The organism is Actinoplanes sp. NPDC049265, from assembly GCF_043197135.1.
Taxonomy (GTDB): Bacteria; Actinomycetota; Actinomycetes; order Mycobacteriales; family Micromonosporaceae; genus Actinoplanes.
Genome location: NZ_JBICSP010000002.1, coordinates 520,235 through 577,288 on the forward strand (window position 1 = coordinate 520,235; position 57,054 = coordinate 577,288).

Here is a 57,054-nt window from a genome sequence, read left to right on the forward strand (position 1 = left end):
GGCCGGGGCGAGCACCGGCAGGGTCGGCTGGTGCAGCGCGGGCGGGCCGACGAAGCCGACCGGGGCGATGCCGTACGTGCGGTCCTCGCGCAGCGCGTCGGCCACCCGGACGGCGAAGTCACCGCCGCCGACGACGATCGCCGCGCGCCCGGGTCGCCGCCGGCGGTGCCGTCGGATCAGGCGATAGGCGAGGGTACGGGCGGCCACCACCGACGCGAACAGGCCCGCGGCCCAGACCGGCGGCACCACGACCAGGGCCCGGGGCGCCCAGCCGGACGGGTCGGCCAGCAGGGCACCGCCGGCCACCACCACGGCGGTGGCGACGGCGATGCGGGGCAGGTCATCGAGGACGGAACGGGTCAGCCGGGAGCGGTAGAGGCCGGCCAGGGCCAGCGTCAGGATCAGCGCGGCGGGTGCGATGACGCCGGTGAGGTACGCGATCGCGGCGATCGCGGAACCGTCGAGCAGGAGCAGGAGTATGGCCTCGCCGAGACCGGCCGAGGCGGCGCGGACCGGGACGACCGGGAGGGGTAAGGGGATCGAGGGGCATTCGGTCAACGCCGGGGCGGGGCCGGCGGTGGCTCGTCCCCACCGGACCACGGAAGCGAATTGGTACACGGTCTCCCCCGTTCGCGACGGCTTCGCGGAAAAGCGTCGCAGTCACGCCGGGGCGTCCATCAGTATCAGAAGTCATGTGAAACGCGATTCAATTTCATGTTCATTGGTCCACTGTTCCCGGGTCAGGGCGTACTCCACGTCGCCCAGTTCGTCGCCGGGAATCTTGTCCGGCCACTCGGCGTGGAAGGTGCGGAGGTAACGCAAACCGGCCTTCTCCATCACCCGGCGGGACGCGGTGTGCACGGCCATCGTCTCGGCGAAGACCCGCTCCACACCCAGGTCGGCGAAGGCCTTGTCGATCAGCGCCCGGGTGCCCTCGGTGGCGTACCCCCGGCCCCAGACGTCCCGCCGGAACCGGTAGCCGATCTCCGCGCCGGGCGGCGACGCGCGCCGGCGTCCCGGCCGCAGATGGAACCAGCCGACGAACCGGCCGGCCGCCTTCTCCTCGACCGCCCAGTAGCCGAAGCGGCCCGGCCGCGAATACCAGGACAGCATGTACGGCAGGACATCGTCGCGGATCTCCTGCGCGCTGGTCGCCCGCCCGCCGTTGAGGTGGAACATCACCTCGGGGTCGCTGTCCAGCTCGACCAGCGCGGTCACGTCGCGGTCCTCGAACTCACGCAGACGGAGCCGCTCGGTCTCCAGGAACACAGCCATGTGGCCCACCCTAGGAGATCGTGAAGACGGAGGCTTTGACCTCGCCCCGGCCGGAATTCGCGATGCAGTGGATCAGGGTGTCGGTGGTGCCCGAGAACTGCATCGGCCAGGCGCTGATCTCCCAGCCCTCGACCTGGGCCCGGTCCTTGGCCCGGGCCCGCATCGCCGCCCGCGAACAGGCCTTCCGGACCGTGGCGTCGGACTCGATCAGCTCGGTCTGATTGCCGTCCAGCGCGCCCGGCGGCGGGTCGATCGCGGCGAACGTCTCCCAGTAGTGCTCCTGGGTGCACTGCGCCTTCCGCGGCATCTCGGCCCGGCCGCTCAACCCGAGCAGGCCGCCCCAGCACATCTCCTCGGCCGGGCACCAGCCCTGATCACACTTCTTGAAGTGCTCGGGAACGCGCGGTCCGCCCGCGTCCACCACCGGCGGGGCGTCGTCGCCGTAGGTGACACCGTTCAGCCTCAGGACCGCGCCGCCGGCGACCAGAAGAGCGACCACGGCCACGCCGGCCGAGACGATCACCGGCCACCGGCGGCCGGTCCGTCGCACCGGGACCCGGTCTCCGGCCAGGACGGCACGGGCCGCCTCGGCCAGCGTCGAGGCCGACGGCCAGCGGTCGCCCGGATCGGTGGCGAGCAGGCGGCCGACCACGGCGGCCACGGCCGGCGGAACGTCGGCCGGGAGCGGCGGCGGTGGGCCCTGAACGCGAGCCAACGCCACCGCGTAGGCGTTCTCGCCGGCGAACGGCTTGCGGCCGGACAGCATCTCGTACGCCGCGACGCCCAGCGCGTACAGGTCGCTCAGGGGCGTGGCCGGTTGACCCAGCACCTGCTCGGGCGAGAGGTAGGTGGGCGTGCCGAGCACCGCCCCCGAGACCGTTAGCCCGGTGCTGTCGCCGGCCCGGGAGATGCCGAAGTCGGTCAGCACCACCTGACCGTTGGGCCGGACCAGCAGGTTGGCCGGCTTGACGTCGCGGTGCACGATGCCGGCGTCGTGCACCGCCTGCAACGCGTCGGCCGCCTCGGCGATCATCCGTAGCACGTCCGGTGGCGCGAGCCGGCCGTGCCGGGCCACCGCCTGCGCCAGCGACTCGCCGTCGACGAACTCCATGACCATGAAGGTCACGCCGGCGTCCTGGCCGTAGTCGTGGATGTTGGCGACGTTGGGGTGGCTGACCCCGGCCATCGCCCGCGCCTCGACCACGAACCGGGCGGCCAGGCCGGCCTGACCGGCCACCTCGGGCAACATCGCCTTCACCGCGACGGTCCGGCCGAGCACCTCGTCGGTGGCCCGCCAGACCTCACCCATCCCACCGGCACCGACCCGGCGGTCGAGCCGGTAACGCCCATCGAGGCGCATTCCGGGCTGCAGCACGATCATCCCTCTCATCGCCGACGCGACATCATGCACCAGACGTACGCGCCGCCGCGAGTCGCTTCCCTCAGGCGGGCCCGTACGCCGCCGATCTGACGGCCATGACCCTGGGGCGGCGCGATCGCGCGACCATCGCGCTGTACGCCGTCACCGTGCTCGGGGTGGCCTGGTGCGCGGCGCTGGCCCTGCTCGGCCGCGAGATCTGGCCGGTTGCCGGCACCCTGCTGATGGTGGCCAACCACCTGATCAGCGCCGCGATCATCCGGCGGGTGTCCGGCTCGGCCGCGCTGAGCCCGGCCGCCCGGCGCTACTGGCGTACGGTCGCCGGCGCCGTCGCCGCGATCGGCCTCGCGTTGCTGGTCCGGCCGGCCGGCCGGGCCGGTGTGCCCGGTGCGGCGGCCGGGGCCGAGGCGATCCACGCGCTCGGCGCGATCATGCTGGCCTGGGCGCTGATCCGGCTCCCCTTCGGCGCCGGCCGCGGCTTCCGCCTGGCCCTGGCCCTCGACTTCGCCATCACCGCGACCGCCGCCGCGACGGTCTTCCTGCACATCGCCGGCTGGGACAGCATGCACGCCGTCCGGCACTCGGCGGCCGGCCTGGCCACCATCGTCGCGTTCGTCGGCGTCACCACGATGAGCGTGTTCGTCGCGGTCAAGGTCGTGCTCACCGGCGACCGTACGCTTTCCCGGTGCGCCCTCCGCCGGATCGGCGCCGCCTCCCTGATCGGCGGGGGCGGTTCGGCCGTGGGCACCGCGCTGGGCGGCCCGGCCGGGCAGTTCGTGCTGCTCGCGGTCATCCCGGTGGCCGGCTGCCTGATCGCGCTGGCGGCCCGGCGGCACCTCGCCGACGCGCGGACCATGCCGCAGGAGGCCCCACGCCGGCGCACGTACAGTCTGCTGCCCTATCTCTCGATCGCCGTGGTCGACGGCCTGCTGATCCACACGATCGTCGCCGACGACGCCGACAAGCTGGCCGTGGCCCTGTTCGCGGTGGCCCTGACCGGCCTGGTCGTGCTGCGGCAGCTGCACACCTTCCGGGTCAACGACCGGCTGATCCGGCAGCTCGACGCCGGCCTGGTCGACCTGCGCGACGCCCAGGAGCGGCTCAGTCACGAGGCCTCGCACGACGCGCTGACCGGGCTGGCCAACCGGGTGCTGTTCGGTGACCGGGTGACCGCCTGCCTGCGCGGGCTGGACGGCGACCGGGCCTGCAGCGTGGTGCTGATCGACCTGGACGACTTCAAGACGGTCAACGACACCCTCGGCCACGCCGCCGGTGACGCGTTGCTGGCCGCGGTGGCCGAGCGGCTGCGGGCCGGGGTGCGCCCCTCGGACACGGTGGCCCGGCTGGGCGGCGACGAGTTCGCGATCCTCTTCGAGGGCGTCGGCGCGGAGCACGTCGACCGGGTGCTCCAGCGCATCGCCGAGTCGCTGCTGGCCCCGGTCGCGGTCGAGGAACGCCTTCTCTCGGTACGCGCCAGCTTCGGCGTCGCCGCGGGCCGGGCCGGCGACGACGCGGGCGAGCTGCTGCGCCGGGCCGACGTGGCCATGTACGAGGCCAAGCATCGCGGCGAGGGCGGCCACCAGCACTACACGGACGGCATGGAGTCCCGGGCGGCCGAACGGGCCCGCCGGGCCGCCGCCCTGCGCGCCGCGCTCGACAACGACGAGTTCGAGCTCTTCTACCAGCCGCAGGTCGCGTTGCCGGGCGGCGAGATCGTCGGCGCCGAGGCGCTGATCCGCTGGAACCACCCGTCGCGCGGGCTGCTCGGGCCGGCCGAGTTCATCGACGACGCCGAGCAGTCGAAACTGATCGTGCCGCTGGGCGCCTGGGTGATCGCCGAGGCGTGCCGGCAGGCGGCCGCGTGGCGGTCCAGGCCCGGCGCACCGTCGACGGTGTCCGTGAACGTCTCGGCCCACCAGCTGCAGGAGCCCGGACTGGCGCTCACCGTGGCCGAGGCGCTGACCGCGGCGTACCTGCCGGCCGAGGCCCTGACCGTGGAGATCACCGAGTCGGCGGCGGTCGGCGGCGGCGCCACCCGGCAGAACCTGCAGGACCTGCGCGAGCTCGGCGTCCGCATCGCGCTGGACGACTTCGGCACCGGCGCCTCGTCGCTGAGCCTGCTGCACGCCTGCCCGGTCGACGAGGTGAAGCTGGACCGCTCGTTCGTGCCCGGCGCCTCGTTCATCCCGGGCACCGTGGACGACGCCATCGCCCGCGCGGTGCTGCAGCTCGCGCACGCCTTCGGCCTGAGCACGGTGGCCGAGGGCGTGGAGACCGCCGAGCAGGCCGCCTACCTGGCCGAGCTGGGCTATCACAGCGCCCAGGGTTTCTATTATGCCCGCCCGGTGCCCGCACGCGAACTGGGCGGCGACCGCGTGGTCGCCGCCCAGTCCTCACTCGAGGGTTAGGCCGTGTCCGGCAGTCCAGCCGGGGCTGCGAAACACGGCCTGGTTCGCCGGTCTAGTCCATCGGCGGGTCGGCCAGCGGCCAGCCACCGGCGGCAAGCCGGCCCGAGACGCGCGCGACGTCCTCGGGACTGGCCGGCTTGAGCACCGAGTCGCGGATCATCTGCTCGATGTCGTCGGCGGTCACCGGCTCGTCGTTGAGGATCGCGTTGTCGGCCAGATCCTGGGCGATCTTGCGTACCTCGTCCTCGGTCAGCTTGCGCTGCAGGAGGCCGAGCAGCACCACGTAGTCCTGCTTCGGTACGCCCGTCGGGTAGCCCTGGCGGAGCCAGTCCACGGCCCGGACGACGAAGTTGGAGCGGATTTCGGTCACCTGGTTCTCCGCGTCACTTGTCGATGATGGTCGGGTAGATGTGCTCGAAGCTGAGCGCCTTGCCGAAGCCCGACACCACGATGAACAGGATGCCGAGGACGACCAGGGCCAGCACGATCAGGAAGAGGACCCAGCCGATCACGGTGCCGGCCGGGTTGGGCCGGGCCGACGAGTCCACCTCCGCCGCGCCACCCGCGCCCCAGGCCAGGGAACGGATGCCGAGCGCGAACAGCAGCGGCAGACCGGCGCCGAGCACGATGCCGGCGGCCAGTACCTTCCAGGCGCCCTCGAGGGCGAAGCCGAGGTTGTGCATGCTCAGACTCCCTCGGGGACGCGCTCGCGGGTGTCCGCGGACTGTTCGTCCCACTCGTCGTTGACGTTGTTGTGGTCGATCGGCTTCTGGCGCGACCGCAGGAACATGAAGGTGGCCAGGGCGAGCAGCACGATGAAGACGACCAGGGCGCCGGCCAGGCCGCCGATCAGGTGACCGATCCACCACATGACGCCACCGACGATCGCGGCCGCGGGCAGGGTGATCAGCCAGGCCGCGACCATGCGGCCGGCGACCTTCCAGCGGACCTGGGCACCGGGCTTGCCGACGCCGCTGCCGAGGATCGAGCCGGTGGCCACGTGCGTGGTCGACAGCGCGAAGCCGAGGTGGCTGGAGGCCAGGATGACCGCGGCCGAGGAGGCCTCGGCCGCCATGCCCTGCGGCGGCGCGATCTCGACCAGGCCCTTGCCCAGCGTACGGATGATCCGCCAGCCGCCGAGGTAGGTGCCGGCCGCGATGGCCAGCGCACAGGCGGCCTTGACCCAGAACGGCACCGCGTGGGTGTCGGTCCAGTCGCCCGAGGCGATCAGCGCGAGGGTGATGACGCCCATCGTCTTCTGCGCGTCGTTGGTGCCGTGGGCCAGCGAAACCAGCGAGGCGCTGCCGATCTGACCCCAGCGGAAGCCGTTGTCGGTGAACCGCGCGGCCACCCCGCTGACCGCCTTGTAGACCAGCCAGGTGCCGACGGCGGCCACGATGCACGCGATCACCGGCGACATCACGGCCGGCAGCAGCACCTTGCCGACGACGCCGTCGAGCTTCGAGCCGTCGCCGTTCCAGTTGACGCCGGCCCAGCCGAGACCGGCGATGGTGGCGCCGATCAGTCCGCCGAACAACGCGTGCGACGAACTCGAGGGCAGGCCCAGCAGCCAGGTCAACAGGTTCCAGACGATGCCGCCGACCAGGCCGGCCAGCACGATCAGGAGCAGGTCGAATCCACCGTTGCCGAGCAGCTCCGCCTTCGGCGCGCCCGACTTGTCCTGGATCTTGACGACCGCGTTCGTCACGGTCAACGCCACCTCGACGGAGAGGAAGGCGCCTACGAGGTTGAGGATGCCGGACAGTGCCACTGCCGTCTTTGGCCGCAGCGCCTTCGTGGCGATGGACGTGGCCATCGCATTCGCGGTGTCGTGGAAGCCGTTGGTGAAGTCGAAACCGAGAGCGGTGACGACGACCAGGGCCAGGATGATGGACTCGGTCACCCCCGCATCGTCACGCCCGCCTCAGGGGCACCGAAAGTGGGGATCATGGTCCGCACTGAACATTCGGCCGCGCGTCACTTACCTGTCACTTACCGGCCCCAGAGATCCCAGGATGTTCAGCCCGGCATCGGTTATGCCTCCGGCCCCGGGGGTGTAGCGGGGCCGGTCGAATCCCGGACGATCAACTCGGTGGGCAGGGCGACCAGCTCGGTCGCCCGGGCCAGCAACATGTCGACGGCGGCCCGGCCCGCGGCCGCGGTCGGTGTGGCCACCGTGGTCAGCCGGGGACGGGTCAGCCGGCTCAGCGCGATGTCGTCGATACCGGCCACGCTCACGTCCCCGGGCACCCGCAGGCCCAGGGCGTCCAGTCCGTCCATCAGGCCGACCGCCATCAGGTCGTTGTAGGCCAGCACGGCGGTCACCCCGGCCCGCTGGACCTGCTCGGCGACGGCCCGGCCGCCGTCGTCGGTCGGCTGGTTGGGCCCGATCACGACGAGCTCGAACCGGCCGGACCGCGCCGCCGACCGGGCCGCACGCCGGATCTCCTGGCTCGTCCACGACCCGCGCGGGCCGGTGACCAGCGCGATCCGGCGATGCCCGAGACCGGCGAGGTGATCGAGGGCGAGCCGGGCGCCCTGGGCCACATCCATCACCACGGCGGGCAGGCCGGCGATGCGCCGGTTGACCACGACCAGCGGCACCTCGCGGCTGAGCTGCTCGATCAGCCGGTCGCTGAGCCGCGGGCCGCACAGCAGCACGCCGTCGACCTGCTTGGCCAGCGCGCGGACCAGGTCTTCCTCGACCAGCGGGTCCTCATTGGTGTCGGCCACGAAGATGTGGTGGTCGTGCCGCCGGGCCTGGCTCTCGGCCGCCTTGATCAGCGGCGGGAAGAACGGGTTGGCGATGTCGGCCACGATCAGCCCGATGTTGAAGGTACGCCCGGTGATCAGCGCCCGAGCGGCCCGGTTGGGCCGGTAGCCGAGCTGTTCGGCGCAGGCCTGGACCCGGCTGCGGGTGGCCGCGTTGACCAGGTGCGGGGCGGAGAAGGTGCGTGACACCGTGGAGATGTGCACGCCGGAGGCCCGCGCGACATCCCGGATCGTGGCCGGCACCCGCCCACCCCCTTCGAAGGCCCCATTTTAGGCAAGCGGTTGCAGCGCCGGCCGGTCAGACCCTAGCGTCGCTGCAAAGGTTTGCTGTTTCCCCGTCCGCGTGGCCGATCTGCTCGACCTCAGCAACACGCCATCGACAAGGGCCGAACCCATCCGCCGAAGCATCCAGGGAGCCGACGCATGACCCGCATCAAGTCCGTCACCGTGCACGACGTCCGCTTCCCGACCGCGGCGGCCGGTGACGGCTCCGACGCGATCAACCGGGGCGACTACTCGGCCGCGTACGTCGAACTGCACACCGACGGCCCGCACGTCGGCGCCGGGTTCACCTTCACCAACGGGCGCGGCAACGAGGTGGTGTGCGCGGCGATCCGGGCTCTGGCGTACCACGTGACCGGTTTTGATCTGAGCGAGCTGACCGGGCCGGACTTCCTCCGGTCGCTGACCGCCGACCCGCAGCTGCGCTGGCTCGGCCCCGAGAAGGGCGTCATCCACCTGGCCACCGCGGCGCTGGTCAACGCGGTCTGGGACCTGCGCGCCAAGGAGGCCGGGCAGCCGTTGTGGCGGCTGCTGGCCGAACTGCCGACCGCCGAGTTGGTGGCGAGCATCGACTTCCGGCACATCGCCGACGCGCTGACCCCGGACGAGGCGGCCGCGCTCCTGGACCAGGGCCGGGACGGGATGGCCGAACGGCTGGCCGAACTGGAACGCGACGGGCTGCCCTCGTACACCACCAGCGTGGGTTGGCTCGGCTACCCCGATGAGAAGGTGCGTGCGCTGGCCCGGGCCGCGTACGACGACGGCTGGCGGGCGATGAAGATGAAGGTCGGCGGCGACATCGAGGACGACGTACGCCGGGCCGGGCTGATCCGCGCCGAGATCGGCCCCGGCGCGCTGCTGATGATGGACGCCAACCAGGTCTGGAACGTCGACGAGGCGATCGCCAACATGGCCCGGCTGGCCGATTTCGACCCGTACTGGATCGAGGAGCCGACGCACCCCGACGACGTGCTCGGACACGCGCGGATCCAGCGGGCGGTGGCGCCGATCCGGGTGGCCACCGGCGAGATGGCGGCCAACCGGGTGATCTTCAAGCAGCTGTTGCAGGCCGAGGCCATCGGCGTGATGCAGGTCGACGCGTGCCGGGTCGGCGGGGTGCCCGAGGTGTTGGCCGAGCTGTTGCTGGCGGCCAAGTTCGGGGTGCCGGTGTGCCCGCACGCGGGTGGCGTCGGCCTGTGCGAGCTGGTCCAGCACCTGTTCGCCTTCGACTATCTGCGCGTCGGCCGCTCGCTGGACGGGCGCATGGTCGAGTACGTCGATCACCTCCACGAGCACTTCACCGATCCGGTGCGTACGCGCGGAGGCCGGTACCTGCTGCCGGTGAAGCCCGGCTACAGCGCCACCATGAAGGCGGAGTCGATCGCCGAGTACACCTTCCCGGACGGCCCCGCGTGGCGGTGAACGTCGTCCCGGCTCAGTGAACCGGGCCCAGTTGCTTCACGTGCCTGAGCACCGGCGCGGACTCGATGCGCTGCACGCCGTCGAGGGAACCGAGCCGCTCGGTCGCATAGCGATAGAAGGTCGGCATGTCGGCGCACGCGGTGGTCACCTGCACGTTGGTCGGGCCGGTGGTGGCCGCCGCGAAGACGACCTCCTCGTGCCCGGCCAGCGCGGCGCCGACCGTGGCGACCCGGGACGGTGCGACCGACAGCCACAGCAGCACCATCGCGCGGTAGCCGTACAGCTCGGAGTCGATCTCCACGTCGGTGTAGAGCGATCCCGAGCCGAACAGGTCCTGCACGCGCCGGCGCACCGTCGACTCGGGCCAGCCGGTCGCCGCGGCCAGGTCGGTGTAGCTGAGCCGGCCGTCCCGGGACAGGGCGTCGAGCAGCGGCGCGTCGGAGTCGGTGAGGTGCGCGGCGGCGCCCGGGCCGGCCGCGCGACCCGGGGCGAGGGCGGCGATCTCGCCGGCGGTGAGCGCATTGTCGCGGCGGTCCGGGCCGACCACACCGCCGACGTAGTGGTGGATCACGCAGTGCGCATTGATCGAGACCAGGCGGGGAGTCCGCGGCAGCTTCTGCAGCAGCAGCGCCTCACGGTCGGCGGTGGCCGGCACGCGTACGTTGCAGGAGATCTCGGTGCCGCCGGAGGTGATCGACACCCAGCTGGTATCCGGGCGCCGGGCCAGGGCGCCGGCGATCTGCCGGGCCGTGTCCGGGGCCGCGCGCAGGCGGAGCACCCAGGTTTCGTACCCCAGCTCGACAGGGTTGGGCACACCGACCACCCGCAGCCCCGCCTCGTCGCGCAACCGTCGATAACGCCGGGCCACGGTCTGGTCGGAGACCCCGAGCACCGCCCCGATCTCGCGGAACCCGGCCCGGCCGTTGATCCGCAGCGCGTGCGTCACCCGCCGGTCCAGCTCATCGATTTCCACCGAAGCAGCCTAGCCCGAGTCGATATCCGCCAGATATCGCGATCTTGTTATGAGCGTCCGCACGACAGGCCGCATCCTGCTGTGCATGCGTAAATGGTCAACCCTGATCGCCGTGTGCCTCGGCACCTTCCTGCTGCTGGTCGACGTCACCATCGTGGTCGTGGCGCTGCCGGCCATCGCCGGCAAGTTCGGCGCCGGCTACGCCGACCTGCAATGGGTGCTCGACGGGTACGCGCTGGCCCTCGCCGCCCTGCTGCTCGGCGCCGGATCGCTGGCCGACCGGTACGGCCGCCGCCGCGCCTACCTGGCCGGCATCGGCGTCTTCGCGATCGCCTCGCTGCTGTGCGCGGTCGCCCCCAACGAGCAGGCCCTGATCGCCGCCCGGGTGCTGCAGGGCGTCGGCGGGGCGGCCATGTTCGCCACCACGGCCGCCCTGCTCAACCTCACTTACCACGGCCACGACCGCGGCGTCGCGTTCGGCGTCTGGGGTGCGGTCAACGGTGCCGCCGCCGCGGCCGGGCCACTCGCCGGCGGCCTGCTCACCGAACACCTCGGCTGGCGGTGGATCTTCCTCGTCAACCTGCCGGTGTGCCTGGCCGCGGCCTGGTTCACCATCCGCGGCGTGGCCGAATCCAAGGCGCGGCGGGCCGGCCGCCCCGACCTGCCCGGCACGGTCAGCTTCACGGTGGCGGCCGGCGCCCTCACCTACGGCCTGATCCACTCCGGCGACCGCGCCATCCCCCTGATCGCCGGCGCGCTCGCCCTGGTCGTGTTCCTGATCGTCGAGGCCCGGTCCAGCCACCCGATGCTCGACCTGAACCTGTTCCGCCGGGCACCGTTCGCCGCGCTGATCGCCGCCGCCTTCCTCACCCAGGCCGCCGCCTTCAGCTACCTGCCGTTCACCACGGTCTGGCTGCAGCAGGTGCTCGGCAACGGCCCCGTCGACGCCGGCCTCTACGGCGCCCTGCCGATGGCCGCCGCCGCGCTGGTGGTCGGCGCGGCGGCCGGGCGCCCCCTGCAACGGATCGCCCCGCGCTGGACGGTCGGCCTCGGCCTGCTGCTGATCGCCGCCGGTGACCTGATGCAGGCCGGCCTGGGCGCCGCCAGCACCGGAAAGGACCTGATCGCCGGGCTGATCGTCGCCGGGATCGGGGTCGGCGCGGTGCTGCCGTCGCTGTCGTCGGCGGTGCTGGCCGAGGTGCCGCGCGAGCGCAGCGGCATGGCCGGCGGGGCGCTGAACACGTTCCGCCAGCTCGGTTTCGCGCTCGGGGTGGCGGTGTTCGGCACGATCTTCGCCGACCGGGTCAGCGACGGGCACGGGCGGCCGGCGGCGTTCGCCGACGGGCTCGACGCGACCCTGACCGTGGCGGCGGCGGTCGCCCTGATCGCCGGCGTCCTGGTGCTGGCCGTCGTCCGTCACCGTGCGACCACGACCGAGCCCGCCCTCGAAACCGCCCCGGCCCACCACTAGCCCTCCCAGCGGCAGCCCCCGGGGCCTACCACCCGGTGTTGCAGTGGTAGGCCTGGGCGGCGCTACCACCCGGTGTTGCAGTGGTAGCCCCGGACGGCTTCGCCGCCACGGAAACGCCCGGGGCTACCACTCGGTGTTGGGTGGTGGGTCGGGACGGGGTCAGAGTTCGTCGGGGGCGGGGCCGCGGTTGGCGGCGATCCAGCTGTCCACATCGTCCGCGTCCCAGACCCGGCCACGTTCGAGCTCGGCCAGCGGCTCCGGGAACCCCTTCTGGCGGCTGATCTTGTCGGCGCGCTGCCGGCTCACCCGCAACCGGGTGCTGAGCTCCTGCATCCCGAACAGGCGCAACTGTCGGACACTACTCATACCCCGTACCCTAGTCGCGGGTAAGGTTACCCATGACTACCTCCGCTAGACCGCGACACCCCCGAAGTGCGTCAGTACGCGGCGCGAGGGTCGGGGCCGTACCGGTTGGTGCCCGGGTGACCGGGCAGCACGGCGAAGATGAACACCACGATGCTGGCCAGCGGAATGATCGAGAGCAACTGCCACCAGCCACTGTTACCGGTGTCGTGCAGGCGCCGGCAGGTGACCGCCAGCGTCGGCAGCAGCGTGCCGGCCAGGTAGAGGAAGATGACCACGCCCGGGGCGACGCCCCGCCCCTCGGTCAGATAGTCGAGCAGGAAGCCGAGCGTCAGCACGACGGCATAGAGGATCACGTTGAACAACGTGTACCACCAGTACTCGGCCCGTCGGGCGCGTCCGTCGAACGTCGCGTACCTCCGATAGCAGCCGAGCCAGTAACCGATCGGGCTCACACGCGTCACTGTGTCCTCCTTGGACCTTCCCGCCGAAGCTCCCACCCTAGGCAGGCATCGAAGCAGGTCAAAGGCGTTGACCGGATGCGGTCACCGCAGCGCGGAGAACGGACGCCCGACCGCCGGCGCCGGGAGCCGGATGCCGTCACCGCGGCGCGGACGCCCGGCCCCGGCGCCGCGGTGACCGGGCCAACCGGATGCCGTCACTACAACGACGGACGCCCGAGCGCCGGCGCCATAGTGGCCGGGCCAACCGGATGCCGTCACCGCAACGACGGACGCCCGAGCGCCGGCGCCGCGGTGACCGGGGCGGCCGGCGTCGGGGCCTCGGAGTCGGGCATGGCCGGCGTCGCGGCTGGGCGGCCGGGCAACCAGAAGGCCAGGGCCACGGCCAGCGCCGTGAAGCCGACCGCCCACCAGAAGGCCTGGTCGAACGAGTGGGTGACGGCCAGGATGACCGCGAGCACGGCCGTGCCGAAGGAGCCGCCGATCTGCTGGGCGATCCGGGTGATGATGCTCGCGTGCGGGACCTCGGTGCGTTCCAGACCGACGAACGCCACCGCCATCACCGGTACGACCACCACGCTCAGGCCGAAGCCGCGGACCAGCGTGGCGGCCAGCAGCCAGACCAGGTTGGTGTGCGCGTCGGCCAGCGCGAACGGGACTGTCGCCACCGCGACCAGGATGAACCCGGCGACCACGAGGACGCGTGGCCCGATCGAGTCCATCAGCCGGCCGGTCAGGCCGCGGCTGAGCAGCGAGCCGACGCCCTGAGGCACGAGCATCAGGCCGGCGGTGAACACGCTGGCCCCGCGTACCTCCTGGAAGTACAGCGGCAACAGCAGCATCGCGCCGTAGAGGGACGCGCCGGACAGGAACAGCGTCACCGAGGACGAGGCGACCGGGCGGAGGCGGAGCAGGCGGACGTCGACCAGGGCGGAGCCGCCGGCTCGGGCCGAACGCCACGCGAACAGTCCGGTGCAGGCGAGGCCGGCGATCAGGGGCACGAGGACGTCGGCGCGGCCGAAACCGCCGGGGTGACCGACGTTGCTCAGGCCGTACAGGAAACCGACCATGCCGGGCGCGATCAGCGCGAGCCCGGGAAGGTCGAGGCGGACACGTTCGGCGGGCGGATCGGCGGGCAGCATGCGGGCGGCGAGCACGATGCCGGCCACACAGAACGGGACGTTCACCCAGAACAGCCAGCGCCAGTCGAGCGAGTGCAGGATCGCGCCACCGACGACCGGGCCGAGGATCGGGCCGAGGACGGTGGGCAGGCTGATCACGGCCATCGTGCGGCCCAGGTCGCGGCCGCGCGCCGCCTGCATGATCAGCGTCGAGAGCAGCGGCAGCATGATGCCGCCGCCGATGCCCTGCACCACCCGGAAGGCGATCAGGCTGGGCGCGTCCCAGGCCAGACTGCACAGGACCGACCCGGCCAGGAAGATCGCCAGCGCGATCATCCACAGCCGCTTGCCGCCAACGCGGGCCTGGGCCCAGGCCACCAGCGGGATGACGACGCCCAGGGACAGCAGGTAGCCGGTGCTGACCCACTGGATCGTGGGCACCGACGAGTGCAGCTCATCGACCAGCGTCGGCAGCGCGATGCTGGTGATCGTGGTGTCGAAGACGACGGCCAGCGCACCCACGATCAGGACGATGGCCGTACGGAGAACACTGCGGTCGACCATTTCCACCCCTCCCATAAGATGCAAGGCTGCATCTTGCTTCACCGACAGTACGCCGCTGCGATAAGATGCACAAGTGAGTCTTACGCGACGTCGTGGCCGGGAACTGGAGGCCGCCCTGCTCGAGGCGGCATACGCCGAGCTGGTCGAGGGCGGCCTGACCGCGTTCACGCTCGACGGGGTGGCCGCCCGCGCCCAGACCAGCCGCCCGGTGCTGGCCCGGCGCTGGGCCAGCCGGGAAGATCTGGTGATCGCCGCCATCCGGCACCACGACGAGCAGCACCGGCCGCCGACCCCCGACACCGGCACGCTCCGCGGCGATCTGATCGCCACGCTCAAATCGGCCAACCAGCACCGCATGCAGCTCGTCGCACCGGTGCTGGCGCAGCTCAGCGGCTACTTCACCGAGAGCGGGATCACGCCGGCCGAGCTGCGCCGCCGGCTGATCGGCGACCGGGCCACCTCCGACGCGGTGATCATCCAGCGGGCCGTCGACCGCGGCGAGCTCGACCCGGCCCGGCTGACGCCCCGGATCGCCGCGCTGCCCTTCGACCTGTTCCGGCACGAGGTGCTGATGACCCAGGCGCCGGTACCGGACGAGGTGATCGAGGAGATTGTCGACCGCATCGCCCTGCCTCTGATGACCGCCTGACCTCGCAGTGGTAGCCGGGGGGGGGGGGGGGGGGGGGGGGGGCCCCCCCCCCCCCCCCCCCCCCCCCCGGCTACCACTGGAGCTGCTGATCAGTGGCGGCGGTCGTGACGGCGCAGGAAGGATCGCACCGCCGCGATATAGGCCTGGTCCTCCTCCAGCATGGCGACGTGGGCGCTGCGGGTGAACTCCACCCGTTCGGTGTGGCGGAGGCGCGCCTGCAGGTTGTCCGTGCAGGTCACCTCGAACTCGTCGTACCGGCCGCGGGTGAGCAGGATCGGCTGGCGGATCTCGCGCAGCCGGGAGCGGCGGTCCCACTGGGCCAGGGCTCCGGTCATGACGAACTCGTTCGGGCCGTTCAGCACCGCGTACACCTGATTGCCGTCCAGGTTGGTCAGGCTGCGCAGGAGTTCGTCGGGCGGGGTGGTCCCCCGGAACAGGTAGTTGTCATAGAAGACCTGCACCGCCGCCAGGTATTCGGGCGCGGTGTACTGCTCGAGCGCTTCGTAGTGGTCGAGCGTGTCCTGCACCGCCCGCGGCAGCCGGGACCGCAGCAGACGGCAGCCGGTGAGGAACTCCTCCGAGCTGCCCGAGGTGCTGGCCAGCACCGCGCTCGCCACCCCGGCCGGTTCGCGCAGCATGTGCTCGATGGCCAGGAAGCCGCCCCACGAGTGCCCGAGCAGGTGGTAGCGGGTCAGGCCGAGCGCCCGGCGGACCGCGGACAGCTCGGCCACGAACCGGCGCACCGTCCACAGCGACGGGTCGTCCGGCTTGTCGGAGAGCCCGCAGCCGAGCTGGTCGTAGAAGATGACCGGCCGCTCGTCGGCGAGGGCGCCCAGCCGTTCCAAATAGTCGTGCCCGGCCCCGGGTCCACCGTGCAGCAGCAACAGCGGCAGGCCGCGGCCCTCGCCGACGACGTTGATCCAGACCTTGCCGCCGGGTACGTCGACATGCCGCACGCCCGGCGTCAGTGGCCGGCAGCGCGCGGGTGCCGCCGTGGCCGGCACCGCGCCCATGGCGGTCGCCGCGGCCACCCCGAGCCCGCCCGCGGCGGCGCCCCGCAGCAGGGCCCGCCGGTCGACCTTCTTGCTGAATACAGTCATGCCCCGGGCGACGGCCGGTCGAGCCCGCCGTTCACCCCGGTGGCCGGATGAACCCAGGCTTTGCCCTGGTCGGCACCGGTCCGCAGCCGGTACGAGCTGAGGTCGAGCGTCCCGTTGAGATAGCGGCCGGCGTGCCCGGCCGGGTCGACCCGCCGGCGAAAATGCCTGACCATCCGGGTACGCGCCGCGAACCGCCCCACCCGCATCACGTCCTTGCCGGTGCCGTCGCCGCGCTCGACCGCCACCTCGCCCCGGGCGCTGATCAGCAGCGTCGAGTTCGGCGCCCGATGCGTGCTGGTGACCCGGATGTCCAGCGGCAGCCCGTGTGTGGCGGTGTCGTCGACCACGTCGACCAGGGTGGTGACCGCGTCGTCGCCGGCCAGCAGCCCGGGCGGCCGGTTCGCCGCCTTGCCCGCCGGGACCACCACGTGCAGCGTCCAGGTGCGCACCCCGGCCGCCACGAGCTCGTCGCGCAGCGCCAGGAGCTGCGGCAACGTTCCGTTGTAGCCGGTCACGACGGTCTGCACGCTGCACGAGAGGCCCTCGGCGCGGGCCAGCCCGATCGCGTCCCAGGCCGACCGGTGCGAGCTGGCGCCGAGCGGCAGGTAGCGGCGGTTGATCGGGCGGAGCCGGTCGTTGACGGCCCGGTCGGCGCTGTCCAGCGAGATGCGTACGTGTACGCCGCACTCCCGCAGCACCGGCACCAGCCGGCCGAGATCCCCCGCACCGGAGGTGTCCAGCACCACCGCCTTGTCCCGGGCCAGCGCCCGGATCAGACGTCCGGCCCGCCCGGGCCGGGACAGCGGCTCGCCCCCGGTGACCACCCCGACCATCGCCGGCGTGGCCCGGGCCACCCGGATCACCTCGCCCAGCCACGCCTCCTCGTCCCGGTCGCGGTAGCCGGCCATCAGGTCGTCGGCGTGGCAGTAGGTGCAGCGCAGCGGGCAGTGCGCGGTCGCGAAGCAGTTCACCACCAGGGGCAGCGACACGGCCGGGAGCCCCCCGGGGAACGAACCGAACTGTGACCGCCCGTAGAAGGCGCGCTGCGGAAGGTCGGACGCGCAGATGCCGGCGGCGGCCAGCTCCGGGGTTCCGCCGGCGCTCAGGGCTTCGACGTGGGCGTGGTCCAGGGCATAGAAATGGTCACGCTCCGAGACGTAAGCGATCGCCCCGAACGTCTCTCTCCGTAACCGGACGCCGCGCGCCAGGCGAGCCGAATCGCGCACAGACCATCCCTAGATCGGCGGGTGTGATCATCCTTTCGATGAAGACAACGCTCCGCAATCCAGGCTTGTAACGCTCAGGTATCCATCACCCGTTCCATTGCCGCGCGGGAGCGGCGCGACACCCGCAGGTACGAGTCGACGAACTCGCCCGGGTCGTCAGCCCCGAGCAGCTGCACCACGCCGGCCAACTCGACCCCGTGCCGCGGCAGCTGGTCGGTGGGGCGGCCGCGGACCAGGGTCAGCGCGTTGCGTACCCGTGCCGCGAGGGTCCAGCCCGCGGTCATCGCCGCCGCGTCCGCCCGCGCCATCAGGCCCGCCTCGGCCTCGGCGGCCAGCGCCTCCAGCGTGCGGGTGAGGCGGAGCTCCGGCAGCGCGTACGCATGCCGAAGTTGAAGAAGCTGGACCGCCCACTCCACATCGGCCAGCCCACCCCGGCCGAGCTTGGTGTGGGTGTTGGGGTCAGCGCCGCGCGGCAGCCGCTCGGTCTCCACCCGGGCCTTGATCCGCCGGATCTCCACCACCTGCTCGCGGCTCAGCCCGCCGCGCGGGTAGCGCATGCCGTCGGCCAGCTGCTCGAACCGCCGGCCCAGGTCCTCGTCGCCGCACACCCAACGGGCCCGCAGCAGCGCCTGCGACTCCCACACCTTGGACCAGCGCGCGTAGTACTGCTGGTAGGCGTTGAGGCTGCGCACCAGCGGACCCTGGCGGCCCTCCGGGCGCAGGTCGGCGTCGATGCCCAGCGCCGGGTCGGGGGCGGGCGCGTTGAGCAGGCGGCGCATCTCCTCGGCGATGGCGTGCGCGTCCTTCTCCGGGGTGCCCTCCGGCGCCTCGTGGACGAAGAGCACGTCGGCGTCGGACGGGTAGCTCATCTCGTACGAGCCCAACCGGCCCATACCGATCACCGCGAACTTCAGGCCCTCCGGGCCGGGATGGGTACGCCGGGCGACGGTGAGCGCGGCGGTCAGCGTGGCGTCGGTGATGTCGGACAGCGCGATGCCGACCGCGTCCACGTCCAGTGGATGCGCGGGAGCGAGCTCACCGGCCCGGCTGAGGATGTCGGCGCTGGCGACCCGGAAGAGTTCCCGGCGGCGGGAGGCACGGACCGCGGCGATCGCCTTGTCGGCGTCCTCGACGTGCCGGTCGGCCGCCGCGGTGAAGCCGTCCAGCAGCTTGTCGCGCGAGCGGGGCTGCAGCTCGGCGTCCTCGGCGAGCAGCCGCAGGGCCTCCGGGTCGCGGGTGAGCAGGTCGGTGGCGTACCGGGACAGGCTCAGCACCCGGGCCAGCCGCATCGCCACCGGGCCGCCGTCGCGGAGCAGCCGCAGATACCACGGCGTGCTGCCCAGCTTGTCGGACACGTGGCGGTAGTTGAGCAGGCCGCGATCCGGTTCCGGGGCGTCGGCGAACTCCTGCAGCAGCATCGGCAGCAGGGTGCGTTGGATCGCCGCGGTGCGGGTGACGCCGCCGGTCAGCGCCTGCAGGTGCCGCAGCGCCCCGGCCGGGTCGGCGAAGCCCAGCACCTCGAGGCGTTTACCGGCCGACTCCGGGGTCATCCGCAGCGCCTCGGCCGGGACCCGGGCCACCGCCTCGAGCAGCGGCTGGTAGAGCAGTTTCACGTGCAACCGGCGGACCTGCGCGGCGTGGCCGACCCAGTCCGAGCGGAAGGCCTCGACCGCGTCCTGACCGGGGGCGGCGACGTAGCCCAGGGCCGCGGCCAGCCAGCGCTCGCCGTCGGGGTCGTCCGGGACGGTGTGCGTACGCCGCAGATTTTGCAGTTGCAGCCGGTGCTCCACCCCGCGCAGGAAGCGGTACCCCCGCAACAGCATCTCGCCGTCGTCACGGCCCACGTACCCGCCGGTGACCAGCGCCCGCAGCGCCGGCAGCGTGCCCGGCCGGCGCAATGTCTCGTCGACCCGGCCGTGCACCAGCTGCAGCAGCTGAACGGCGAACTCGATGTCCCGCAACCCGCCCGGCCCACGCTTAATCTCGCGGTCGACCCGGTCCTTGGGCACGTTGTCGATGATCTTGCGGCGCATGTCCCGGACGTCCTGCACCGCCTCCGGCCGCTCGGCCGCGTGCCACACCAGCGGGGCCAGGTCGTCGATCCACTCCTGGGCCAGGGCCAGGTCACCGGCGGCCGGGCGGGCCTTGAGCAGCGCCTGGAACTCCCACGTGCGCGCCCAGCGGTGGTAATAGGCCTGGTGCGAGGCGAGCGTCCGGACCAGCGGGCCGCGGCTGCCCTCGGGCCGCAGCGCGGCGTCCACCGGCCACGCCACCTGCCCGCAGATCTCGATCAGCTTGGCCGCGACAGTGGTGCCGGCGCTCAGATCCTCGTCGCCCCGAGCCACGAAGATCACATCCACGTCGGACACGTAGTTGAGCTCGTTGCCGCCGCACTTGCCCATGGCCACGACGGCCAGTGCCGGCTCGGTGGGCACGCCGGCCACGGCCATCCGGTACGCGGCCGCGAGCGTCTCGTCGGCCAGCCGGGACAACGCGTTCATGGTCGGCTCGAGCCCGCGCCCGCCGGTGAGGTCGGCGGCCGCGATGCGCAACAGCCCGACCCGGTACGCCTTGCGCAACTGCGGCACGGTCGGCGACTCCGGCAGCTCCAGGTGCCCCTCGGCGCTGGGCGGCAGGCCCGTCCGGCCGGTGGCCAGTGTGCGCCACTCGCCCGGGTTGGCGGCCAGGTGATCGCCCAGCGCCGAGGACGCGCCGAGCACGGCCAGCAGCCGCCGGCGCAGCCCCTGGTCGGCGTGCAGCGTCCCGACGATGTCCTTGGCCGCCGGCTGCTCGGCCAGCTCACCGCCCTTGCTGCCGGTGGCGCGGGCCTCGTCGCGGACCGCAATCTCGACCATCCGGTGCAGCTGCCGCAACGCCAGGTTGGGGTCGGCGACCCGGGACAGCGCGTGCAGCAGCTCGGCGGCGTCCGGCCCGACCGGCTCCTGCGCCTCGGCGTCCCACAGCCGCAGCCCTTCCGCCCCGAGCAGATCGGCCGCCTTGGCGCCGTTGTCCGCGAACCCGAAGCGGGCGAGCCGGCTGGGCCTGGTCATCGGTTGCCCTTCGTCCCTGGGCTTTTCATTGGCTGCTCTTCACTGGCCGTCTCATTGGCCCTTTCATCGGCCCTTGCACCGGCCTCTCACTGGTCTTGCACGGGCTTCTCGCTGACCTTGCACCGGCTTCTCACTGCCCGAGCAGCGGCAGTGAGCGGCCTGGTCCCGGCGCCGGCGGGATGTCGGCGTCGGGCAGCGTGCCCAGGGCGAGCGAGGCGAACCGGGCGGCGAACGGCTGCCAGACCTCCTCCACGTCGGCCAGCGTGTCGGCGCAGGCGGCCACGACGGCGTCCGGGTCGTACCCGGCCTCGGCCAGCGTCTCCGCATCGGAGGCGGCCCACCGCGCGATCATGTCCAGGTCGCACTCGATGTGGAACTGCAGCCCCCAGGCTCGGTCGCCGATCCGGAACGCCTGGTAAGGATATTTCGAGGAGGCGGCCAGCAGCGTCGCGTTGAGCGGCAGCTCGGTGATCTCGTCCCGGTGCCACTGCAACACGTCGGGCAGCAGCGGCACCCACTTGAACAGCGGATCGGTGTCGGCCGCGTCCCGCTTGCCGACCAGCCCCGGCCCGACCTCCGGCCCCGACGTCGACCGCTCGACCAGCCCACCGTGGGCCATGGCGAGGAGCTGACCCCCCAGACAGACCCCCAGCGTGGGTACGCGATTCCGCACGGCCTTGCGCAGCAGCCCCTCCAGCCGCGGGAACCACGGGGCACCCGGCGTCCCGTCGTCGGCCGGGTACGCGTTCTGATCCCCACCCAGCACGACCAGCGCGGCGTATTCGTCCAGCGCCTCGGGCAGCTCGTCACCGGCGTGCGGACGCACAACGGTCAGCGGCAGCTCCGCCTCGGTCAGCCACTCCCCCAGCCGGGCGAGCGGATCGGACGGATCGTTCTCGACGACAAGCGCGGTGACCACCCCCCGAGGCTAGCCGAGCGAAACAGCCGGAAACACCGACAGGGGGTTGTCGCTCATCACCGCGCCCTCAGCTTCCGGTGCTGGCCCCCGGCGCCACCTCGAGCCCCACCACCGCCCAGCCCTACCACCGTCAAAGGCAGTGGTAGGCCCGGGCGCTGTCTTGAGCGCGAGCTCCGCCCGGGGCTACCACTGTCGGAAACGGTGGCAGGCCGGGCGGGTGAGGCAGGGTCAGGTGCTGGACGCGGAAGGCGCGGGCGGCCTCAGGCGATGCAGGCGGCCACGATGAGCGCCGCGCCGAAGTGGGAGGCCGCGCTGACCGTGGCGCCGGGGTGGCGTTCCGGCGTGCAGATGACCTCGCCCAGCTTGCCGGGGGTGAGCCAGTCGAGAACGATGAACGCGAAGCCCATGATGGCGATACCGATGATGCCGAAGATCAGGGTCGAGGCGACGCCCTGGCCGAAGCTGTCGTAGCTGGTGAAGACCGCGGTGAACACGATGACCGCGATGCCGAGCTGGTTGGCCGACAGCAGCAGGGCGGCGTTCGGGTTCTTGTCCCGCCAGATCAGGTCTTTGAGCTTGCCCGGCGTCAGCAGGTCGACCATGACGAAACCGACCGTCATCAGGCCGACCCCGATGAGTCCGAAGACGACACTGCGCCCGGCGCCGTTGAGCAGATCTTGCAGCACGACTCTCCCCCTCGCGATTCCGTTTCGACAGGCACCGTACCGGACCTGCGCGAACGCGTGATCCACCAAGGGGCAAGAAGTTACAACGCGCCGAGATACCGCTGGCGCTCGTACGGGGTGACCTCGCGCCGGTACTGCTCCCATTCGGCGGTTTTGTTACGCAGGAAGAAGTCGAAGACGTGCTCGCCCAGGATCTCGGCGACCAGTTCCGACTTCGACATCACGTCGATCGCCTCGGCCAGGTTTTCCGGCAGGGCGTCGTACCCCATCGCCTTGCGCTCGGCGGCCGACAGCGACCACACATCGTCCTCGGCGCCGGGCGGAAGCTCGTACCCCTCCTCGATGCCCTTGAGACCGGCGCCCAGGAGCACCGCGAAGGCGAGGTAGGGGTTGGTGGCCGAGTCGAGCGAGCGGACCTCGACCCGGGCCGAGTTGGCCTTGCCGAAGGCCGGCACCCGCACCAGCGCCGACCGGTTGAGGTGGCCCCAGCTGACGAAGGCGGGCGACTCGGTGATGCGGTCGGGCAGCTGCAGCGGGAAGAGCCGCTTGTACGAGTTGACCCACTGGTTGGTGACCGCGGTGATCTCGCGAGCGTGCACGAGCAGGCCGGCGATGAACGCCCGCGCCGTCTTGGACAGCTTGGCCGGGTCGTCGGCGTCGTGGAACGCGTTGCGCTCGCCCTCGAACAGCGAGACGTGCGTGTGCATGCCGCTGCCGGGCTGGTCGGTGTACGGCTTGGGCATGAACGTGGCCCGGACCCCCTGGGACAGCGCCACCTCCTTGACCACGTGCCGGAAGGTCATGATGTTGTCGGCGGTGGTCAGCGCGTCGGCGTACCGCAGATCGATCTCCTGCTGGCCGGGCGCGACCTCGTGGTGGCTGTATTCCACCGAGATGCCGATCCGTTCCAGGGCGAGCACGGCCTGCCGCCGGAAGTCGCGGGCGACCGAGTGGGTGGTGTGGTCGAAGTAGCCGCCGGTGTCGACCGGGACCGGCACGTCGCCGTTGTCGGGACCGTCCTGGATCAGGAAGAACTCGATCTCGGGATGGGTGTAGAAGGTGAAGCCCTTCTCGGCCGCCTTGGCCAGCGCGCGGCGCAGCACGTGGCGCGGGTCGGCCCAGGCCGCCGAGCCGTCGGGCAGCAGGATGTCGCAGAACATCCGGGCGCTCTCGCCGCTGACGCCGCCTTCGAACGGGAAGACCTGGAAAGTGGTCGGATCGGGCATGGCGACCATGTCGGACTCGAACACCCGGGCGAAGCCCTCGATGGCCGAGCCGTCGATGCCGATGCCCTCCTCGAAGGCCGACTCCAGTTCGGCGGGGGCAACCGACACGCTCTTCAGGGTTCCGAGCACATCAGTGAACCAAAGCCGGACAAAACGGATGTCGCGCTCCTCGAGCGTACGAAGCACGAACTCCTGCTGTCGGTCCACGTCCACCCCTTCGTGTCCAGCTCCGGCCGCCAGTCTCACCCGGCCCGGTTACGGAGAGATTACGCTGCCCACGAGGTGGGCGACGGCATCGGGTGGGGAAGAATGAAAGCATGCCTACCCTCCGGATCGCCCTGGCCCAGGTGAACTCCACCGTCGGTGACCTGCCCGGCAACGCGGCGTCAGTGCGCCGGTGGTCCCGGGCCGCCGCGAACGCCGGAGCCCAGCTGGTCGCCTTCCCGGAGATGATGCTGACCGGCTATCCGATCGAGGACCTGGTGTTCCGCGACTCGGTCGTTACCGCCTCGCAGCGCGGGCTGGTCCAGCTCGCCGCCGACCTCGCGACCGACGGGCTGGGCGAGATGGCGGTGCTGGTGGGGTACGTCGACGACGACAGCGAGGGCCGCCGGGACGCGGCCGCGCTGCTGATCGGCGGCAAGGTCGCGGCCACCTACTTCAAGCACCACCTGCCCAACTACGGCGTGTTCGACGAGGACCGATACTTCGAGCCCGGTGACACGCTGACCGTGGTGCGCTTCGGCGGGGCCGACATCGCGCTCAGCGTCTGCGAGGACCTGTGGCAGGCCGGGGGCCCGTTCGCCGCGGCCCGGCGGGCCGGCGTCGGCCTGGTGGTCAACATCAACGCCTCCCCGTACGAGCTGGACAAGGACGACGTCCGCCTGCCGCTGGTCCGGCGCCGGGCCGCCGAGGCCAACGCGACAGTGGCCTACGTCAACCTGATCGGCGGGCAGGACGAGCTGGTCTTCGACGGCGACTCGATGATCGTCACGGCCGGCGGCGAGCTGCTCACCCGGGCCGGTCAGTTCACCTCCGAGCTGCTGATCCACGACGTGGAGCTTCCGCCGTCGGCCAAGGCGGGCGAGGAACCCGCGGTGGACGACGGCATGGCGATCCACCGGGTCGACCTGGACACACAGCCGAGGCCTCTGCGCGACGGCCCGGCGACCGGCGGCATCGCCGAGCGGATCACCGACGAGGAGGAGATCTGGTCGGCGCTGACCATGGGCCTGCACGACTACGTGGAGAAGAACGGCTTCCGCTCGGTGACCCTCGGGCTGTCCGGCGGCATCGACTCGGCCGTGGTCGCGGCGATCGCGGTCGACGCGCTGGGCGCCGACCGGGTCACCGCCGTCTCGATGCCCAGTGGCTACTCGTCCGGCCACTCCAAGGACGACGCCGCCGAACTGGCCAAACGCACCGGCCTGGATTACCGCGTGGAGCCGATCCAGCCGATGGTCGACGCGTTCCTGGCCAACATGTCGCTCTCCGGCCTGGCGGTGGAAAATCTGCAGGCCCGGGTACGCGGGGTCATCCTGATGGCGCTGTCGAACCAGGAGGGCCACCTCGTCCTCACCACCGGCAACAAGAGCGAGCTGGCGGTCGGCTACTCCACGCTCTACGGCGACTCGGTCGGCGGCTTCAACCCCCTCAAGGACGTGCCCAAGACACTGGTCTGGAAGCTGGCCCGGTGGCGCAACGCCGACGCCGCCCGGCGCGGCGGGGAACCGCCGATCCCGGAGAGCTCGATCACCAAGGCGCCCAGCGCCGAGCTGCGCCCCGGCCAGATGGACACCGACTCGCTGCCCGACTACTCGGTGCTCGACCCGATCCTGCTCGCCTACATCGACGGCGATCAGGGCCGCGACCAGCTGATCGAGGCCGGCCACGACCCGGCGATCGTCGACCGGACACTGCGCATGGTCGACCTGGCCGAGTACAAACGCCGCCAGTCCGCCCCCGGCACCAAGATCTCGATCAAGGCCTTCGGCCGGGACCGCCGCCTGCCCATTACCAACCGGTTTCGCGAGGGTGTGTGAGAGATTGCACTGACCCCTGACCGCAGGCCGGGGTCCGGTGCGACGATCGAAGCCGGTACCCGGGGACCGCACAGCGCGGCCTCGAGGGAAGGAGAGATCGTCATGTCTGACGTACCCACGTTGTACGGCGGCCCGCCGACCCGGCGTGTACGCACCCGCGATCTGATCAACGCCAAGACCCGCGGCGACCGCTGGCCGATGCTCACGTCCTACGACCAGTACACCGCCTCGATCTTCGACCAGGCCGGCATCCCGGTCCTGCTGGTCGGCGACTCGGCGGCCAACAACGTCTTCGGGTACGAGACGACCGTCCCGGTCACCGTCGAGGACCTCCTTCCCCTGGTACGCGCGGTGGTCCGCGCCACCAGCACCGCCCTGATCGTCGGCGACCTGCCCTTCGGCTCGTACGAGGAAGGCCCGACCCAGGCCCTGCGCACCGCCGTCCGGTTCATGAAGGAGGGCGGCTGCCACGCGGTCAAGCTCGAGGGCGGCCGCCGGGTGGCCAAGCAGATCGAGGCGATCACCAACGCCGGCATCCCGGTGATGGCGCACATCGGCTTCACGCCGCAGAGCGAGCACCAGATCGGCGGCTACCGCGTCCAGGGCCGCGAGCGGCAAGGCGCCGAAGTGCTGGCCGACGCGCACGCCGTGGCCGAGGCCGGTGCGTTCGCGGTGGTGCTCGAGATGGTGCCGGGCGAAGTCGCCAAGACGGTCACCAAAGAGCTGGAGATCCCGACCATCGGCATCGGCGCCGGCCCCGACACCGACGCGCAGGTGCTGGTCTGGCAGGACATGGCCGGTCTGCGTACGGGCAAGGCCCCGCGCTTCGTCAAGCGTTACGCCGACCTGGCCGGCGTCCTCGGCGACGCCACCAGGGCGTTCGCCGACGAGGTCCGCGGCGGCGTCTTCCCCGCGACCGAGCACACCTTCGAGTAAGCCGATGGGCCGACTCGTGGCGTGATCACGTTTGGCACAATTCGGGCCATGTCCGTTCCGCCGCGAGTCAGCCTGGCCACCTTGGGCGTCACCGATGTCGCCCGGGCGACCGAGTTCTACGAGACGCTCGGCTGGCGTCTCTCCCCCGCCTCCGTGCCCGCCATGGTCAGCTACTTCGAGACCAGCGGCGCACGGCTGTCCCTGGTCAAGACCGATGACGTGACCGCGCACGCGGAGATCGCGCCGCGTACCTCGACGGATTTCCGCGGGGTCACGCTGACCATCGGCGTCGACTCGCCCGAGGCGGTCGACGAGGCGTTGCGGACGGCCGTGCGGGCGGGTGCGGCGCTGGTCAAGTCGGGCGTACGCACGCCGTGGGGCGGATACCTGGGCTACTTCACCGACCCCGACGGCCACCTGTGGTCAATCAGCTACGAGCCCCACTGATACGTATTTGTGCTCAGAGCGCTCTGAGCACAAATACGTATCAGTGCTGGAACTCCACCGTCCGCGTGGCCGGGTCGGCGGTCGTCAGCCGTACCCGGACCCTCTCCCCCAACGGCAACTCCCCGGCACAGTGCGCGACCACCGCCGGGTCTTCGATCGCCACCGTGCCGCCCGGCCCCTGCTTGGGCCGATCGTCGAGATCGAGCACGCCCGCCTCGAACGTCTCACCGACCCGCCCGCTCAGCAGCACCGCCTCGGCCAGCGCGATCGCCCCGCGCCCGGCCGCCGACGCCACCCGGTCGGTCTCGGCCATCGTCTTCGGCAACCGGGGCAACGCCTCCCGCACCCACCCCGGCACCTCCGAACCATCGTGCAGGGCCAGGCAGACCTCCGTCGCGTAGCGGTCGGCGAGCCGGCGCAAGGGTGCGGTGACATGCGCGTACGGCGCCCCCACGCCGCCGTGCCCGGTCTGCTCGGGCGCGGTGCCGTCGAACGCCGTGTACCCCGCCCCGCGCAGCAACTCGGCCGCCTGATCGAGGAACGCCGCCCCGCGCGGATCCCCCGGGTCCACCGCCGCCACCACGGCGCCCACCGACGCGCCGTCCGACCACGGAACACCCAGCGAACGAGCCGCCGCCCGCAACCGCTCGACCGCGTCCGGCCGCGGACCGGGCATCGTGCGCAGCAGCCCGACGCCCCCGGCCAGCATCAGATCGGCCGCCGCCATGCCGGTGAGCAGCGAGATCTGGGCGTTGTGCTCCTCCACCGGCAGGGGCGCGCGCAGCACCAGCCGCCAGCCGTCGCCGTCCGGCTCGACCTCCTGCTCGGGCAGCGGCAGGTTGACGGCACCCCGCTCGGCGGCGCGGCGGGCGAGCAGGGCGCCGAGTTCGGGCAGGAGGGCGTACGGTGCCGCGGCCGTACCCGCGTCGACCTCGGCCTGGACCCCCGCGTAGTCGAGCTTGGCCCGGCTCCGCACCCGCGCCCTCCGCAGCGCCACCGCGGTGATCGCGCCGTCCGCGTCAAGCTCGATGTCCCACACGACGGCGGCCCGTTCCTGGTCCGGCAGCAGGCTGACGGCGTCCTCGCTGAGCACCGGCGGGTGCAGCGGAACCTTGCCGTCGGGCAGGTAGACGGTCTGGCCCCGGGTCCAGGTCTCGGCCTCGAGGGGCCCGCCCGGGCGTACGTAGGAGGCGACGTCGGCGATCGCGTACCGCACCCGGAATCCGTTGCCCTGCCGCTCCAGGCACATGGCCTGGTCGAGGTCCTTGGAGGTGGGCGGGTCGATCGTCACGAACGGGACGTCGGTGAGGTCGGCGCCGTCGGGCCGGCGGTCGGCGGCGGCCTCGGCTTCCCGCAGCGCGGGCGCCGGGAACGAGCCCGGCAGCTTCAACTCCCGCCGCACCACGGAGAAGTCGATACTCGGCGCGAGAACCCGTTTGATCGGCACGCGTCCTGTCTACCAGCAACGACGGGGCCGCGCCGTTCGGCGCGACCCCGTCCGGTGATGCTCGGTCAGGCCCGGCGGGCGGCGGTCTTCCGGGCCGGCGTCTTCTTGGCCGCCGTCTTCTTCACGGCCGCCGACTTGGCCGTCGCCTTCTTGGCCGCGGTGGCCTTGGTCGCGGTCTTCTTCGCGGCCGTGGCCTTGGAAGCGGACGGCCTCGCGGCCTTGGTGGCGGTCGACTTGCCGGCCGTGGCCTTCTTGGCCGGTGCCTTCTTGGCGGCCGTCTTCTTGGCCGCGGCGGCCTTGGTCGCCGTCGTGCTCCGGGTCGAGGCCGGGCGGGTGCTGGCGGCCTTCTTCGCCGGGGCCTTCTTGGCCGCGGCCGGACGGGTGGCCGTCGCCTTGGTGGCCGTCTTCTTGGCCGCCGCCGACTTGGTGGCGGTGGCCTTCTTGGCCGGCGCCTTCTTGGCCGCGGTGGCCTTGGTCCCGGTCGACTTGGTCGCCGTCTTCTTGGCCGCCGTGGCGGTCGCGGCGGCGGTGCGCTTGGCGGCGGGCTTCGCCGTCGTGGCCCGCACCGTTGTCGCCCTCGAACCGCGGGACGCCGCGGCGCTGACCCGCTTCACGGCGGGCTCCTCCGTGGTCGCCTGAACCGCCGCCGGAGCCGGAGCCGACGAAGCCGCGTTGACCCGCTTGGCCGTGCTGCGCGGTGTGGCCGTCTTGCGCGTGGTTCCGCTGGCCGGGCGCGGCGTGGTGGGACGGCTCGCGGCCGCCTTCCGCGCGGTGGTGGCAGTCCGCGTGGAGGCCGGCTTGGCCGCCGCATTGCGGGCCGTGGTCGGCTTGGCCGCCGTCTTCCGGGCGGTCGTTGCCTTGGCCGCGGTCGACTTGGCGGCCGTCTTCCGAGCGGTCGTCGACTTGGCCGCCGTCGACTTGGCGGCCGTCGACTTGGCGGCCGTCGACTTGGCGGCCGTCGACTTGGCGGCCGTCGACTTGGCGGCCGTCGACTTGGCGGCCGTCGACTTGGCGATGGCGGTCTTGGCTGCCTTTGCGACCGCGGTCTTGGTCGCGGCGGCCTTCTGCGCGGCTGTCTTCGGCGCGGCGGTTTTGGTCGCGGTGGTTTTGGTCGCGGTGGTGCGCGACGCGGTCGACTTGGGTGCGGCCGCGGTTCCGGAGCCCGGCTTCCTGGTCGCCGTGGCCGCCTTCTTCACCGCACCGGCCTTCGTGGCCGTGGGCTTCGCGGCGGCCTTCGTGGCCGAGGGCTTCGCGGCGGCCTTCGTGGCCGAGGGCTTCGCGGCAGCCCGGCCGGCAGCCGGCTTGGCCGCCGCACGAGAGGCCGTCGCGGTGCGGGAAGCAGTGCGCGCCGAGGTCGAACGGGACGCGGTCGAAGAAGCCGTCGCGGTGCGGGAAGAAGCAGCACGGGAAGCGGTGCCCGAAGCCGTGGCCGGGCGAGAAGCCGTATGGGAAGCCGTCGTGGTGCCGCTGGTGCGGCTGGCCGCCGGCCGGGCGGCGGTGGTGGTGGAACGGCTGGCGGTGGTACGGGATGCGGCGGCGCTCGCGGCGCCGGCCGATCGAGTCGTGGCCTTTTTGGCAGCGGCCATGGGGACGTTCCTCCTAGCGAATGACTGCGGGCTCGTCTCCGCGTGGAGACTGCGAAGATTCCGGCTTGGACACAGGAAGTCGGCGCCGGCTTAGCTTTCCTCCCCTGTCCAGCGAGCGTCCTCGGCGTCCCACGCCTGATTGCGTTTCTCGACCGTGTCGAGTGCCCGCGTGGCGTCGTCGGCGGAGGCGAACGGTCCGAGCCGGTACTTGTTGGGACACACGTCATCCCCGGACTCGACCCGCTTGTGTCGAAGGCACCAGAAGTAGCCGCCCTCGCCAAGCCCACTGTCGTTCATGAAATCACTGTGCACCTCAAACCGACCATGCGCTACCGATTCGGGCAAAAAGTCCAGAATTTCCACATTGGAATGTGCCGAAGACCCCCCGATCAGACGACAAAACCCGTCCGGAACGCGAGTCCCGGACGGGTTATGACGAGCTCGGAAACCTAGACCAGCAGCTCAGCGATCTGCACGGCGTTGAGCGCGGCACCCTTGCGCAGGTTGTCGTTCGACAGGAAGAAGGCCAGCCCGTTCTCGACCGTCTCGTCGGCGCGGATCCGGCCCACATACGTCGGATCCCGCCCGGCGGCCTGCAGCGGGGTCGGGATGTCGGACAGTTCCACACCCGGAGCGGAAGCGAGCAGCGCACGGGCGCGGGACGGCGTGACCGGCCGGGCGAAGCGGGCGTTCACCTGCAGCGAGTGACCGGTGAAAACGGGCACCCGCACACATGTTCCCGAGACGAGCAGCGACGGGAGGCCCAGGATCTTCCGGCTCTCGTTGCGCAGCTTCTGCTCCTCGTCGGTCTCGTCGCGGCCGTCGTCGACGATCGAACCGGCCAGCGGGAGCACGTTGAACGCGATCGGCCGGGCGAAGCTGCGCGGCGCCGGGAACTCGACCGCCGTACCGTCGTGGGTGAGCTCGGCGGCCCGGTCCGCGGTCTTCTGCACCTGCTCGGCGAGCTCGGATACGCCGGCCAGCCCGGCCCCGGACACCGCCTGATAGGTCGTGACCACCATGGCGACCAGCCCGGCCTCGTCGTGCAGCGGCCGCAGCACCGGCATCGCGGCCATGGTGGTGCAGTTCGGGTTGGCGATGATGCCCTTGGGGCGGTGGTGCGCGGCCTCCGGGTTCACCTCGGCCACGACCAGGGGTACGTCCGGGTCCATCCGCCACGCCGACGAGTTGTCCACGACCACAGCGCCGGCCTCGGCGACGCGTGGCGCGTACTCCTTGGAACTGCCCTTGCCCGCCGAGAACAGGACGAGGTCGAGGCCGCGGTAGTCGGCAACGGCCGCGTCCTCCACCGTCACCTCGCCGTCGCCCCACGGCAGGGTGCGGCCGGCCGAGCGGGCCGAGGCGAAGAGACGAAGCTGTTCTACCGGGAATTGGCGCTCGGCCAGGATGCGGCGCATCACGCCACCGACCTGTCCCGTCGCGCCCACAATGCCGATCCTCATAGGCACCAAAGGTACGGCCTGACCTCGTACGAAGAAGAAAGTGATACCACATCGCGGGATTGTTGTCCCACATTCGAGGACGACGGGGCTAGCGTCGAGGCTATGACGACGTACACGCACGGCCACCACGAGTCGGTTCTGCGGTCGCATCGCTGGCGTACCGCAGAGAATTCGGCGGCGTACCTTCTACCCCGGCTGACTTCCGGAGTCTCGCTGCTCGACATCGGCGCCGGCCCCGGAACCATCACCGCCGACCTCGCCCGGCGGGTCGCCCCCGGCCAGGTGACCGCGCTGGAGATCTCCGACGCCGCGCTGGCGATCACCCGGGCCGAGATCGAGAAACAGGGCCTCGGCAACGTGGTTCTCACCACCGGCGACGTGCACGCGCTCGACTTCCCGGACGACAGCTTCGACGTGGTGCACGCCCATCAGGTGCTCCAGCACGTCGCCGACCCGGTGGCCGCGCTGCGCGAGATGCGCCGGGTGGTGCGCCCCGGCGGCCTGGTGGCGGTACGCGACAGCGACTACGCCGCCTTCACCTGGTTCCCCCAGTCACCGGGCCTCGACAATTGGCTGGCGCTGTACCGGAAGGTGGCCCGCGGCAACGGCGGCGAACCGGACGCCGGACGCAAGTTGCTGAGCTGGGCCCACGCCGCCGGCTTCGCCGAGGTGACAGCCTCCTCGAGCACCTGGTGCTTCGCCACGCCCGAGGACCGATCCTGGTGGGGCGGCATGTGGGCCGAACGCATCACCGGCTCCGACGTCGCCCGGACGGCGGTGTCGACCGGTGCGGCCACCGAGGCCGACCTGACCCGCATCGCCGAGGCGTGGCGCACATGGGCCGCCGACCCCGACGGCTGGCTGTCCTTGCTGCACGGCGAGCTGCTCGCGACCAAGTGATGCGTATTTGTGCTCAGAGCGCTCTGAGCACAAATGGGCATCACCCGTTGGGCTTGTACGCCCAGTGCCACGTCTCGCGGGGCACGTTCTCGTCGAACCCGTACTCCGACCCGTGCTTGCGCATCCAGGACAGCGCCTTGGCGTTCAGGTCGAGATCGGTCGCCATCCCCCAGCCGTGCTCGCTGGTGCCCGGCTTGGCCGCCAGCCCGCCCTGCGAGTAGAGGCCCTTCCGCTTGGCCACGCTCACCTGCTCGTCGTACGACCGGTAGGAGTCGGTGATCCCGATGTGCACGCCGTCCTTCTTGGCGTCGGCGATCATCTTGGTCAGCGACTCGGCGGCGGGCGCCCACAGCTTGTGGCCGGTGTCGCCCACCTTCCCCAACGCGTTCGCCGGGATCTTGCCGTTTCCGTACGCGACCAGATCTTCCGGAATGCCCTTGCTGTTGAGCTTGTAGCTCTTCTTCGTCGCGGCCGGATCCTGGGTGGCCACCGCGTCGGACAGGTAGGACGCGAACTGCGAGCCGGATGTGGTGTTCGTTGCGGACGTGGATTTCGTGGCCGAGCCGGACTTGGCGGCCTGCTGGGTCTGCATCGCGATGATGCGGCTCTGAATGTCGGCGATGCGGCCGGTCACTCCCTCGATACCCACGTAGTTCAGGTTCGGCGCAACCGGCCCACGCCTGAGCTGCTACGCCAGATCACCCGGGTTGGTGTTGGCCCCGCACAGCAGCACGACCACCCGCTCACCCTCCGCCGGGCGGTAGACGCCGCTGGTCAGCGCGGCGTACGCGGCGGCCGTGCCGTGTTCCACCACGATCCGGTAGTCGTCCCACAGCCGCCGCCGGGCCTCCACGATCGCCGCGTCGTCGACCAGCAGCGATCTCATTTCGGTCAAGACCGCGATCTGGTACGGGAGGAGCCCGATCCGCCGCGCGCCCAGCGAGTCGGCTGCCACCCCGGACACCGCAACGTCGACCGGCTCGCCCGCCGCCAGCGCCCTGCTCAAGGTCGGACAGTTCTCGGGCTCCACCGCGACCACCCGCTTACCCCCGGCCGTCACGCGCGCCCCCGTGCCGGCACCTGCACCCGCGCTTCCTTCGGCGCCCGCACTTCCACCCGCACTCTTGCCGGCGCCCGCACTTCCGCCCGCGCCCGCATCTCCGCCCGCGCCCGCACTTCCTCCCACGCTTTCGCCGGCACCCGCACTTCCGCCCGCGCCCGCATCTCCGCCCGCGCCCGCACTTCCTCCCACGCTTTCGCCGGCACCCGCACTTCCGCCCGCGCCTTTCCCGGCGTCCGCACTCTCCGCCGGGCCGGCGAGGGCCGCGGCGACCCCGGCGGCCAGCCCGCCACCCCCGACCGCGACCAGCACGGTGTCGAACTCCAGGTCGTCGAGCAGTTCCAGGCCGAGCGTGCCGTTGCCGGCCACCATGCCCGGGTCGTCGTAGGCGTGGCAGAACCGCGCCCCCGTCCGCTCGGCGTGCACCACCGCGGCGGCGTGGGCCTCGGCGTACTCGGAGCCGACCTGAGTCACCTGGGCGCCCAGCTTGCCGAGCTTGGCCACCTTGACCGGCGGCGCTGTCTCGGGCACGAAGACCGCTGCCGGAATGCCGAGCTCCCGGGCGGCGTAGGCGGCGGCCAGCCCGGCGTTGCCACCCGAGGCGACGACGATGCCGGCGGCGGGCGCCGGGCCCGAGGCCAGGATCTGGTTCATCATGCCGCGGGTCTTGAACGAGCCGGCGTGCTGCGCGTACTCCAGCTTGAAAAAGGTCTGAGCCCCGGCCCGCAGAACCGGGGTGCGCCGCACCCGGCCCCGGATCCGTTCCTCGGCCGCGCGGACGTCCTCGATACCGATCATCCCGCCGATGCTATTTCCTACGGATGCGTCCTGCCGATCAACTTCCCGTCGGGTGGGTCCCGCCGATCAGCTTCCTAGGGATGCGTCCTGCCGATCAACCGAGGCCGCGGCTTTACCCGCGGACAGGGAAGAGGTCCGCCCGCGGCGGATCCGGGCCGGGTGCCGCCTCCCGGCGGATCGGCAGGACAGACCCCTAAGCGATGCTCCAGCGGGCGCTCCCCGACGTGAGCGACGTCTCTGATCGGCGATCGCCCACCAGCCGGGCCAGGTCGAGGAGCCGGTGCGAGAAGCCCCACTCGTTGTCGAACCAGCCGCGCACCCGCACCGCGCCCTCGGGCGTGACCTGCGTGCCGGACGGGTCGAGCAGGCACGACGCCGGGTTGTTCTTGACGTCGATCGAGACGGTCGGGTCGGGGTCGTACCCCAGGATGCCGCGCAGCGGACCGGCCGCGGCCTCGGCCATCGCGCGGTTGACCTCCTCGACCGTGACCGGCTCGTCGGTCCGGCCGGCCAGCTCGGCCAGCGAGCCGACCGGCGTCGGTACGCAGTAGTAGCTGAACATCATGTCGCCGATCCCGGGCAGGATCTGCCGGACCAGGTCACCGACCACATAGTTGTGCGGCACGATGCTGTCGCCGGCCGCCCGGCCCAGCCGCGGGTCGTTGCGGGAGGTGCCGACCAGGCCGTCGTGCACCTTCTGCCAGCCCTGCAGGGCGAGCATCACCGAGGTGCTGACCGAGTGCAGCCCGAACCGGTCGAGCAGCACCTTGGCCATGATGGTGAGCGCGTTGACGCCGCAGGAGGCGGGCGAGACCACGTCGTGGTGCTCCGGGTCGTACGAGCGCTGGTTGGCTCCGACGACCAGGAACGCGTCCGGGTTGTCGGCGGAGGCGCTGATCACCACCTTGCGGGCGCCGCCGTGGGTGATGTGCCGCCGGGCCAGGTCGCCGTCGCGGAACCGGCCGGTCGCCTCGATCACCACATCGACCCCGGCTTCGGCCCACCGGATGCGCTCCGGCTGGGCGTCGTTGAACACCCGGATCGACTGATCATTCACGATCAGATGGCCGGCGCGGGCGGTCACCGTGCCGGGGAAGTTCCCGCGGACGCTGTCCCGGCGCAGCCCGTACGCGAGGCGATCAGCCGCGGCCACATCGTTGACCGCGGCGATGGTCACCCCCGGGTCAGGATGCGCGGCGACGATCCGCGTGAGACAGCGCCCGATACGCCCGAATCCATTGATGCCGATCGCAACACTCACCGAAGCTCCTCACAGCCGCCCGGCCCCGATCCGTCGCATAAACCCACCGTCACGCAAACGACACTATGAGTGTGCAACTTGCACGTCAACGCATCCGGACAGACAGCGACATCACAGTCACGGCGGCCTCCAACCCCCTCGGACGTTACCGCCGACAAACCCCCTGAACAGTGGCGATCCCACCGGCGGATGACCCTCGTTTCCCAGATGGAAGTTGTCACGCCATCTGCGGGAGCGCTCCCGCCCCTGATCTTTTTCGGGCGCTCCCATCGACCCAGCACTCTCGAACCCCGCCTCAGCGCACCGGCCGCCGCCTCAGCGCAACGAGTGCCGGGCACCGGCTCAGGGTGTCGGGTGTCAGACTCCGGTCAGGTCGGCTCAGCGGGCCGGGGCGACGGCTTCGGGTTCGGTGACGTCGGCGAAGGACCCGTTCAGCGCCGGGACCGCTTCGTCGGCGGCGACCCGCAGCCCGACCCCTCGCTCACCGGCGCCGAGGTTGATGATCCGTCCGCGGGTCGTCTCGTCGGCGATCACCGGCCACGCGGTCGCCGATCCGAACGGCGTGATCGTTCCCCGCTCATAGCCGGTGGCCGCCTTCGCGGTCGCGGCGTCCGGAAGGGACAGCCGCATCACCCCGAGCAGCGCGCGCAGCTTGGGCCAGGAGATCGACCGGCCGCCGGGCACCAGCACGAACAGGTAATCATCGTCGGCCCGCCGCACCACCAGCGTCTTCACCACGTCGCGAACCTCGACCCCCTGCATCCGGGCGGCCTCCTCGAGGCTCCCGGCCGGCCCGTGCCGCACCACCTCGTGCGCGACCCCCGACGCCTCGACGGCCTCCAGCGCAGCAGACATGTCGATCATCGTAGTGCGCCCCACCGCCCCCCGTACCCACCCAGCATCCGCCCCACAGAACCCGCCACTCCCTAGCACCGCCACGCAGACACCGCCAGGCTCCTACCAGTGCACTGCTCGGGTGGTGGGGCGTGGCGGGAAAAGGAACCGCCGGACGCCCTTAGGGAGTCCGGCGGTCGGGGGGGTGGGGGCGGGTCAGCCGTAGTAGTGCCGCTCGGGGCGCCGGCGGCGGGAGAAGCCGAAGATCGCGAACCCGATGAGTACGAGGGCGACGCCACCGGCGGCGATGGCCAGCGTGTTGGTGCCGGTCAGGGCCAGCTTGCTGTCGTCCTTGGTGTCGGCTACCGCCTGCTGGTCGGTGGCTGCCTGCTGGTCGCCGGCTCCGGTGTCGTCGTCGTTGCCGCCGGTCGCCGCGGCGTCGGCCTGTGCCTGGTCGTCGGCCTGGTCGTTCTTCTTGGTGCCGGTCGCGGGCTTGTCCGACTTGGTGGTGCCGGTCAGGTTCTGCGCGGCGTCATTGTCCTGCTTGTCGTCGTCCTTGCCGGCCGCGGGCTTGCCGGACTCCTTGGTCGGCTTGGCCGTGGGCTTGTCGGCCGGCTTGGTCGGCGGCTTGGTCACGGTGCCGGAGTCGGTCTGCGGCTGTCCGGGCTTGACCGGCGGAACCTGGCCACCGCCGCCCTGGTTGTAGTCACCCTGGTCGTCACCCTGGTCGCCACCGTCATCGCCCTGGTCGCCACCGTTGTTGCCGTTGTCCCCACCCTGGTCGCCACCGTTGTCACCCTGGTCGCCACCGTTATCGCCGTTGTCCCCGCCGCCGTTGTTGCCACCCTGGTCGCCACCGCCACCCTGGTCGCCGCCGTTGTTGTCGCCACCGCCGTTGTTGTCGCCACCGCCGTTGTTGTCGCCGCCGTTGTCGTCGGCGGGGGGCTGCTCGTCGGCTTTCTCGACCTTGATCCGGACCGAGTCGACGGCCGGGGTCTGCTTGGCGTTCTCCATCATCGGGATGCGGTGCGAACCGTCACCGGCCCACGACGAGCACTGGAACGTGCCCGCATCCTTCAGGCCGGGCACGTTGATGTCGACCACGTCGGGGGTCTTGCCGCCCTTGCGGTCCTCGGTCGCCACGAAGAACGCCGGCGCCGGCGCTCCGTCGGGCGCCCGGTCGGTGCGGTCCAGGATGCGGCAGGCGGTGTGGAAGTGGCCGCGGACGATGCCGTCCTGCAGGATCGAGCTCTCCACGTAGTAGCCGCCCTGCCCGGCCGCGAGGAAGCGGTCGCGGATCAGGTTGCGGGTGCTGACCTTGAGGGTGAACGCCTCGCCGGCCTTCACCGACTTGGGCGCCTTGGTGATCAACAGGGTGGCCGAGTTGGCCGCCACCGGCACCTCACCGAACTCGGTGGTCACGCACCGGTCGCCCTTCTGGAAGCCGTCGTGCTCCTCCAGCCGACTGTCGTCACAGTTCCGGGCCAGCACGTCGAGGCCGTTGACCTGGACGTTCTTGGTCTCGGCGGCTTTGTCGTCGGCGAACGACAGCTGGGAGACGCCGATGATCCCGCCGAAGACGACGAGCGCGCCGGCCGCGCCGAGCAGGCGGCGGCGACGGCGGGTGGCGGGATCCGGTGGTGCGGCGCGACGGCTGGCGGTCCTACGCATAACTGCTACCTCGGGTTCAGGAAAGCCCAGAAATTTTCTGAGGTGACTCGAAGGAGGCTAGGAGTTCGCAGGTCGGAAAGCCAATTGCCGGAAAAGAATTGAGCCGGTCTTGAGCGGCAATTAAGAAAGAAATATGGGAGCAATCTCGAACTCTCCCTATGGGCCGTTCAGCCGATGTCACCCGTCAAGGCCCGGTGAACCGATCAGGGCCTCCGCGCTGTAGGTAGAGGAGACACCAGCAAGAGGAGACGCTCATGACGGCCACCAGTCAAGCACCGGCAAGATCCGCCGTGCACCCCTCGACCACAGCCCGGCTCGTCCTTTTCGGCGTACTCGCGCTCAATCTACTCTTTGTCTGGTACTCGTTCTTCACCTCGGACGCCCCGGCGAAGAACTCCCTGATCACGGTGGGAAGGTTCGTCGGCCTGCACGTCGCGTTGATCATGATTTTCCAGCTCGTGCTGATCGCCCGGCTGCCCTTCCTGGACCGCCGGCTGGGCATGGATCAGCTGACCACCTTGCACCGCTGGGTGGGCTTCACGCTGTTCTGGACGCTGCTCGCGCACGTCACCTTCATCGTGCTCGGCTTCGCCCGGCTGGACGGCAATCCGGTGCCGGTGCAGATCCTCAGCCTGGCCGGTTCGTTCCCGGTCCTGCTCGGCATGGTCGCTTTCCTGATCATCGGTCTGGTGGCGGTTGTTTCCGCGCGTTATGCGCGGCGCCGGCTTTCCTACGAAGCGTGGCACGCCATTCACTTTCTGCTCTATCTGGTTATCGTACTGGCCCTCATTCATCAATTGTTCGAGGTCACCACGTTCACGGCGTCGTCGTGGTCGCGGCGGTACTGGTTCCTGCTCTGGACGCTGGCCCTGGCGGCGCTGGCGATCGGCCGGGTGGTCCTGCCGGTGTGGCGCAACTCGCGGCACCAGTTCCGGGTCGCGGCCGTGGTGCCCGAGTCCGACGACGTGGTCTCGGTGCACGTCACCGGCAAGCACCTGGACCGGCTGCCGGCCCGGGCGGGGCAGTTCATGCTGTGGCGGTTCCCCGGGCACAACCCCTGGTGGCAGGTCAATCCGTGGTCGCTGTCGGCCGCCCCGAACGGCGCGTCGCTGCGGCTCACGGCCAAGGCGGTCGGCCGGACCAGCGCCGGGCTCAAAGATCTTCCGGTGGGTACGCGCGTCTTCGCCGAGGGCCCGTACGGCGCCCTGACCAGCGTCCAGCGGACCAGGCCGGCCAGCGTGCTGATCGCCGGCGGTATCGGCGTCACCCCGATCCGGGCACTGCTGGAGGACCTGTCCGGCCCGATCACGGTCCTCTACCGGGTGCCGAGCATGAGCCACGCGGTGCTCTACGACGAGCTCGACTCGCTGGCCCGGATGCGCGACGCCCGGCTGCATGTGCTGCCGGGCCGCACCAGCGAGGGCAACACCCCGTTCGCCCCGGCCGGCCTGCTGGGCCTGGTGCCGGACATCACCGACCGGGATGTCTTCGTCTGCGGCCCCGAGCCGATGACCGTCGCGGTGCTGACGGCGCTGCGCGAACTCGGCGTACCCAGGAGCCAGATCCACGCCGAACGCTTCCGCCTGGCCGGCTGACCATGTTGTGAACTTCCGCGGCCGCGGGACCGGGCGACGGAGGTATCGAAAGAGGTAAACGGCCGTCCGGGCGGGTCAGCGATTTGTTGCACTGAGGTAAAAGTCTCAGTGTTCGATTGACGACAGTGCGTGAACCATCTTTAGTGATCTCCGGATCACGGAAGGTGGGGGCACTGAGCACAGTCGAGTACGACGTCGTGGTCGTCGGTGGAGGCACGGCCGGCGCGGTGGTGGCATCCCGGATTTCGGCCGATCCGCAGGTCAGCGTCTGCGTGATCGAGGGTGGACCGTCGGATGTGGGCGACGACCGGGTGCTGCGCCTGCGCAACTGGATCAATCTGCTCGAGTCCGAGTTCGACTATGACTACGGGACAGTGCCGCAGCCGCGGGGGAATTCGCACATCAGGCACAGCCGGGCGAAGGTGCTGGGCGGCTGCTCGTCGCACAACACCATGATCAGCCTGTTGCCGCCGCCGGGCGACTTCGCCGACTGGGTGGCGGCGGGGGCGGACGGCTGGTCGTACCCGGAAATGCTGCCGTACTGGCACCGCCTGGCCGTGAACATCGTGCCGGTGGCCGAGCGCAACGCGCTGGCCGTGGACTTCGTCGAGGCCGCGCACAAGGCCCTCGACGTGCCGGTGATCGCCGACCTGAACGCCGCGCCCTTCGCCGGTGGCACCGGCTTCTTCCCGGTCGGTTACCACCCCGAGACGGGCGTCCGCTCGTCGTCCTCGGTGGCCTACCTGCACCCCCACCTGGACCGTCCGAACCTGACGATCATGACCGACACCTGGGCGTCCAAGCTGGAGACGGATCAAGACCGGATCACGGGGGTACGCACGGACAGGGGCGTCATCCGAGGCCGCGAGTACGTGCTCAGCGCCGGCGCCGTCGACACCCCGCGCCTACTGCTGCTCAGCGGCATCGGCCCGGCCGGCGACCTGCGCGGCGTCGGCATCGACGTCGAGCACGACCTGCCCGGCGTGGGCGAGCACCTGCTGGACCACCCGGAGTCGCTGATCCTGTGGGAGGCCGGCCGTCCGGTGCCGACGGAGTCCGCGATGGACGCCGACGCCGGCCTCTTCGTGCGCCGCGACAGCAGCGACCCGCGCCCGGATCTGATGTTCCACCTCTACCAGATCCCGTTCACCGTGCACACCGAGCGCCTCGGCTACGACGTCCCGGCGCACGGCTTCGGCATGACCCCGAACATCCCGCGCCCGCGCAGCTCCGGCAAGTTGTCGCTGGTCGACGCCAACCCGGCGACCAAGCCGGCCCTCGACTTCCGCTACTTCACCGACCCCGACGGCTACGACGAGCGGACCATCGTCGACGGCCTGAAGATCGCGCGTGAGGTCGCCGCCACCGAGCCGTTCGCGTCGTGGATCAAGCGCGAGATCGCGCCCGGGCCTTCGGTCACCACAGACCAGGAGCTTTCCGCGTACGGACGGGCCGTCCACCACACGGTCTACCACCCCGTCGGGACGTGCCGGATGGGTGCCGCCGACGATCCGCTGGCCGTGGTCGATCCCCGGCTGCGGCTGCGCGGCTTCACCAACGTCCGGATCGCGGACGCCTCCGTGCTGCCGACCATGACCTCGGTGAACCCGGTCGTGGCGGTGCTCATGATCGGCGAGAAGGCAGCCGACCTGATCTCCCAGGACTTCTGACCAGAGGACAGCAGTGAATCCCACGATCAAGGTCGACCACCTATGGAAGGTGTTCGGTCTCAAGCCCGAGCGGGTGCCCGGAACCGAGCTCGGCCGGCTGCCCCGCGCCGAGCTGCGGGCCAGGACGGGCTGCGTGGCCGCGGTCCGCGACGTCAGCTTCGAGGTGGCGCCGGGCGAAGTCTTCGTCGTCATGGGCCTGTCCGGCAGCGGCAAGTCGACGCTGGTCCGGTGCCTGACCCGGTTGATCGAGCCGACCAGCGGCGACGTGTCGATCGACGGCGAGGACGTCCGCACGATGAGCCCGAAGCGGCTGCGCGAGCTGCGCCGGCACCGGGTGGCGATGGTGTTCCAGCACTTCGGGCTGCTGCCGCACCGGCCGGTGGTGGACAACGTGGCCTACGGGCTGGAGATCCAGGGCGTCGGCAAGGCGAAACGGCACGAGCGGGCGGCCGAGGTGCTCGAGCTGGTCGGGCTGGACGGGCACGAGCAGCACTACCCGGACCAGCTCTCCGGCGGCATGCAGCAGCGGGTCGGTCTGGCCCGGGCGCTGGCCACCGACCCGGCCGTGCTGCTGTTCGACGAGCCGTTCAGTGCGCTCGACCCGCTGATCCGGCGGGACATGCAGGCCGAGGTGCGGCGGTTGCACGCCGAGGTGGGCAAGACGCTGGTCTTCATCACCCACGACCTGTCCGAGGCGCTCAGCCTGGGCGATCGGATCGCGGTCATGCGCGACGGCGATCTGGTTCAGGTGGGTACGCCGGAAGAGCTGGTCGGCGAGCCGGCCGACGACTACGTGGCCGACTTCGTCCGTGAGGTGCCGCGCGCCGACGTGCTGACGTTGCGGCGCATCGTCCGGCCGCTCGGTGACGGCGAGCAGACCGAGGACAAGCCGCTGCCCGCGGGGACGGTGATCCGGGACGCGGTGTCACGGGTGCTTGGCGCTTCACGGCCGATCGCGGTGGTGGACGGCACCTCGACGATCGGTGTGGTCGACGCGGGGCAGCTGGTGCCGGCGCTGATCGGCCATCGGCCCCAGGTGCACGCGTGACCGCGACAGTGGCTGCCGCTACCACGACCGTGTCAGGAGCAGCACCGGCTCGGCGGCGAGTGGGACGGCGTACCCTCATCGCCGTTTTGATCTTGATCTTCGTCGTTCTGTATCTCGTTTTCCGGACCGATGGGGCGGCCGACTCGGACGACGCCTGGGCGTTCCGGTTCCTGACCGATGTGCGCGGCTGGGTCGACGCCAACCGCGACACCAGCCCCGTCTTCCTGTACGGGCTGAACTACCTGCGGCTCGGCGTGGTCGTGCTGGTCGGCGCGGTGCAGAGCCTGCTGTACGGGCTGGGCGCGATCGGCCTGATCACGGTGCTCGGCGCGCTCGCCCTGGTGCTGGCCGGCTGGCGGACCGCGCTGCTGGCGGTCGGCGGATTCGTCGCGCTGGGCCTGCTCGACCTGTGGTCGGAGAGCGTCGACACGCTGGTGCTGACGCTGTCCGCGGTGGTGCTGTCGGTGCTGATCGGCGTGCCGCTGGGCATCCTGGCCGCGCGGGTGCGGTGGGTCGGCGCGGCCCTGCGCCCGCTGCTGGACGTCATGCAGATTCTGCCGACCTTCGCCTACCTGGCCCCGATGACCCTGCTGTTCCTGATCGGCGAGCCGGCCGCGATCATCGCCACGCTGATCTACGCGGTGCCGGCCACCATCCGGATCACCCAGCTCGGCATCTCCGAGGTTTCGGCGACGACAGTGGAGGCGGCCACCGCGCTCGGCTCGACCCGGTGGCAGGTGCTGCGCAAGGTACGCCTGCCGATGGCCCGGCCGACGCTGGTGCTCGCGGTCAACCAGACGATCATGATGGCGCTGTCCATGGTGGTGGTCACCGCCCTGATCGACGCGCCCGGGCTGGGCCTGAACATCGTCGTCGCGCTGGAGCGGGTCAACGTGGGCGCCGCCTTCGACGCCGGCGTCGCCATCGTGGTCCTGGCCATCGTCCTCGACCGGGTGACCACCAACGCGGCCGCCCGCCGGGTCTCCCGCCGCCTGTTCCTGCTGGGACCGCTCGCTCTGCTGATCGCCGCCTTGATCGTCGGCTTTTCGGAAGATTTCCCGGGCGACTGGCGGTTCTCCTTCGCCGGGCCGGTCAATGACGCGACCAAGTGGGCCGAGCTGCACTGGTACGGCGCCACCGAGGCGATCAAGAACGTGATCACGGCCGGGCTGCTCAACCCGCTCGAGTCGTTGCTCGTGACCACTCCGTGGTGGCTGCTGGTCGCCGTGGTGCTGGTCTTCGGGCTGGTCACCGGGGGCTGGCGGACGGCCGTGATCGCCGCGCTGGCCACCGCCGGGCTGTCCGGGCTGGGCCTGTGGCAGCACTCGATGCAGACGCTGGCCACGGTCCTGGTGGCGACCGTGATGACAATGCTGATCGGCGTACTCCTCGGGGTCTTCTCGGCCCGGCACGACCGCTTCGCCGGCGGCCTGCGACCCCTGCTCGACGCGGCCCAGACCATGCCGTCGTTCGTCTACCTGCTGCCCGCGGTCGCGTTGTTCGGCGCGACCCGGTTCACCGCGATCGTGGCCGCCGTGATCTACGCCGTCCCGCCGGTGGTGCGGCTGGTCGAACGCGGCATCCGCGACGTGCCCGCGACAGTGGTCGAGGCGGCCCGCTCGGCCGGCTCGACGCCGCGGCAACTCCTCTGGAAAGTACAGCTCCCGATGGCCCGCGGCGGCCTGCTCCTCGCCACCAACCAGGGCATCGTCATGGTGCTCGCGATGGTCGTGGTGGGCGGACTGGTCGGTGCGGGCGCATTGGGTTACGACGTGGTGGCCGGGTTCGCGCAACGCGAGGACTTCGGCAAGGGATTGGCCGCCGGCCTCGCGATCGTCCTGCTGGGCATCCTCCTCGACCGGCTCACGCAGGGTTTCTCCCAACGGAAGAAGGTTTTTCGGTCATGAAGATTCGGATCCTTGCCGCCGCCCTCACGGCGGCAAGTCTCGCCCTCACCGCGGGTTGCGGTGGCGCGAAGTCGGACGCGGGGGCGGCGACCGACAGCGGCGCGAAGGGCGAGAAGGGCACGGTCAAGCTCGCCGTCAACCCCTGGGTGGGGTACGAGGCGAACGCGGCCGTGCTGGCCTACCTGCTCGACAAGGAGCTGGGCTACAAGGTGGAGAAGAAGAACCTCAAGGAGGAGATCTCCTGGCAGGGCTTCGAGACCGGTGAGGTCGACGCGATCGTGGAGAACTGGGGCCACGACGACCTGAAGAAGACGTACATCGAGGACAAGAAGGTGGCGGTCGAGGTCGGTCCCACCGGCAACCAGGGTGTGATCGGCTGGTACGTCCCCGAGTGGATGGCCCAGCAGTACCCGGACATCACCGACTACAAGAACCTCAACAAGTACGCCAACCTCTTCAAGACCTCGGAGTCCGGCGACAAGGGCCAGCTACTCGACGGCGACCCGTCGTTCGTCACCAACGACGCCGCGCTGGTCGCCAACAACAAGCTCAACTACAAGGTCGTCTACTCCGGCAGCGAGGCCGCCATCATCAAGGCGGCGCAGCAGGCCACGGCCCAGAAGAAGCCGCTGCTGTTCTACTTCTACGAGCCGCAGTGGCTGTTCGCCAAGGAGAAGTACGTGCGGGTGAAGCTGCCCGCCTACACCGACGGGTGCGACAAGGACCCGAAGAAGGTCGCCTGCGACTACCCGGACTACAAGCTGGACAAGATCGTCAGCAAGAAGTTCGCGGACACCGGCGGCGACGCGTACACCCTGATCAAGAACTTCTCCTGGACCAACGACGACCAGAACAAGGTCTCCGACTACATCACCAACCAGGGCATGACGGCCGACAAGGCCGCCGAGAAGTGGGTCAAGGAGAACGAGGCGAAGTGGAAGGCGTGGCTTCCCGCAAAGTAGTCGTCGTCGGGGCGGGCATCGTCGGCTGTGCGCTGGCCGACGAGCTCACCCTGCGCGGCCTGACCGACGTGACAGTTCTCGAGCAGGGCCCGCTGTTCGCGACCGGCGGTTCCAGCTCGCACGCGCCGGGACTGGTCTTCCAGACCAACCCGTCGCGGACCATGTCCCGGCTCGCTCAATACACCGTGGACAAGTACGTCGAACTGGGTTGCTTCGATCAGGTCGGCAGTCTCGAGGTGGCGACCACGCCGGAACGGCTCGCGGAGCTGCACCGGCGCCACGGGTTCGCCACCTCGTGGGGGATTCCGGCGCGTCTGCTCAACGCGTCCTCGTCCCGCCGGCTCTACCCGCTGCTCGGGGACTCGGTCCTCGGCGGCTTGCACGTTCCGGGGGACGGCCTGGCTCGGGCCGTCCCCGCCGGGGAAGCACAGGCGCTGCGGGCTCAGGCCCGCGGCGCGGTGTTCCACCCCTACTCCCGCGTGGTGTCCATCGCGGTCGAGGACGGCCGTGTCACCGGTGTCCAGACCCCCGACGCCTTCTTCCCGGCCGACATCGTGGTGTCCTGCGCCGGCTTCTGGGGTCCCTCGGTCGGCACGCTGGCCCAGGTCCAGATCCCGCTGCTGCCCATGGCCCACCAGTACGCGCATACCTCCTCGGTCGGTACGCCGCCCTCGGTGATTCTCCGCCACCAAGATCAAGACCTCTACTTCCGCGCGTACGACGACGGCCACCTGGGCGTGGGTTCGTACCTCCACGAACCGATGCCGATCGACGTCGACGCCATCGAGGACTCGACCCTCGCCTTCACCCCCGCCTCCTTCGCCTCATCCTGGGACGCGGCACGGGACCTGCTGCCCGTTCTGACCGGTGCAACGGTCGAATCCGGCTTCAACGGCGTCTTCTCGTTCACGCCGGACGGGTTCCCGCTGCTCGGCGAGTCGCCGTCGGTGCGCGGTTTCTGGTCGGCCGAAGCCGTCTGGGTGACCCACTCGGCCGGTGTCGGCCGGGCCGTGGCCGAGTGGATCGTGGACGGCCGCCCGTCGCTCGACCTGCACGAGTGCGATCTCAACCGGTTCCACGAGTCGCAGCTCTCCCCCGCCTACGTGCACGAGCGGTCGGTGCGCGGCTTCGTCGAGGTGTACGACATCCTGCACCCGCTCGACCCGCCGTCCGTGCGCAACGTGCGGACCAGCGCTTTCCACCCGCGGCAGGTCGCGCTGGGCGCGGTCTTCGGCGAGGGCGCCGGCTGGGAGCGCCCCCTCTGGTACGAGTCCAACGCCGCCTCCTCGCCCCTTTGCTCTGCTCACCAATGGTCGCCACCCTCCGATCCGAGCTCCACCGCGCTGACCTCGTCTTTCACCGCCGGGTCGGCCCAGGACTCCACCGCGTCGGCGCCCTCCGGCCAGGAAGCCGCAGGTCAGGGAGGGGGCGACTGCAGGTGCGCAGAGCAAAGGGGGCGGGAGAGGGACTCGTGGTCGGGGAAGCACTGGTCGCCGATCGCCGCCACCGAGGCGCGGATCACGCGGGAGCAGGTGGCGGTCTACGACATGACGCCGTTGATGCGACTGGAAGTGGTCGGTCCGGTGTCGTTCCTGCAGGGGCTGACCACCAACAACGTCGACAAGCCGGTTGGCACGGTGGTCTACACACTGCTGCTGGACCACGCGGGCGGGATTCTCTCGGACATCACCGTCGCGCGGCTGGGCGAGAATCGGTTCCAGGTCGGCGTCAACGGGATGCTCGACCTGCACTGGTTGCGCGAGCACGCGCCGGACGGCGTCGCGATCCGGGACATCACCGGCGGGACGTGCGGGCTGGGCGTGTGGGGGCCGCTGGCCCGGGAACTGGTCGCGCCGCTGACCGACATCGACGTGTCGCACCAGGCGTTCGGGTACTTCAAGGCGCGGCAAGGGCACATCGGGACCGTTCCGGTCACCATGCTGCGGGTCTCGTACGTCGGTGAGCTCGGCTGGGAGATCTACGCGAGCGCCGACCAGGGGCTGAAACTGTGGGACACGCTGTTCGAGGCCGGGGCCGGCCTGGGCGTCATTCCGGCCGGGCGGGCGGCGTTCAACAGCCTGCGGCTGGAGAAGGGCTACCGGCTCTGGGGTACGGACATGACGCCGGAGGATGACCCGTACCAGAGCGGTCTGGGGTTCGCCGTGCGGCTGGACAGCGGCGACTTCGTCGGGCGGGCGGCGCTGGCGGACCGGGCCGAACCGGAGCGGAAGCTCACCTGTCTGGTGCTGGAGGACGAGGGCTGCGTGCCGATGGGCAAGGAGCCGGTGTTCGTTTCCGGGACAGCGATTGGATTTGTAACGAGCGCCGCCTACGGTCACACCATAGGGTCACCAATCGCCTACGCGTGGTTGCCGACGTCGGCCGCCGCGCCGGGGACGAGCGTACAAATCGGATATTTTGATCGTCTGCTCTCCGCCACCGTGGCCGCGGAGCCTCTGGTCGACCCGAGGATGGAACGGATCCGGCGTTAGGGAGGTCGCGCGTGGCGGCTTATGACGTGATCGTGGTCGGGCTGGGCGGCATGGGCAGCGCGACCGCCTACCATCTGGCCACACGGGGGCACCGGGTGCTCGGGCTGGAGAAGTTCGGGCCGGCCCACGATCAGGGGGCCAGCCACGGCGGGTCGCGGATCACCCGGCAGTCGTACTTCGAGGGCCCGGACTACGTGCCGCTGCTGCTGCGGGCGTACGAGCTGTTCGACCAACTGGCCCAGGACTCGGGGCGGGAGGTCATCCGGCGGACCGGCGGAGTGATGTGCGGGCTGCCGTCGAGCCGGACCGTCTCGGGCAGCCGGGCCAGCGCCGAGCAGTGGGGGCTGCCGCACGAGATGCTGTCGGCCGCCGATCTGCGCAAGCGGTTCCCGACGCTCAGCCCGCTGCCCGACGAGGTCGCGCTGTTCGAGGAGAACGCCGGATTCGTACGCCCGGAAGAGACCGTGTCGGCGCACATCGCGCTGGCCACCGCGGCCGGCGCCGAGCTGCTCTTCGACACGCCCATGCTGTCCTTCGCGTCCTCGGCTTCCGGCGTCACCGTCGAGACCACGGCCGGTTCCTTCACCGCCGGGCAGCTCGTGATCACCCCGGGGCCGTGGGCGCCGCAACTGCTGGCCGACCTGGGGGTGCCGTTCACCATCGAGCGGCAGATCCAGTACTGGTTCCAGCCCACCGGCGGCACCCGGCCGTTCGAGGACCACCCGATCTACATCTGGGAGGCCGCCGACGGCACCCAGGTGTACGGGTTCCCGGCCATCGACGGGCCGGACGGCGGCGCCAAGATCGCCTTCTTCCGGCACGGCACCGCGACCACCCCGGAGACCATCGACCGGTCGGTGCACCCGGCCGAGATCGCCGACATGGCGGCCGCTGCCGGCCGCCACCTCCCGCTGCTCCCCGGGCGGTTCCTCCGGGCCAAGACCTGCCTCTACAGCAACACCCCGGACGAGCACTTCGTCATCGCCCGGCACCCGGCCCACCCGGCGGTGACCGTGGCGGCCGGCTTCTCCGGGCACGGCTTCAAATTCGTACCGGTCGTCGGCGAGATCGTCGCGGACCTGGCCACCACCGGCACGACCCGGCACCCCATCTCGTTGTTCGACCCCCGCCGTTTTCTTGAGGTGATCCCGTCGTGACCACACCTTCGCTGATCCCCACCTTGCCCGGCCACTACTACACGGACCCCATTGTCTTCGGAACCGAACAGGAGCGGATCTTCGAGCAGATGTGGTTCTGCGCCGTCCGCTCCTCCGACATCGGTTCGCCCGGCCAGTTCCGCACGGTCCAGGTCGGTCAGGAGAACATCCTGGTCACCCGCTCGACGTCCGGGGCGCCCCGCGCCTTCCTGAACGTCTGCCGGCATCGGGGCGCCCAGCTCTGCGCCTCGTCCGAGGGCTCGGTCAAACGGACGTTCCGCTGCATGTACCACGCCTGGGCGTACGACCTCGACGGCAGACTGGTCGCAGCGCCCAACCTGGTCAAGATGCCGGACATCGACCGCGTCGAGTACGGACTGCACCCGATCCACGTACGCGAATGGCTCGGCTACGTCTGGCTGACCCTGGCCGCCGACCCGCCGTCCTTCTCCGACGAGGTCATGGGCGCCTGCGTCGAACGCCTGGGCGACCTGGAGTCGATCGAACGCTACCGGCTCGACGAGCTGACCGTCGGCCGCCGCATCCGCTACGACGTGGCCGCCAACTGGAAGCTGATCATCGAGAACTTCATGGAGTGCTACCACTGCGCGACGATCCACCCCGAGCTGACGCGCGTGCTGCCGGAGTTCGCCGGCGGGTACGCGGCGCAGTACTACGTCGGCCACGGCGCCGAGTTCGGTCCGGCCGTCGAGGGCTTCACCGTCGACGGCCGCGCCGGGGTCGCCGCCATCGACACGATCACGTCGGACCAGGACCGGCGCTACTACGCCATCACGATCAAGCCGCAGGTCTTCATCAACCTGGTCCCCGACCACGTCATCTTCCACCGGATGTTCCCGCTGGCCGCCGACCGCACCATCGTCGAGTGCGACTGGTTGTTCCGGCCCGACGTGGTCGCCTCGGGCACCGACCTGGACGCGTCGGTCGAGCTCTTCGACCGGGTCAACCGCCAGGACTTCGAGGCCTGCGAACGCTGCCAGCCCGGCATGTCGTCGCGGAGCTACCGGACCGGCGGGGTGCTGGTGCCCAGCGAACACCACATCGGCGCCTTCCACGACTGGGTCAAGGCCCTCCTCGTCTAGCGCTCGCCTTCAGCGAGGACCGGGACGGGGAGATCGTCGAGGTCGCGGTGGTTGTCGACGGTGAGGCCGGCGACCACCGCGTACCGGCTCGGGCCCAGGTCTGAGATCTCGACGTCGGGCAGCTCGACCAGCGCCGCCGCCAGCCGGGGGCCGTTACGCCGATGCACCTCCGGCTGCGGCCGGGAACTCGGGTCGAACCGCAGCCAGGCATCCACGTACGTGCTGATCTCGGCCGCGAGTGGGTCACGGCGTGCGAGGGCCCAGCCCGGACCTGACCGGAACGTCAGCGCAGCGACTTGCGCATCCGGACCAGAGGGACGGGCGCGCCGCCGGAATCGTCGGTCAGGTGCTCGAGCGGCTGGTAGCCGGCCGCCTCGTAGAGGGGGCGGCCGGCCAGGGTGGCCATCAGGCTGACCGACGTGAAGCCCTCGGCCGCGGCGGCCTGCTCGCAACGGGTCAGGATCAGGCGGCCGACGCCCCGGCGGGTGAAGGACGGGTGGGTGTACATGGCGCGGATACGGGCCGGGTCGAGGAGCGCGGCGTCGCGGCCGGCGGAATGGTCGCCGCCGTACAGGGTGGCGCGGCGGCTCCAGCCTCCGCAGCCGGCGTAGGACGGGCCGGACAGGACCGCGTAATAGGTGCCGTCGTCGATCAGCTGCGTGTCCAGGCCCATGATCGCGCGGCTGGACGCGACCTGGGCGGGGGTCAGGAACGGGCGCAGCAGCTCGGTGGTCGCGGCCTCGATCAGGGGACGCAGGGCGGGCAGGTCGGCGGGGGTGGCCGGACGGATCGTGAACCGCATGGCGTCAAGTGTGAACGGCGCGCAAGATGAGCTGATGATGGGTGACTACCGGCAGGCGTACGAGCGCAGCATGCGTGACCCGATCGGATTCTGGCGGGACGCCGCCACGGCCATCGACTGGATTCGCGCGCCGGAGCAGATTCTCGACGACAGCGCGGCCCCCATCTTCCGCTGGTATCCGGACGGCGTGCTGAACACCTGCCACAATGCGCTCGACCGGCATGTCGACGCCGGGGCGGGCGAACGGACGGCGCTCATTTACGACAGTCCGGTGACCGGCGTGCTCCGGGCGTACACGTATCGGGAATTGCGCGACGAAGTCGCTGTTTTCGCCGGCGCCCTGAAACAGCAGGGGGTGGCCCCGGGCGACCGGGTCGTCATCTACATGGCGATGGTGCCCGAGGCGGTGATCGCGATGCTCGCCTGCGCCCGGATCGGCGCGGTGCATTCGGTGGTGTTCGGCGGCTTCGGGGCCAAGGAACTGGCCGCGCGCATCGACGACGCCCAGCCCAGCGTGATCGTGGCGAGTTCGTGCGGGGTCGAGCCGACGCGGGTCGTGCCCTATCAGCCGATGCTCGACGCCGCACTGGAAATCGCCACCCACCGGCCGCGGAAACGCATTGTCCAGCAGCGGCCGCAGCAGCTTTTCGAGTTGCGGGAGGGTGATGTCACCTGGGACGAGGCCGTGCGTTCGGCCGAGCCGGCGGAATGCGAGGCGGTGCACGCCACCGACCCGCTCTATCTGCTTTACACCTCGGGTACGACCGGGCGGCCGAAAGGCGTGGTCCGCGACAACGGCGGCCACGCGGTCGCCCTGCGCTATTCGATGGCGGCGGTGTTCGCGGCCGGGCCGGGCGACGTCTTCTGGGCGGCGTCCGACGTCGGCTGGGTGGTCGGCCATTCGTACATCGTCTATGCCCCTCTGCTGACCGGCGCGACCACCGTTCTCTACGAAGGAAAACCGGTCGGAACCCCGGACGCGGGCGCATTCTGGCGGGTCGTCGCGCAACACGGTGTCAACGTCATGTTCACCGCCCCGACGGCCATTCGCGCCATCAAGAAGGAGGACCCCGACGGCAAACTGCTCGACGGGTACGACCTGAGCCCGCTACGCCACCTCTTCCTGGCCGGCGAGCGCCTGGATCCGGAGACGTACGCGTGGGCCGGCGCCCGGCTCGGCGTACCCGTGATCGACAACTGGTGGCAGACCGAGACCGGCTGGCCCATCGCGGCCGGCCCCCGTGGTCTCGAGGAGCTGCCGACCCGCGCCGGCTCGCCGTCGTTCCCGGTGCCCGGCTTCCGCGTCCGCGTGGTCGACGGCGCGGGCGCCGACGTGCCGGCCGGCACCGACGGCGCGATTGTGATCGGCCTGCCGCTGCCGCCCGGCTGCCTGCCCACCCTGTGGGGTGACGACCAGCGTTACGTCGCGTCCTATCTATCGGCGTTCCCCGGCAACTACCTGACCGGCGACGGCGGCCGCTTCGACGCCGACGGCTACCTGTACGTGATGGGCCGCACCGACGACGTGATCAACGTGGCCGGCCACCGCCTGTCCACCGGCGCGATGGAGGAGGTGCTCGCCGCGCATCCGGCCGTCGCCGAGTGCGCGGTGTTCGGCGTGCACGACCCACTCAAGGGCCAGGTGCCGCGCGGGCTGGTGGTGCTCAAGGCCGGCGCCACGGTCGATCCGGCCGAGCTGGTCGCCCTGGTCCGCGCGCAGATCGGCGCGGTCGCGGCGCTGCGGCGCATCGACGTCGTGCCCGCCCTGCCGAAGACCCGCTCCGGCAAAATTCTCCGCGGGACGATGCGAGGCATCGCCGACGGCCGCGACGAGCCGGTGCCCTCGACCATCGAGGACCCGGCCGTCCTGGACGCGTTGCGGCCGCTACTGGGCCGCGACGGGAAATGACACGTGCTGGTGGACCATCAGCCACCGGCCGGCGCGGCGCTGGAAGACGCGCGTACCCCGGGAACGGGTTTCTCCCATGTGGTTGAGCCCCCACGCGACGGCCAGGTCGCCGGCCACGTGAATGGTCAGATCCGGGGTGGTGAAACTGATGTCGCCGGCGCTCGGGGCCAGCCCGCTCCGGCACGATTCGCGGACGGCGGCGGCGCCCCGATATTCGAGCGGTTCCTGATGCTCGTAGGAGACGACGTCGTCGGCGATGTCCGCCATCATCGCGTCCAGGTCCCGTGCCGCGGTGGCCCGTGACCAGCCGTCGTGAATAGCCCGGATCTCTTCCGCGCCGCTCCCGCTCTCGTCCCTGCTTTCGTAGCTGCCCTCGTTACTGCCCTCGTCGCTGCTCTCGTCGGTGCTCTCGTCGGTGCTCTCGTCGGTGCTCTCGTCGGTGAAGGAGTGGTGTTCGTGCTGAACGACCCAAACCCCTTCCTTTTTCTGTACGCCGACCGTCAGGCGCAACCGCTGCCGTCCGATCTCGCCGGGCCGCCCGCATTTCAGCAACGCGTACGCGTACCCGGCATCGTCGCCGGCCACCACCGCCAGTTCGACGATCTCGAAGAGCGCCCCGCTCGCCTGCCACGCGAAAAACGGCCGCCACGACTCCCGATAGGCGTCGATGCCGCGCACCCCCTCGTAGGGCGGCGGCACATCGAACATCACAATGTCGTCGGCGTGCCGATCCAGAACGGCCTCCATCACACCGGCGTGCACGGCCGCCGCCCAGCGGACAATCAGTTCCCTGATCTCGTTCTCGTTGTCACTCATGCCCTTGTAACCCGGGCCGGCCCGGAAACTCATCGCACATGCCGGATCGCCTCACCCGGACCCGCCGCGAGCCGGTCCGCGATCCGCTCGGCGCATTCCTCCGGGCTGAGCTCCGAGGTGTCCACTTCCAGGTCATAAACCCCATGCCGGTGTACGGCCTCATGCCACAGTTCGACCGGATGGCGTACCCCCGAACCTGGCGTGAAACCGGCACCGCCCCACGTGGCGCGCCGCCGCTCCAGGGCGACGTCGACCGGGCACCGCACCCCGACGAACAGCACTGGCAGCCCGGCCAACTGCATGGCACATCGCGCCAGCACTCCCAGCGGTCGCGAGTAGTCATCGTGGTGCACGGCATCGACGACCACGTTGAACCCGAGCCGGCTGTGCGCCGCGATCGACGCGTACATCGCGCGGTACCCCTCGACGACGAACGCCTCCAGATCCGGCCGTTCCCCACCCGGCCGCAACCCGATGCCCGGCCCCAGCCGGGCGGGCGCCATCCGCATGAAGACGTCCACCCCGAGGTTCAGCCACACGCCGTCGAACGTCCCCTGCATCACCGCCGCGATGCTCGACTTCCCGGCCCGCGGCGGCCCGTTGAGAATCACAATCTGTCCGTCCACAGCGCCGTCAGCCTACGACCTAGCGGCGTCCAGGCGACGATCTAGCGGCGTCCAGGCGACGATCTAGCGGCGCGCCATCCGGCGGGCGGGGCCGGTCGGCGGTGGTCGGCGCCGAGAAACGGGCTGACTGCGGCGGATCGGGTGGGCTACTCGCTGGAATGAGAATTTCGAGCGCCGCCACGGTGACCGCACGGGACATCGACGACCCGCTCACCTGGAGCGGTGACACCCGCAGGTGCCGATTCCGCCCGCGGTAGAAGGTGGATCACACCGGGGAACGGAACGGGCCGCTGGAGGTGCCGATTCCGCCCGCGGTCGAAGGTGGATCACACCGGGGAACGGAACGGGCCGCTGGAGGTGCCGATTCCGCCCGCGGTCGAAGGTGGATCACACCGGGGAGCGGGACGGGCCGCTGGCCGAAGGCTGACGTTGCCGGCCCAGCCACAGTGGCGTCAGGCCGGCGCCGACGATGAGGGCGGCGATGGGCAGCAGGTCCAGGTTGATCGGGATGGCCGCGAAGCCGATCAGGACCAGGATCGGGGACCAGATCGGCAGACTGCCGGCCACCACGTGCCGGATCAGCAGGGTGAGCAGGCCGACCTCGAAGAGCGCGGGACCGAGGCTCTGCACGAGACCGGGGGCGTTGGGGAACGCGGACACCAGGTCGTGGGTGATCACCCAGAGGAAGAGGACAGCCCCGGCGGCCGTGACCACCGTGGCGATCGTGGTCAACGGGCCGGGGTGAGCGCGGCGGAGGCGGTCGGCCAGCACAGTGAACAGGACGATGGCGACCCAGAAGGCGGCGTGGCCGATCGCCCAGGCGATGCCGTTGTGCCGGTCGCCGTCGAGGCCGTCGGCCCAGCGGCACACTCCGTAGGCGAGCATCAGCGCCGGAGCGGCGTACGCGAGGAACTTCGTCATGGTCGCAGCCTCGCGTGGACCGACGGCCTGGAGCCATCGGGGTTTCCCCTTGAAGAACCCGGAGCCGCCGGGGTCAGGCGCTGGCCGCGGCGAGCAGGCTCTTCTTGCGGCTGGGCAGGACCACGTCGACGATGCCGTACTCCTTGGCCTCGTCGGCCGTCATGATCTTGTCGCGGTCGATGTCGCGGACGACCTTCTCCAGGGGCTGGCCGGTGCGCTCGGCCAGCAGGTGTTCCATCTGCTGGCGCATGCGCATGATCTCTTTGGCCTGGATCTCGAGGTCGGAGCCCTGACCCTGGGTGCCACCGAGGGCGGGCTGGTGGATCATCACTCGGGAGTTGGGCAGGGCCAGCCGTTTGCCGGGGGTGCCGCCGGCCAGCAGGATCGCCGCCGCCGAGGCCGCCTGGCCCAGGCACACCGTGGTGATGTCGGGGCGGACGTACTGCATGGTGTCGTAGATCGCGGTCATCGCCGTGTACGAGCCGCCGGGTGAGTTGATGTAGATGGTGATGTCACGGTCGGGTTCGGTGCCCTCGAGCGTGAGCAGCTGGGCCATCACATCGTTGGCGGAGGTGTCGTCCACCTGCACGCCGAGGAAGATGATGCGGTCCTCGAACATCTTGGTGTACGGATCCTTGGACGCGGTCCCGTACGAGGTCCGCTCGGTGAACGACGGCACCACATAACGACTCTGCGGGTTCATGCTCCGACATTAGGCAGGCGGGCCGGATTTGACCCGCCTGTTCGCCCTGAGCGTGTTCGCCGAGAGCAGAGAGCCCGGGCACAGGCCCGGCTACTCCCACCGACCGGCGCGCGTGCCGTTGAGGGAGGGCTTCCAGTCCGCGCTGTCCCGGCTGTCGGCGACCAGGCCGAACCGGGAGGCGAGGGCGATGAGTACGAGGAAAAGCAGCACGCCGAGAGCCATGATGATCACTCCTGAGCTGGGGTTTTGTTGCCTACAGGAGAAGTCTGCGCCGCCACCGCGGAGGACGACAGTGGCAGCGATGCCACACATCTACAAAATCCTGCCAGTTCCGATTAGGCTGGTCGGCATGCTGCGGAAAGTGGCCGTGATCGCCCTCGACGACGTCGCCGTCTTCGAGCTGGGCGTGCTGTGTGAGCTCTTCGGGTACGACCGCACCGCCGAGGGGCTGCCCGGGTACGAGTACACCGTCTGCACGCCGGACGGCGCTCCCGTGCGTACCCATGCCGGGTTTTCGATCGTCCCCGACCACGACCTCGCGCCGGCCGACGACGCCGACCTGGTCGCGATCGTGCCCTACGGCACCGGCCGCGAGCCGCCGGCCGAAGTCCTCGACACCCTGCGCCGCGCCCACGCCCGTGGCGCCTGGGTGATGAGCGTGTGCACCGGCGCGTTCGCCCTCGGCGCGGCCGGCCTGCTCGACGACCGCCGCTGCACCACCCACTGGCGGCACACCGACGAGCTGGCCGCGCGGTTCCCGCGGGCCAAGGTCGACCCGGGCGTGCTCTACGTCGCCGACGGCACCATCCTGACCAGCGCCGGCACCGCCGCCAGCGTGGACGCCGGCCTGCATCTGATCCGCGAGGAACAGGGCTCGGCCGTCGCCACCACCATCGCCCGGCGGATGGTCGTGCCACCGCACCGCGACGGCGGCCAGGCGCAGTTCATCGAGTCGCCGGTGATGCCGGTCGAGTGCGAGACGCTGCAGCCGGTCCTGACCCGGGTGCTGGAGACGCTGCAGGAGGCACACACCGTCGAGACGATGGCGGTGCTGGCGCACATGGCCCCGCGTACCTTCGCCCGCAAGTTCCGGTCCGAGACCGGCGCCACCCCGCACGACTGGCTGACCGGCCAGCGGCTGCTGCTCGCCCGCCGCCTGCTCGAAGACTCCGACCTGGGCGTCGACAGCATCGCCGTACGCGCGGGCTTCGGCAGCGCCGCCACCCTGCGCCACCACTTCGCGCAGCGACTCAGCACCACCCCGCAGGCGTACCGCGGCACGTTCCGGGGAACACTCCACGCATGACCCAACCCACGGTGTTCGTGCTGTTCGGGGCGACCGGCGACCTGGCCCGGCGGATGGTCCTCCCGGCGTTCCACACCCTCGCCGAAGAGGGCCTGCTGCCGGCGAAGTGGATGCTCGTCGGGAATGGGCGCGGTGACATCGCCCACGACGAGTTCCAGCGCAACGTGCACGAGGCCCTCGACGGCAAGCCGTCCAAGGAGTTCCTGAGCCGGCTGCGCTTCGCCGGCGGCGGCTTCGACACCCTGC

The 57,054-nt window shown here is 70.9% G+C and carries 53 protein-coding genes (2 of these 53 only partly in view); 20 read left to right on the plus strand and 33 right to left on the minus strand.

Annotated features, from left to right (window positions below; translation table 11 throughout):
- From ACGFIO_RS08070 to ACGFIO_RS08080, 3 genes are all read right to left on the minus strand, one after another.
- A protein-coding gene (locus ACGFIO_RS08070) for a sugar transferase (protein WP_392823592.1) crosses the window boundary here: on the minus strand, positions 1–618 show its beginning. It extends 807 nt beyond the left edge of the window; only the first 618 of its 1,425 coding nucleotides appear in the window; its start codon is at positions 616–618; its stop codon lies off the left edge, out of view.
- A 72-nt stretch (positions 619–690) separates the two neighbouring features.
- On the minus strand, positions 691–1,275 hold the full coding sequence (locus ACGFIO_RS08075) for a GNAT family N-acetyltransferase (protein ID WP_392823594.1): 585 nt from the start codon (positions 1,273–1,275) through the stop codon (positions 691–693).
- Positions 1,276–1,285: 10 nt separating this feature from the next.
- Positions 1,286–2,656 carry a serine/threonine-protein kinase gene (locus ACGFIO_RS08080; RefSeq protein ID WP_392823595.1) on the minus strand — a complete coding sequence of 457 codons (1,371 nt, stop codon included), beginning with the start codon at positions 2,654–2,656 and terminating at the stop codon, positions 1,286–1,288.
- A 95-nt stretch (positions 2,657–2,751) separates the two neighbouring features.
- Between ACGFIO_RS08080 and ACGFIO_RS08085 the strand changes: the two genes are divergently transcribed.
- Positions 2,752–5,061 (plus strand): putative bifunctional diguanylate cyclase/phosphodiesterase, encoded by a 2,310-nt coding sequence (locus ACGFIO_RS08085; protein ID WP_392823597.1) that lies wholly within the window; start codon positions 2,752–2,754, stop codon positions 5,059–5,061.
- 52 nt (positions 5,062–5,113) lie between these two features.
- On the opposite strand, the gene ACGFIO_RS08090 is transcribed toward ACGFIO_RS08085, so the two are convergent.
- From ACGFIO_RS08090 to ACGFIO_RS08105, 4 genes are all read right to left on the minus strand, one after another.
- Positions 5,114–5,431 (minus strand): DUF3349 domain-containing protein, encoded by a 318-nt coding sequence (locus ACGFIO_RS08090; RefSeq protein ID WP_392823599.1) that lies wholly within the window; start codon positions 5,429–5,431, stop codon positions 5,114–5,116.
- Between the two features lie 13 nt (positions 5,432–5,444).
- Positions 5,445–5,744 carry a hypothetical protein gene (locus ACGFIO_RS08095; RefSeq protein ID WP_392823601.1) on the minus strand — a complete coding sequence of 100 codons (300 nt, stop codon included), beginning with the start codon at positions 5,742–5,744 and terminating at the stop codon, positions 5,445–5,447.
- A gap of 2 nt (positions 5,745–5,746) precedes the next feature.
- A complete protein-coding gene (locus ACGFIO_RS08100) occupies positions 5,747–6,964 on the minus strand; it encodes an anion permease (RefSeq protein ID WP_392823602.1) in 1,218 nt (405 codons plus the stop codon).
- A 131-nt stretch (positions 6,965–7,095) separates the two neighbouring features.
- Positions 7,096–8,076 carry a LacI family DNA-binding transcriptional regulator gene (locus ACGFIO_RS08105; protein ID WP_392823605.1) on the minus strand — a complete coding sequence of 327 codons (981 nt, stop codon included), beginning with the start codon at positions 8,074–8,076 and terminating at the stop codon, positions 7,096–7,098.
- 180 nt (positions 8,077–8,256) lie between these two features.
- Between ACGFIO_RS08105 and ACGFIO_RS08110 the strand changes: the two genes are divergently transcribed.
- Entirely contained in the window at positions 8,257–9,537 is a 1,281-nt protein-coding gene (locus ACGFIO_RS08110) for an enolase C-terminal domain-like protein (RefSeq protein WP_392823608.1), read from the plus strand.
- Between the two features lie 13 nt (positions 9,538–9,550).
- Here the strand turns inward: ACGFIO_RS08110 and ACGFIO_RS08115 are convergent, their stop codons facing one another.
- A complete protein-coding gene (locus tag ACGFIO_RS08115; RefSeq protein ID WP_392823610.1) occupies positions 9,551–10,510 on the minus strand; it encodes an Lrp/AsnC family transcriptional regulator in 960 nt (319 codons plus the stop codon).
- Positions 10,511–10,595: 85 nt separating this feature from the next.
- Between ACGFIO_RS08115 and ACGFIO_RS08120 the strand changes: the two genes are divergently transcribed.
- Positions 10,596–11,981, plus strand: coding sequence for an MFS transporter (locus ACGFIO_RS08120; protein ID WP_392823612.1), 1,386 nt, complete (start codon positions 10,596–10,598; stop codon positions 11,979–11,981).
- Between the two features lie 159 nt (positions 11,982–12,140).
- Here ACGFIO_RS08120 and ACGFIO_RS08125 read toward each other — a convergent pair whose 3' ends face one another.
- From ACGFIO_RS08125 to ACGFIO_RS08135, 3 genes are all read right to left on the minus strand, one after another.
- Positions 12,141–12,347: a helix-turn-helix transcriptional regulator gene (locus ACGFIO_RS08125; RefSeq protein ID WP_392823614.1), complete on the minus strand. Its 207-nt coding sequence runs from the start codon at positions 12,345–12,347 to the stop codon at positions 12,141–12,143.
- Between the two features lie 71 nt (positions 12,348–12,418).
- Positions 12,419–12,808 (minus strand): DUF805 domain-containing protein, encoded by a 390-nt coding sequence (locus ACGFIO_RS08130; protein WP_392823617.1) that lies wholly within the window; start codon positions 12,806–12,808, stop codon positions 12,419–12,421.
- A gap of 254 nt (positions 12,809–13,062) precedes the next feature.
- Positions 13,063–14,490, minus strand: a complete 1,428-nt coding sequence (locus ACGFIO_RS08135; RefSeq protein ID WP_392823620.1) for an MDR family MFS transporter — start codon at positions 14,488–14,490, stop codon at positions 13,063–13,065.
- A gap of 73 nt (positions 14,491–14,563) precedes the next feature.
- On the opposite strand from ACGFIO_RS08135, the gene ACGFIO_RS08140 reads away from it, so the two are divergent.
- Positions 14,564–15,139 (plus strand): TetR/AcrR family transcriptional regulator C-terminal ligand-binding domain-containing protein, encoded by a 576-nt coding sequence (locus ACGFIO_RS08140; RefSeq protein ID WP_392823621.1) that lies wholly within the window; start codon positions 14,564–14,566, stop codon positions 15,137–15,139.
- Between the two features lie 89 nt (positions 15,140–15,228).
- Here the strand turns inward: ACGFIO_RS08140 and ACGFIO_RS08145 are convergent, their stop codons facing one another.
- The 6 genes from ACGFIO_RS08145 to ACGFIO_RS08170 all read right to left on the minus strand — a co-directional run bounded on the left by ACGFIO_RS08145 (position 15,229) and on the right by ACGFIO_RS08170 (position 23,553).
- Complete coding sequence (locus ACGFIO_RS08145; protein WP_392823622.1) at positions 15,229–16,239, minus strand: proline iminopeptidase-family hydrolase; 1,011 nt, start codon at positions 16,237–16,239, stop codon at positions 15,229–15,231.
- Entirely contained in the window at positions 16,236–17,465 is a 1,230-nt protein-coding gene (locus ACGFIO_RS08150; RefSeq protein WP_392823625.1) for a radical SAM protein, read from the minus strand. The genes ACGFIO_RS08145 and ACGFIO_RS08150 overlap by 4 nt, the downstream gene beginning before the upstream one ends.
- 74 nt (positions 17,466–17,539) lie before the next feature.
- The gene (locus tag ACGFIO_RS08155) at positions 17,540–20,515 is read right to left on the minus strand and encodes a bifunctional [glutamine synthetase] adenylyltransferase/[glutamine synthetase]-adenylyl-L-tyrosine phosphorylase (RefSeq protein WP_392823627.1); all 2,976 of its coding nucleotides are present in this window, start codon (positions 20,513–20,515) and stop codon (positions 17,540–17,542) included.
- Positions 20,516–20,645: 130 nt separating this feature from the next.
- Positions 20,646–21,434, minus strand: a complete 789-nt coding sequence (locus ACGFIO_RS08160) for a type 1 glutamine amidotransferase (RefSeq protein ID WP_392823630.1) — start codon at positions 21,432–21,434, stop codon at positions 20,646–20,648.
- A 260-nt stretch (positions 21,435–21,694) separates the two neighbouring features.
- Positions 21,695–22,120 carry a DUF350 domain-containing protein gene (locus ACGFIO_RS08165; RefSeq protein WP_392823632.1) on the minus strand — a complete coding sequence of 142 codons (426 nt, stop codon included), beginning with the start codon at positions 22,118–22,120 and terminating at the stop codon, positions 21,695–21,697.
- Between the two features lie 80 nt (positions 22,121–22,200).
- A complete protein-coding gene (locus ACGFIO_RS08170) occupies positions 22,201–23,553 on the minus strand; it encodes a glutamine synthetase family protein (protein WP_392823635.1) in 1,353 nt (450 codons plus the stop codon).
- A gap of 110 nt (positions 23,554–23,663) precedes the next feature.
- Here ACGFIO_RS08170 and ACGFIO_RS08175 point away from each other — a divergent pair, with 110 nt between their 5' ends.
- The 3 genes from ACGFIO_RS08175 (at position 23,664) to ACGFIO_RS08185 (ending at position 26,771) form a co-directional block, all read left to right on the plus strand.
- Complete coding sequence (locus ACGFIO_RS08175; RefSeq protein ID WP_392823638.1) at positions 23,664–25,388, plus strand: NAD+ synthase; 1,725 nt, start codon at positions 23,664–23,666, stop codon at positions 25,386–25,388.
- A 102-nt stretch (positions 25,389–25,490) separates the two neighbouring features.
- Entirely contained in the window at positions 25,491–26,324 is an 834-nt protein-coding gene (gene panB, locus ACGFIO_RS08180; RefSeq protein ID WP_392823640.1) for a 3-methyl-2-oxobutanoate hydroxymethyltransferase, read from the plus strand.
- Positions 26,325–26,372: 48 nt separating this feature from the next.
- A complete protein-coding gene (locus tag ACGFIO_RS08185; RefSeq protein WP_392823643.1) occupies positions 26,373–26,771 on the plus strand; it encodes a VOC family protein in 399 nt (132 codons plus the stop codon).
- Between the two features lie 40 nt (positions 26,772–26,811).
- Here ACGFIO_RS08185 and ACGFIO_RS08190 read toward each other — a convergent pair whose 3' ends face one another.
- Positions 26,812–28,218: an RNB domain-containing ribonuclease gene (locus ACGFIO_RS08190; protein ID WP_392823646.1), complete on the minus strand. Its 1,407-nt coding sequence runs from the start codon at positions 28,216–28,218 to the stop codon at positions 26,812–26,814.
- 65 nt (positions 28,219–28,283) lie between these two features.
- Positions 28,284–28,832 carry a hypothetical protein gene (locus ACGFIO_RS08195; RefSeq protein WP_392823648.1) on the minus strand — a complete coding sequence of 183 codons (549 nt, stop codon included), beginning with the start codon at positions 28,830–28,832 and terminating at the stop codon, positions 28,284–28,286.
- Positions 28,833–28,890: 58 nt separating this feature from the next.
- Between ACGFIO_RS08195 and ACGFIO_RS08200 the strand changes: the two genes are divergently transcribed.
- Positions 28,891–29,898 (plus strand): hypothetical protein, encoded by a 1,008-nt coding sequence (locus ACGFIO_RS08200; RefSeq protein WP_392823650.1) that lies wholly within the window; start codon positions 28,891–28,893, stop codon positions 29,896–29,898.
- Here ACGFIO_RS08200 and ACGFIO_RS08205 read toward each other — a convergent pair.
- Together ACGFIO_RS08205 and ACGFIO_RS08210 are read right to left on the minus strand one after the other, a co-directional pair.
- Positions 29,895–30,167 carry a hypothetical protein gene (locus ACGFIO_RS08205; protein WP_392823652.1) on the minus strand — a complete coding sequence of 91 codons (273 nt, stop codon included), beginning with the start codon at positions 30,165–30,167 and terminating at the stop codon, positions 29,895–29,897. The two genes, ACGFIO_RS08200 and ACGFIO_RS08205, sit on opposite strands and share 4 nt — an antisense overlap.
- 86 nt (positions 30,168–30,253) lie before the next feature.
- The gene (locus ACGFIO_RS08210) at positions 30,254–31,267 is read right to left on the minus strand and encodes an aspartate-semialdehyde dehydrogenase (RefSeq protein WP_392823653.1); all 1,014 of its coding nucleotides are present in this window, start codon (positions 31,265–31,267) and stop codon (positions 30,254–30,256) included.
- A 102-nt stretch (positions 31,268–31,369) separates the two neighbouring features.
- Between ACGFIO_RS08210 and ACGFIO_RS08215 the strand changes: the two genes are divergently transcribed.
- Complete coding sequence (locus ACGFIO_RS08215; RefSeq protein WP_392823656.1) at positions 31,370–32,167, plus strand: class I SAM-dependent methyltransferase; 798 nt, start codon at positions 31,370–31,372, stop codon at positions 32,165–32,167.
- Between the two features lie 40 nt (positions 32,168–32,207).
- Here the strand turns inward: ACGFIO_RS08215 and ACGFIO_RS08220 are convergent, their stop codons facing one another.
- The 5 genes from ACGFIO_RS08220 to ACGFIO_RS08240 form a co-directional block, all read right to left on the minus strand.
- Entirely contained in the window at positions 32,208–32,816 is a 609-nt protein-coding gene (locus tag ACGFIO_RS08220; RefSeq protein WP_392823659.1) for a D-alanyl-D-alanine carboxypeptidase family protein, read from the minus strand.
- Between the two features lie 39 nt (positions 32,817–32,855).
- Positions 32,856–34,025 (minus strand): pyridoxal-phosphate dependent enzyme, encoded by a 1,170-nt coding sequence (locus ACGFIO_RS08225; protein WP_392823662.1) that lies wholly within the window; start codon positions 34,023–34,025, stop codon positions 32,856–32,858.
- Positions 34,026–34,218: 193 nt separating this feature from the next.
- Positions 34,219–35,286: a type I glyceraldehyde-3-phosphate dehydrogenase gene (locus ACGFIO_RS08230; protein ID WP_392823665.1), complete on the minus strand. Its 1,068-nt coding sequence runs from the start codon at positions 35,284–35,286 to the stop codon at positions 34,219–34,221.
- 378 nt (positions 35,287–35,664) lie between these two features.
- Entirely contained in the window at positions 35,665–36,141 is a 477-nt protein-coding gene (locus ACGFIO_RS08235) for an aminoacyl-tRNA deacylase (RefSeq protein WP_392823667.1), read from the minus strand.
- 195 nt (positions 36,142–36,336) lie between these two features.
- A complete protein-coding gene (locus tag ACGFIO_RS08240) occupies positions 36,337–37,791 on the minus strand; it encodes a hypothetical protein (protein ID WP_392823669.1) in 1,455 nt (484 codons plus the stop codon).
- Positions 37,792–38,045: 254 nt separating this feature from the next.
- Between ACGFIO_RS08240 and ACGFIO_RS08245 the strand changes: the two genes are divergently transcribed.
- The 8 genes from ACGFIO_RS08245 (at position 38,046) to ACGFIO_RS08280 (ending at position 49,725) form a co-directional block, all read left to right on the plus strand.
- Positions 38,046–39,386, plus strand: coding sequence for a ferric reductase-like transmembrane domain-containing protein (locus ACGFIO_RS08245; protein ID WP_392823672.1), 1,341 nt, complete (start codon positions 38,046–38,048; stop codon positions 39,384–39,386).
- A gap of 164 nt (positions 39,387–39,550) precedes the next feature.
- The gene (locus ACGFIO_RS08250) at positions 39,551–41,056 is read left to right on the plus strand and encodes a GMC family oxidoreductase (RefSeq protein ID WP_392823675.1); all 1,506 of its coding nucleotides are present in this window, start codon (positions 39,551–39,553) and stop codon (positions 41,054–41,056) included.
- Positions 41,057–41,069: 13 nt separating this feature from the next.
- Positions 41,070–42,104: a glycine betaine/L-proline ABC transporter ATP-binding protein gene (locus ACGFIO_RS08255; protein ID WP_392823678.1), complete on the plus strand. Its 1,035-nt coding sequence runs from the start codon at positions 41,070–41,072 to the stop codon at positions 42,102–42,104.
- 8 nt (positions 42,105–42,112) lie between these two features.
- A complete protein-coding gene (locus ACGFIO_RS08260) occupies positions 42,113–44,011 on the plus strand; it encodes an ABC transporter permease (protein WP_392824346.1) in 1,899 nt (632 codons plus the stop codon).
- Positions 44,008–44,973: an ABC transporter substrate-binding protein gene (locus ACGFIO_RS08265; RefSeq protein WP_392823681.1), complete on the plus strand. Its 966-nt coding sequence runs from the start codon at positions 44,008–44,010 to the stop codon at positions 44,971–44,973. The genes ACGFIO_RS08260 and ACGFIO_RS08265 overlap by 4 nt, the downstream gene beginning before the upstream one ends.
- Positions 44,955–47,465: an FAD-dependent oxidoreductase gene (locus ACGFIO_RS08270; RefSeq protein ID WP_392823684.1), complete on the plus strand. Its 2,511-nt coding sequence runs from the start codon at positions 44,955–44,957 to the stop codon at positions 47,463–47,465. Before ACGFIO_RS08265 ends, ACGFIO_RS08270 begins: the two co-directional genes overlap by 19 nt.
- 11 nt (positions 47,466–47,476) lie before the next feature.
- Positions 47,477–48,622, plus strand: coding sequence for an N-methyl-L-tryptophan oxidase (gene solA / locus ACGFIO_RS08275; RefSeq protein ID WP_392823686.1), 1,146 nt, complete (start codon positions 47,477–47,479; stop codon positions 48,620–48,622).
- On the plus strand, positions 48,619–49,725 hold the full coding sequence (locus tag ACGFIO_RS08280) for an aromatic ring-hydroxylating dioxygenase subunit alpha (protein ID WP_392823688.1): 1,107 nt from the start codon (positions 48,619–48,621) through the stop codon (positions 49,723–49,725). Before solA ends, ACGFIO_RS08280 begins: the two co-directional genes overlap by 4 nt.
- On the opposite strand, the gene ACGFIO_RS08285 is transcribed toward ACGFIO_RS08280, so the two are convergent.
- Together ACGFIO_RS08285 and ACGFIO_RS08290 are read right to left on the minus strand one after the other, a co-directional pair.
- The gene (locus ACGFIO_RS08285; RefSeq protein WP_392823691.1) at positions 49,722–49,940 is read right to left on the minus strand and encodes a hypothetical protein; all 219 of its coding nucleotides are present in this window, start codon (positions 49,938–49,940) and stop codon (positions 49,722–49,724) included. The two genes, ACGFIO_RS08280 and ACGFIO_RS08285, sit on opposite strands and share 4 nt — an antisense overlap.
- A 68-nt stretch (positions 49,941–50,008) precedes the next feature.
- Positions 50,009–50,527: a GNAT family N-acetyltransferase gene (locus ACGFIO_RS08290; protein ID WP_392823693.1), complete on the minus strand. Its 519-nt coding sequence runs from the start codon at positions 50,525–50,527 to the stop codon at positions 50,009–50,011.
- Between the two features lie 37 nt (positions 50,528–50,564).
- On the opposite strand from ACGFIO_RS08290, the gene ACGFIO_RS08295 reads away from it, so the two are divergent.
- The gene (locus ACGFIO_RS08295) at positions 50,565–52,436 is read left to right on the plus strand and encodes an AMP-binding protein (protein ID WP_392824349.1); all 1,872 of its coding nucleotides are present in this window, start codon (positions 50,565–50,567) and stop codon (positions 52,434–52,436) included.
- Here the strand turns inward: ACGFIO_RS08295 and ACGFIO_RS08300 are convergent.
- The 5 genes from ACGFIO_RS08300 to ACGFIO_RS08320 form a co-directional block, all read right to left on the minus strand.
- Complete coding sequence (locus ACGFIO_RS08300; protein WP_392823696.1) at positions 52,413–53,252, minus strand: YybH family protein; 840 nt, start codon at positions 53,250–53,252, stop codon at positions 52,413–52,415. The genes ACGFIO_RS08295 and ACGFIO_RS08300 overlap by 24 nt on opposite strands.
- A gap of 29 nt (positions 53,253–53,281) precedes the next feature.
- Positions 53,282–53,878 carry a chloramphenicol phosphotransferase CPT family protein gene (locus ACGFIO_RS08305; RefSeq protein WP_392823698.1) on the minus strand — a complete coding sequence of 199 codons (597 nt, stop codon included), beginning with the start codon at positions 53,876–53,878 and terminating at the stop codon, positions 53,282–53,284.
- A 387-nt stretch (positions 53,879–54,265) separates the two neighbouring features.
- Positions 54,266–54,799, minus strand: coding sequence for a hypothetical protein (locus ACGFIO_RS08310; RefSeq protein ID WP_392823701.1), 534 nt, complete (start codon positions 54,797–54,799; stop codon positions 54,266–54,268).
- Positions 54,800–54,872: 73 nt separating this feature from the next.
- Positions 54,873–55,502, minus strand: coding sequence for an ATP-dependent Clp protease proteolytic subunit (locus tag ACGFIO_RS08315; RefSeq protein WP_392823703.1), 630 nt, complete (start codon positions 55,500–55,502; stop codon positions 54,873–54,875).
- Positions 55,503–55,592: 90 nt separating this feature from the next.
- Positions 55,593–55,724, minus strand: coding sequence for a hypothetical protein (locus ACGFIO_RS08320; RefSeq protein WP_392823704.1), 132 nt, complete (start codon positions 55,722–55,724; stop codon positions 55,593–55,595).
- Between the two features lie 127 nt (positions 55,725–55,851).
- Between ACGFIO_RS08320 and ACGFIO_RS08325 the strand changes: the two genes are divergently transcribed.
- The gene (locus tag ACGFIO_RS08325; protein ID WP_392823707.1) at positions 55,852–56,808 is read left to right on the plus strand and encodes a GlxA family transcriptional regulator; all 957 of its coding nucleotides are present in this window, start codon (positions 55,852–55,854) and stop codon (positions 56,806–56,808) included.
- Positions 56,805–57,054: the start of a glucose-6-phosphate dehydrogenase gene (locus ACGFIO_RS08330; protein WP_392823709.1), read on the plus strand. The gene runs 1,100 nt beyond the window's last position; 250 of the gene's 1,350 nt are visible here — the first part of the coding sequence; it begins with the start codon at positions 56,805–56,807; its stop codon lies beyond the right edge, outside the window. The genes ACGFIO_RS08325 and ACGFIO_RS08330 overlap by 4 nt, the downstream gene beginning before the upstream one ends.

What these genes read in the sequence shown, in the direction of transcription:
- ACGFIO_RS08075 (WP_392823594.1), bottom strand. Translation starts at nt 1,275, where the DNA reads ATGGCTGTGTTCCTGGAGACCGAGCGGCTCCGTCTGCGTGAGTTCGAG.
- ACGFIO_RS08325 (WP_392823707.1), top strand. Translation starts at nt 55,852, where the DNA reads ATGCTGCGGAAAGTGGCCGTGATCGCCCTCGACGACGTCGCCGTCTTC.
- ACGFIO_RS08145 (WP_392823622.1), bottom strand. Translation starts at nt 16,239, where the DNA reads ATGACTGTATTCAGCAAGAAGGTCGACCGGCGGGCCCTGCTGCGGGGC.
- ACGFIO_RS08225 (WP_392823662.1), bottom strand. Translation starts at nt 34,025, where the DNA reads ATGATCGGTATCGAGGACGTCCGCGCGGCCGAGGAACGGATCCGGGGC.
- panB (WP_392823640.1), top strand. Translation starts at nt 25,491, where the DNA reads ATGTCTGACGTACCCACGTTGTACGGCGGCCCGCCGACCCGGCGTGTA.
- ACGFIO_RS08215 (WP_392823656.1), top strand. Translation starts at nt 31,370, where the DNA reads ATGACGACGTACACGCACGGCCACCACGAGTCGGTTCTGCGGTCGCAT.
- ACGFIO_RS08095 (WP_392823601.1), bottom strand. Translation starts at nt 5,744, where the DNA reads ATGCACAACCTCGGCTTCGCCCTCGAGGGCGCCTGGAAGGTACTGGCC.
- ACGFIO_RS08265 (WP_392823681.1), top strand. Translation starts at nt 44,008, where the DNA reads ATGAAGATTCGGATCCTTGCCGCCGCCCTCACGGCGGCAAGTCTCGCC.
- ACGFIO_RS08110 (WP_392823608.1), top strand. Translation starts at nt 8,257, where the DNA reads ATGACCCGCATCAAGTCCGTCACCGTGCACGACGTCCGCTTCCCGACC.
- ACGFIO_RS08210 (WP_392823653.1), bottom strand. Translation starts at nt 31,267, where the DNA reads ATGAGGATCGGCATTGTGGGCGCGACGGGACAGGTCGGTGGCGTGATG.
- ACGFIO_RS08085 (WP_392823597.1), top strand. Translation starts at nt 2,752, where the DNA reads ATGACCCTGGGGCGGCGCGATCGCGCGACCATCGCGCTGTACGCCGTC.
- ACGFIO_RS08310 (WP_392823701.1), bottom strand. Translation starts at nt 54,799, where the DNA reads ATGACGAAGTTCCTCGCGTACGCCGCTCCGGCGCTGATGCTCGCCTAC.
- ACGFIO_RS08300 (WP_392823696.1), bottom strand. Translation starts at nt 53,252, where the DNA reads ATGAGTGACAACGAGAACGAGATCAGGGAACTGATTGTCCGCTGGGCG.
- ACGFIO_RS08155 (WP_392823627.1), bottom strand. Translation starts at nt 20,515, where the DNA reads ATGACCAGGCCCAGCCGGCTCGCCCGCTTCGGGTTCGCGGACAACGGC.
- ACGFIO_RS08290 (WP_392823693.1), bottom strand. Translation starts at nt 50,527, where the DNA reads ATGCGGTTCACGATCCGTCCGGCCACCCCCGCCGACCTGCCCGCCCTG.
- ACGFIO_RS08125 (WP_392823614.1), bottom strand. Translation starts at nt 12,347, where the DNA reads ATGAGTAGTGTCCGACAGTTGCGCCTGTTCGGGATGCAGGAGCTCAGC.
- ACGFIO_RS08185 (WP_392823643.1), top strand. Translation starts at nt 26,373, where the DNA reads ATGTCCGTTCCGCCGCGAGTCAGCCTGGCCACCTTGGGCGTCACCGAT.
- ACGFIO_RS08120 (WP_392823612.1), top strand. Translation starts at nt 10,596, where the DNA reads ATGCGTAAATGGTCAACCCTGATCGCCGTGTGCCTCGGCACCTTCCTG.
- ACGFIO_RS08135 (WP_392823620.1), bottom strand. Translation starts at nt 14,490, where the DNA reads ATGGTCGACCGCAGTGTTCTCCGTACGGCCATCGTCCTGATCGTGGGT.
- ACGFIO_RS08175 (WP_392823638.1), top strand. Translation starts at nt 23,664, where the DNA reads ATGCCTACCCTCCGGATCGCCCTGGCCCAGGTGAACTCCACCGTCGGT.
- ACGFIO_RS08245 (WP_392823672.1), top strand. Translation starts at nt 38,046, where the DNA reads ATGACGGCCACCAGTCAAGCACCGGCAAGATCCGCCGTGCACCCCTCG.
- ACGFIO_RS08235 (WP_392823667.1), bottom strand. Translation starts at nt 36,141, where the DNA reads ATGTCTGCTGCGCTGGAGGCCGTCGAGGCGTCGGGGGTCGCGCACGAG.
- ACGFIO_RS08295 (WP_392824349.1), top strand. Translation starts at nt 50,565, where the DNA reads ATGGGTGACTACCGGCAGGCGTACGAGCGCAGCATGCGTGACCCGATC.
- ACGFIO_RS08320 (WP_392823704.1), bottom strand. Translation starts at nt 55,724, where the DNA reads ATGGCTCTCGGCGTGCTGCTTTTCCTCGTACTCATCGCCCTCGCCTCC.
- ACGFIO_RS08315 (WP_392823703.1), bottom strand. Translation starts at nt 55,502, where the DNA reads ATGAACCCGCAGAGTCGTTATGTGGTGCCGTCGTTCACCGAGCGGACC.
- ACGFIO_RS08240 (WP_392823669.1), bottom strand. Translation starts at nt 37,791, where the DNA reads ATGCGTAGGACCGCCAGCCGTCGCGCCGCACCACCGGATCCCGCCACC.
- ACGFIO_RS08080 (WP_392823595.1), bottom strand. Translation starts at nt 2,656, where the DNA reads ATGATCGTGCTGCAGCCCGGAATGCGCCTCGATGGGCGTTACCGGCTC.